Origin of the sequence: Microvirga arabica (assembly GCF_016811235.1) — a bacterium.
GTDB lineage: Bacteria > Pseudomonadota > Alphaproteobacteria > Rhizobiales > Beijerinckiaceae > Microvirga > Microvirga arabica.
Genome location: NZ_JAFBID010000004.1, coordinates 113,918 through 162,844 on the forward strand (window position 1 = coordinate 113,918; position 48,927 = coordinate 162,844).

At 59.1% G+C, this 48,927-nt stretch carries 46 protein-coding genes (1 of these 46 running past the window's edge); 29 read left to right on the forward strand and 17 right to left on the reverse strand.

The window, feature by feature from the left end; all coding sequences use genetic code 11:
• The 3 genes in view from JQC81_RS03585 to JQC81_RS03595 are tightly spaced (at most 17 nt apart) and all read right to left on the reverse strand, a layout consistent with a single transcriptional unit that may run on beyond the window.
• A protein-coding gene (locus JQC81_RS03585; RefSeq protein WP_203270344.1) for a GMC family oxidoreductase crosses the window boundary here: on the reverse strand, positions 1-484 show its start. 1,121 nt of this gene lie to the left of the window's left edge; 484 of the gene's 1,605 nt are visible here — the first part of the coding sequence; the start codon lies at positions 482-484; its stop codon lies beyond the left edge, outside the window.
• 17 nt (positions 485-501) lie between these two features.
• Positions 502-1,011, reverse strand: coding sequence for a sugar dehydrogenase complex small subunit (locus JQC81_RS03590; protein ID WP_203270345.1), 510 nt, complete (start codon positions 1,009-1,011; stop codon positions 502-504).
• On the reverse strand, positions 1,008-1,625 hold the full coding sequence (locus tag JQC81_RS03595; RefSeq protein ID WP_203270346.1) for a c-type cytochrome: 618 nt from the start codon (positions 1,623-1,625) through the stop codon (positions 1,008-1,010). The genes JQC81_RS03590 and JQC81_RS03595 overlap by 4 nt, the downstream gene beginning before the upstream one ends.
• Before the next feature lie 640 nt (positions 1,626-2,265).
• On the opposite strand from JQC81_RS03595, the gene JQC81_RS03600 reads away from it, so the two are divergent.
• From JQC81_RS03600 to JQC81_RS03610, 3 genes are all read left to right on the forward strand, one after another.
• Positions 2,266-2,568: a DUF6894 family protein gene (locus JQC81_RS03600; RefSeq protein WP_203270347.1), complete on the forward strand. Its 303-nt coding sequence runs from the start codon at positions 2,266-2,268 to the stop codon at positions 2,566-2,568.
• 687 nt (positions 2,569-3,255) lie between these two features.
• The gene (locus tag JQC81_RS03605; protein WP_203270348.1) at positions 3,256-4,305 is read left to right on the forward strand and encodes a PRC-barrel domain-containing protein; all 1,050 of its coding nucleotides are present in this window, start codon (positions 3,256-3,258) and stop codon (positions 4,303-4,305) included.
• A gap of 192 nt (positions 4,306-4,497) precedes the next feature.
• On the forward strand, positions 4,498-5,544 hold the full coding sequence (locus JQC81_RS03610; RefSeq protein WP_203270349.1) for an AI-2E family transporter: 1,047 nt from the start codon (positions 4,498-4,500) through the stop codon (positions 5,542-5,544).
• A 171-nt stretch (positions 5,545-5,715) separates the two neighbouring features.
• Here JQC81_RS03610 and JQC81_RS03615 read toward each other — a convergent pair whose 3' ends face one another.
• The gene (locus JQC81_RS03615) at positions 5,716-7,047 is read right to left on the reverse strand and encodes a DUF2254 domain-containing protein (RefSeq protein WP_203270350.1); all 1,332 of its coding nucleotides are present in this window, start codon (positions 7,045-7,047) and stop codon (positions 5,716-5,718) included.
• A gap of 951 nt (positions 7,048-7,998) precedes the next feature.
• Between JQC81_RS03615 and JQC81_RS03620 the strand changes: the two genes are divergently transcribed.
• From JQC81_RS03620 to JQC81_RS03675, 12 genes are all read left to right on the forward strand, one after another.
• Positions 7,999-8,271, forward strand: coding sequence for a hypothetical protein (locus tag JQC81_RS03620; protein WP_203270351.1), 273 nt, complete (start codon positions 7,999-8,001; stop codon positions 8,269-8,271).
• An 888-nt stretch (positions 8,272-9,159) separates the two neighbouring features.
• Complete coding sequence (locus tag JQC81_RS03625; protein ID WP_203270352.1) at positions 9,160-9,447, forward strand: hypothetical protein; 288 nt, start codon at positions 9,160-9,162, stop codon at positions 9,445-9,447.
• Between the two features lie 439 nt (positions 9,448-9,886).
• On the forward strand, positions 9,887-10,186 hold the full coding sequence (locus tag JQC81_RS03630; protein WP_203270353.1) for a hypothetical protein: 300 nt from the start codon (positions 9,887-9,889) through the stop codon (positions 10,184-10,186).
• A 541-nt stretch (positions 10,187-10,727) separates the two neighbouring features.
• Positions 10,728-11,138: a response regulator gene (locus JQC81_RS03635; protein WP_203270354.1), complete on the forward strand. Its 411-nt coding sequence runs from the start codon at positions 10,728-10,730 to the stop codon at positions 11,136-11,138.
• A gap of 427 nt (positions 11,139-11,565) precedes the next feature.
• Complete coding sequence (locus JQC81_RS03640; protein WP_281400221.1) at positions 11,566-12,069, forward strand: transglutaminase-like cysteine peptidase; 504 nt, start codon at positions 11,566-11,568, stop codon at positions 12,067-12,069.
• A gap of 1,117 nt (positions 12,070-13,186) precedes the next feature.
• Positions 13,187-13,594: a DUF1236 domain-containing protein gene (locus tag JQC81_RS03645; protein ID WP_203270356.1), complete on the forward strand. Its 408-nt coding sequence runs from the start codon at positions 13,187-13,189 to the stop codon at positions 13,592-13,594.
• Positions 13,595-15,077: 1,483 nt separating this feature from the next.
• Positions 15,078-15,788 (forward strand): potassium channel family protein, encoded by a 711-nt coding sequence (locus tag JQC81_RS03650; RefSeq protein WP_203270357.1) that lies wholly within the window; start codon positions 15,078-15,080, stop codon positions 15,786-15,788.
• 87 nt (positions 15,789-15,875) lie between these two features.
• Complete coding sequence (locus tag JQC81_RS03655) at positions 15,876-16,451, forward strand: DUF421 domain-containing protein (RefSeq protein WP_203270358.1); 576 nt, start codon at positions 15,876-15,878, stop codon at positions 16,449-16,451.
• 156 nt (positions 16,452-16,607) lie between these two features.
• Positions 16,608-17,150 (forward strand): PRC-barrel domain-containing protein, encoded by a 543-nt coding sequence (locus tag JQC81_RS03660; protein ID WP_203270359.1) that lies wholly within the window; start codon positions 16,608-16,610, stop codon positions 17,148-17,150.
• A gap of 68 nt (positions 17,151-17,218) precedes the next feature.
• On the forward strand, positions 17,219-17,821 hold the full coding sequence (locus JQC81_RS03665) for an SH3 domain-containing protein (RefSeq protein ID WP_203270360.1): 603 nt from the start codon (positions 17,219-17,221) through the stop codon (positions 17,819-17,821).
• A 391-nt stretch (positions 17,822-18,212) separates the two neighbouring features.
• Complete coding sequence (locus tag JQC81_RS03670) at positions 18,213-19,931, forward strand: PRC-barrel domain-containing protein (protein WP_203270361.1); 1,719 nt, start codon at positions 18,213-18,215, stop codon at positions 19,929-19,931.
• 295 nt (positions 19,932-20,226) lie between these two features.
• A complete protein-coding gene (locus JQC81_RS03675) occupies positions 20,227-20,799 on the forward strand; it encodes a hypothetical protein (RefSeq protein WP_203270362.1) in 573 nt (190 codons plus the stop codon).
• 1,477 nt (positions 20,800-22,276) lie between these two features.
• On the opposite strand, the gene JQC81_RS03680 is transcribed toward JQC81_RS03675, so the two are convergent.
• Both JQC81_RS03680 and JQC81_RS03685 read right to left on the reverse strand, forming a co-directional pair.
• On the reverse strand, positions 22,277-22,822 hold the full coding sequence (locus tag JQC81_RS03680) for a PRC-barrel domain-containing protein (RefSeq protein WP_203270363.1): 546 nt from the start codon (positions 22,820-22,822) through the stop codon (positions 22,277-22,279).
• A 402-nt stretch (positions 22,823-23,224) separates the two neighbouring features.
• Positions 23,225-23,386 (reverse strand): hypothetical protein, encoded by a 162-nt coding sequence (locus JQC81_RS03685; RefSeq protein WP_203270364.1) that lies wholly within the window; start codon positions 23,384-23,386, stop codon positions 23,225-23,227.
• A gap of 437 nt (positions 23,387-23,823) precedes the next feature.
• On the opposite strand from JQC81_RS03685, the gene JQC81_RS03690 reads away from it, so the two are divergent.
• A complete protein-coding gene (locus JQC81_RS03690; protein WP_203270365.1) occupies positions 23,824-24,570 on the forward strand; it encodes a DUF421 domain-containing protein in 747 nt (248 codons plus the stop codon).
• 271 nt (positions 24,571-24,841) lie between these two features.
• Here the strand turns inward: JQC81_RS03690 and JQC81_RS03695 are convergent, their stop codons facing one another.
• Positions 24,842-24,982, reverse strand: coding sequence for a hypothetical protein (locus tag JQC81_RS03695; RefSeq protein ID WP_203270366.1), 141 nt, complete (start codon positions 24,980-24,982; stop codon positions 24,842-24,844).
• A 502-nt stretch (positions 24,983-25,484) separates the two neighbouring features.
• Between JQC81_RS03695 and JQC81_RS03700 the strand changes: the two genes are divergently transcribed.
• Positions 25,485-26,084 (forward strand): PRC-barrel domain-containing protein, encoded by a 600-nt coding sequence (locus JQC81_RS03700; RefSeq protein WP_203270367.1) that lies wholly within the window; start codon positions 25,485-25,487, stop codon positions 26,082-26,084.
• Between the two features lie 376 nt (positions 26,085-26,460).
• Here the strand turns inward: JQC81_RS03700 and JQC81_RS03705 are convergent, their stop codons facing one another.
• Positions 26,461-27,243: a PRC-barrel domain-containing protein gene (locus JQC81_RS03705; RefSeq protein WP_203270368.1), complete on the reverse strand. Its 783-nt coding sequence runs from the start codon at positions 27,241-27,243 to the stop codon at positions 26,461-26,463.
• 654 nt (positions 27,244-27,897) lie between these two features.
• Complete coding sequence (locus JQC81_RS03710; protein ID WP_203270369.1) at positions 27,898-28,857, reverse strand: CAP domain-containing protein; 960 nt, start codon at positions 28,855-28,857, stop codon at positions 27,898-27,900.
• Between the two features lie 1,486 nt (positions 28,858-30,343).
• Here JQC81_RS03710 and JQC81_RS03715 point away from each other — a divergent pair.
• Positions 30,344-30,631, forward strand: a complete 288-nt coding sequence (locus JQC81_RS03715; RefSeq protein ID WP_203270370.1) for a hypothetical protein — start codon at positions 30,344-30,346, stop codon at positions 30,629-30,631.
• A 134-nt stretch (positions 30,632-30,765) separates the two neighbouring features.
• Here JQC81_RS03715 and hemA read toward each other — a convergent pair whose 3' ends face one another.
• A complete protein-coding gene (gene hemA / locus JQC81_RS03720) occupies positions 30,766-32,022 on the reverse strand; it encodes a 5-aminolevulinate synthase (protein WP_203270371.1) in 1,257 nt (418 codons plus the stop codon).
• Positions 32,023-32,817: 795 nt separating this feature from the next.
• Positions 32,818-33,735, reverse strand: a complete 918-nt coding sequence (locus JQC81_RS03725) for an amidoligase family protein (protein WP_203270372.1) — start codon at positions 33,733-33,735, stop codon at positions 32,818-32,820.
• Between the two features lie 161 nt (positions 33,736-33,896).
• On the opposite strand from JQC81_RS03725, the gene JQC81_RS03730 reads away from it, so the two are divergent.
• Positions 33,897-34,160, forward strand: coding sequence for a hypothetical protein (locus JQC81_RS03730; RefSeq protein ID WP_203270373.1), 264 nt, complete (start codon positions 33,897-33,899; stop codon positions 34,158-34,160).
• Positions 34,161-34,218: 58 nt separating this feature from the next.
• Positions 34,219-34,851 (forward strand): hypothetical protein, encoded by a 633-nt coding sequence (locus JQC81_RS03735; RefSeq protein ID WP_203270374.1) that lies wholly within the window; start codon positions 34,219-34,221, stop codon positions 34,849-34,851.
• Positions 34,852-35,481: 630 nt separating this feature from the next.
• Here JQC81_RS03735 and JQC81_RS32925 read toward each other — a convergent pair.
• Positions 35,482-36,192 (reverse strand): hypothetical protein, encoded by a 711-nt coding sequence (locus tag JQC81_RS32925; protein ID WP_246520204.1) that lies wholly within the window; start codon positions 36,190-36,192, stop codon positions 35,482-35,484.
• Between the two features lie 207 nt (positions 36,193-36,399).
• Here JQC81_RS32925 and JQC81_RS32930 point away from each other — a divergent pair, with 207 nt between their 5' ends.
• The gene (locus JQC81_RS32930; protein WP_246520205.1) at positions 36,400-37,305 is read left to right on the forward strand and encodes an OmpA family protein; all 906 of its coding nucleotides are present in this window, start codon (positions 36,400-36,402) and stop codon (positions 37,303-37,305) included.
• A gap of 509 nt (positions 37,306-37,814) precedes the next feature.
• Complete coding sequence (locus JQC81_RS03745; RefSeq protein ID WP_203270375.1) at positions 37,815-38,417, forward strand: hypothetical protein; 603 nt, start codon at positions 37,815-37,817, stop codon at positions 38,415-38,417.
• Between the two features lie 316 nt (positions 38,418-38,733).
• On the opposite strand, the gene JQC81_RS03750 is transcribed toward JQC81_RS03745, so the two are convergent.
• From JQC81_RS03750 to JQC81_RS03760, 3 genes are all read right to left on the reverse strand, one after another.
• The gene (locus tag JQC81_RS03750; protein ID WP_246520206.1) at positions 38,734-39,090 is read right to left on the reverse strand and encodes a lysozyme inhibitor LprI family protein; all 357 of its coding nucleotides are present in this window, start codon (positions 39,088-39,090) and stop codon (positions 38,734-38,736) included.
• Between the two features lie 324 nt (positions 39,091-39,414).
• A complete protein-coding gene (locus tag JQC81_RS03755; RefSeq protein ID WP_203270376.1) occupies positions 39,415-39,822 on the reverse strand; it encodes a BA14K family protein in 408 nt (135 codons plus the stop codon).
• Between the two features lie 237 nt (positions 39,823-40,059).
• Positions 40,060-40,287 carry a hypothetical protein gene (locus JQC81_RS03760; RefSeq protein WP_203270377.1) on the reverse strand — a complete coding sequence of 76 codons (228 nt, stop codon included), beginning with the start codon at positions 40,285-40,287 and terminating at the stop codon, positions 40,060-40,062.
• Positions 40,288-40,894: 607 nt separating this feature from the next.
• Between JQC81_RS03760 and JQC81_RS03765 the strand changes: the two genes are divergently transcribed.
• The 6 genes from JQC81_RS03765 (at position 40,895) to JQC81_RS03790 (ending at position 46,581) form a co-directional block, all read left to right on the forward strand.
• A complete protein-coding gene (locus JQC81_RS03765) occupies positions 40,895-41,143 on the forward strand; it encodes a hypothetical protein (RefSeq protein ID WP_203270378.1) in 249 nt (82 codons plus the stop codon).
• 2 nt (positions 41,144-41,145) lie between these two features.
• Entirely contained in the window at positions 41,146-41,424 is a 279-nt protein-coding gene (locus JQC81_RS03770) for a hypothetical protein (RefSeq protein ID WP_203270379.1), read from the forward strand.
• Between the two features lie 182 nt (positions 41,425-41,606).
• The gene (locus JQC81_RS03775) at positions 41,607-41,972 is read left to right on the forward strand and encodes a hypothetical protein (RefSeq protein ID WP_246520207.1); all 366 of its coding nucleotides are present in this window, start codon (positions 41,607-41,609) and stop codon (positions 41,970-41,972) included.
• A 1,050-nt stretch (positions 41,973-43,022) separates the two neighbouring features.
• Entirely contained in the window at positions 43,023-43,883 is an 861-nt protein-coding gene (gene minD, locus JQC81_RS03780) for a septum site-determining protein MinD (RefSeq protein ID WP_203270381.1), read from the forward strand.
• 1,731 nt (positions 43,884-45,614) lie between these two features.
• Positions 45,615-46,313: a CYTH domain-containing protein gene (locus JQC81_RS03785; protein WP_203270382.1), complete on the forward strand. Its 699-nt coding sequence runs from the start codon at positions 45,615-45,617 to the stop codon at positions 46,311-46,313.
• A 13-nt stretch (positions 46,314-46,326) separates the two neighbouring features.
• Positions 46,327-46,581, forward strand: a complete 255-nt coding sequence (locus JQC81_RS03790; RefSeq protein ID WP_203270383.1) for a WGR domain-containing protein — start codon at positions 46,327-46,329, stop codon at positions 46,579-46,581.
• An 85-nt stretch (positions 46,582-46,666) separates the two neighbouring features.
• On the opposite strand, the gene JQC81_RS03795 is transcribed toward JQC81_RS03790, so the two are convergent.
• Together JQC81_RS03795 and JQC81_RS03800 are read right to left on the reverse strand one after the other, a co-directional pair.
• Positions 46,667-47,008 carry a hypothetical protein gene (locus JQC81_RS03795; RefSeq protein ID WP_203270384.1) on the reverse strand — a complete coding sequence of 114 codons (342 nt, stop codon included), beginning with the start codon at positions 47,006-47,008 and terminating at the stop codon, positions 46,667-46,669.
• Positions 47,009-47,448: 440 nt separating this feature from the next.
• Positions 47,449-47,943: a 3'-5' exonuclease gene (locus JQC81_RS03800; protein ID WP_246520208.1), complete on the reverse strand. Its 495-nt coding sequence runs from the start codon at positions 47,941-47,943 to the stop codon at positions 47,449-47,451.
• A gap of 209 nt (positions 47,944-48,152) precedes the next feature.
• Here JQC81_RS03800 and JQC81_RS03805 point away from each other — a divergent pair, with 209 nt between their 5' ends.
• A complete protein-coding gene (locus tag JQC81_RS03805; protein WP_203270385.1) occupies positions 48,153-48,368 on the forward strand; it encodes a hypothetical protein in 216 nt (71 codons plus the stop codon).
• Positions 48,369-48,927: the final 559 nt, after the last annotated feature.

The window sequence follows — 48,927 nt, forward strand, 5'->3', positions numbered from 1 at the left end:
AGGCTGAACTCCGGGGCGGATCAAGCGCGCGCCCCTGGCCAGCAACGCCCATCTCGCGCTCCGCGCGACCGTAGTAGGGCTCCAGGAAATCATAATCGAACGGCCAGTCCCTTCCAACGCCATAAAGCGTTCGAAGCTTGAAGTCGCTCGGCAAAAGCCGCCAGGCCGCCGCTGCCCAGTGCCAAGTTGTGCCTCCGACGGCGCGGATGTACTGGTTATTATAGGCCACTGGACCTGCCTGTATCAGGTAAGCGCCCCAATCATCAGGCGTCGGATGTGGGGCCCAGTAGTGGGGCGGGTAGGGTGCCATGAAGTGCTTCTCAGGCGCAGCCCTGAACCGGTCCACAAGAACGTCGCGGTTCAAGCGTGGACCTGCTTCAAGGATGAGGACGCTTAGGCCGGCCCGGGCAAGCTCATACGCAACGAGACTTCCGGCGACCCCAGATCCTACCACCACGACGTCGGCGTCAAGATCGCTGGCCATCTGACGGACCTCCACGCTTATAAGGGCACATGACCACCCTCCTTGGGTGGTTCGGCCCAATACCCTGTGGGCCCACCGCAGAACGTAGGGATGTTGTGCAAGCCAAGCGTGGGCCGGTACATCAGAGCGTGGGTATAGGTGGCCAACCGCTTTTCATTGTTGCTGCCATACCGGCCAGTATACCAGGCAGAGACGATCACTGTCGCGGACCGGCGTTCCTCGTCTGTCATGATCTGTTTGGCGATCAGATCATCGATCTGGAGACCGCTGGTATCCGGCCGGTAGAGGAGACTTCGGAGTACGTTGAGTTTTGGCTGGCTGCCAGTTGCTTCGGCCAGCCCGTAAAAAATTCTCAAACCAACTTCTTCGTGCAGCATGCGCTTCCCGGTTAACATTTGCGACAAACGCATGAACTCGCTGAAGTGCAGCGGGGCCTCACCGGGCAGCGCGCGAGATGGCTGCGTGAGCGTACCGGCAGAGAGGCACGCCGCACCCTGAATGATTTGACGTCTGCTCAACCCGCTCATGGACTGCCCTCCGAAGCGGGCAATGTGGAGTAATAGGTGGTCACGGCCGTGATTTCGTTGTCTGTAAGGCGGGAAGCGAACGCGCGCATCCGCTCGAGAGGGTCGTTGTCCCTATGACCGGATTTGAACAGATGCATCTGATAAGACGAGTAGGTTGCGCTTAAGCCTGCTAGTAGCGGCGCCTCGGGTGGTTTGTTCTCGAGGCCCGGTGCATGACAGCTATCGCAGGCCGGCAGGGCCTTCTCGGGCAAGCCAAGTCGCGCAATGGCGCGACCCTGGTCGAGCACGTCGAATCGAAGATTAGATGGTTTTCGCACGCGCTCCGCCTCGGTGAGACGGGCAAAATAGGCCGATACGTTGGCACGCTGCTCCTCGGTGAGGACGGCTGCAATGGGAGACATGACCGGGTTGGACCGCTCGCCCGACGCATAGTTCTGCAATTGCTTGAACATGTAGACCGGATTCTGGCCGGCGAGACGTGGCACAATACCCGCCGCGTCTCCTTCCCCGTTCCACCCGTGGCACGCCACGCAGGCGCCAAAGCCGCCGCGATTGATAGCGATCGCTCGTCCGGCAATCAAATCGGCGGCCGATAGCGAGGTGACGAGACCCATAGTAGAACCGCAAAGCAGAGTGGCCGAGAGCGGCAGAGCAAAGAAGCGACGACACCATGTCGTAGATGTCCGATACTCTATTGCTACACTGAGCGGTTTGGTCCATTGAGGTGACAAGTTGAGCGCACCTGCTTCACGGGTCATAATACTGCTATTCTGCGCAATGCAGAGTAGTTGTACGGGGTTGCCGGAGGATCATGCACTTCCGGCTGGAGACGGTGCGCTCCTGCACCATCAAAATCGAGCAGGATAGCGTGGCGGCTCGAATCCTTCAGTTCAATGTGACCGTCTTGCCTGCTTGCCTACATGCGGGAGGGGCACAGGAAGTCACGAACCGCCCAATCGTAGCGCAGAATAAGCTGAGCTGGCACTTGTGAGCCTTTGCCGCATCTGCAGTCGAGGCCGCTTGGTCCGCTACCCTCTTGTAGCGTCATGTCTTGCAAGCATTTCAGGGTTCAGGAGGAAGCGTCTTCAACAATCAACAGGTCAAATGGCTGTCCAGGATGTCCTCTGCAGAAGATCGTTCGTCGCGAGCGGCCGTGCGTGCAGCGGAATCAGTGCACTAGGGTACGCTCTGCATGCTGCGGAGATTGAACGTACTCGGCCTACACATGAGTTTTCTTTCAAAGGAGGGCACGTCATGCGCTATCATTTCTACATCTCAGATGGTGAACGCCTCTACATCGACAGCATCGGCGTTGAACTGCCGAGCCCGTCTGCAGCGATCGACCGAGCGTGGGGCACCGCCTCTCAGCTTATGCTTGAGCTCGCCACTGAAGTTCCCGATTGGACGAAATGGCGGCTGCAAATCATCGATGAAGAGCAAGGCGACTGCTTGATCCTGCCGTTCTATTACATCCAGCGAAGTGAGAGACTTCTCCGAGGATCCCCGCGCTTGAGTGGTATGATACCATGCGAGCTTGAACAGAAATTTTGGTGTTAACTGTGTAGTCCCAACGGCGATGATCTGGATGACTACGGCATCGTGCTCGTCCACACACCTCACGCCCGGGGATGGCATAGGAGAAACCTCGTTACAGTAGAAGAATTTGTCCTGCTTCTATGTTGCCTTCATAAGTGAGTGTTCTTTTGACGAGGACTCGAATACTAGAATGCAATGGCAAAACGTACGTTAGGGCCGAGCTCGGTTGGCCTACATGTATCAACCTTGATCCTGCCTCGATCAGGAGGGGATTTCCGGACGGCGCCAGCTCTGGAGCCTAAGTCTCCGACTTCTAGCGCTGACGCAACGTACTCAGATTCGCCGGTAAACAGGTGGATGAGCACAAAGCCCACTGCGTAGATCCCGGTCAGAATAGGCACAGGATTCTCTATGGTAGAAGCGCCGCGCCTAATCAGTAGCTCTGGCAGAACAGTAGTCTTGGGAAACGTTGGAGGTTTGCAATGAGTGCCTCCGAGACCCGCTCGCTACCGTACCGAATTGCACTTCAAGCAAGCTCCTGGCCAGGAACAGGTCATCCGAACCGCTGTTGTTTCAACAATTCAAGGCAGTTGCTTCCGGTCAGCGCCGCGCCGTCCACGCCCTGGCAGTTCTTAGCCAACGACTAGCTCCGGCGGCCGCCCAACAAATGGTGCCGAACCGCTCACCTGACCTGCAACGGAGATGACGATGAGGTTGATCATAATGGCTGTGTTGGCGTCAGCCGCGATCGTGCCTACCGCTGCGATGGCCCAACGCGGAGGTGGCCCAAGCCAACCCGTCCAAGCGAACCAGGCCAGCCAGACGGGAGGGGTTGCGGTTTCGGACCTTGAAGGCCGCGAGGTGTACAGGGCTCAAGGGCAAGCGATTGGTCAGGTCGACGGCGTAGTTCTGGGGCAGAACGGGCAATCCTTCGCCGTGGTTAGCTTCGATGAACTCCTTGACCTGGGTGGCGAGGCGCGTCTTGTGCCACTGGCACGGATGACTCTGCAAGGAGGCCGTGCGGTCATTCCAGACATGAGCGATAAGGAATTAAGGTCTCTGCAGACGTACCGCGCCAACATCGCCAGCTTCCGCGTAGCCAATCCAGGCCAGCAGGTCACATTAAGTGCGGAGACGCAGCCGAAGCAACAGCAGGTGATGCACGAGCAGTCAAGCCAGGCTGGATCTCAGATTGTCGTCAAACAGGCGGCACCGACAGTGCGTGTGGATCCAGCGGACCCGCGCGTGGTCGTGCGCCAGCCACAGCCGCAAGTGACGGTGAACCAAGCTCAACCGGAGATCATCGTGCGCCAGCCGCAACCGATGGTGACGGTGAACATTCCTCAACCGGAGATCGTCTTGCGCATGCCCCAGCCTGACGTGAACGTCGCGATGCAACGGCCACATGTGCGGGTTCTGATGGAGCGGCCCGACGTAGCGGTCGTCCCGCAGAGCCGGCCGCAAGTGCAAGTCGATGCGGTCCAGCCCCAAGTCTTGGTGCAGCGGCAGGCCGCTGAGCCACAGGTGCAGGTCCGACAGGCGCAGGGGCAGCCAACGCTGCGCTATGAACGGGCCGAGCCACGAGTGATCATCAATCGGGCGCCGGGGCAGCCGAGCGTTCGTATTGAACGCCCGGATCAGTACCAACCGGCCAGCGCTCAAGGTCAGGCCAACCGCGAGCAAGGGCAGGTAGCGCAACAGCAGGCGCAGCAGCACGGTCAGCAACCCAAACCTCAGCTGAACAACCAGTCCCAGTGAGCTGACCTCGAGGGCTGGTGTTCAGGTGAGCACGAGGCGGGTGATCGCTCTTGATAACCGTAACGTATGGGGCACTGATTGATGCCCCTCATGCCCGATCGATGGAAATATGCGGCATAAGGAGCTCACCCGGTGCATAGGTCAGACCCATCCGGCGGAGTGTCGCGCTCAATTCTGGGTCCATGTCAGGGAATGGACGCCGATGGCCTCCGGCAAGAAGGACCTTATGTACGGCGCCTACTCATCACTGTGGCGGTAATTAGCCTTGCCTACTTCGTCTGGCTCGTCTCTGGCGTGCTGCTGCTTGCGTTCGCCGCAGTTCTACTGGCGGTACTTCTAAGTGGCTTCGCTAGGTTAATCGCAGAGTACACGCCAATTCCAGAGACTTGGGCTCTCACCGCAGCGACCATCGTCGTCGCGCTTTTCTTTGCCACTTTCCTTACGCTGTTTGGAACGCGGATCGGAGGTCAGATCTCGCAGCTGTCCGAAACTCTGCCAAGTGCCATCGACGCTGTCGGCAATAGGATCGGCATCAGCAATGCGAGTGAAAAGCTTCAGGAGGCTGTCGCCGCAGGCTCCCGCCCTGGGATGCTATCCCGGGCTGTCGGCCTTGGGTACACGATACTCGGAGTGTTAGCCGATCTTGCCCTTGTGGTGGTTGCGGCCATCTATCTGGCGGCGGACCCGAGACTATACCGGCGGGGCGCCGTCAAGCTTTTACCGCCGAGCCAGCACCAGCGCATCTTCGAGGCCATGGACGTCACGGGCAATGCCCTGCGCCTGTGGTTTGGTGGCCAGCTTGTCACCATGACGCTAGTCGGAATGCTATCGGCACTCGCCTACTGGTGGATTGGGTTACCTTCACCGCTAGCGCTCGGTCTCATTGCCGGCGTGACCAACTTTGTCCCCTTTCTGGGACCCATCCTAGGCGCCGTTCCGGCATTGATCTTCGCCATGACAATGGACCTTGCAACGGCACTCTGGACCGTCGCAGCCGCTCTAGCCATCCAGCAGCTGGAGGGGAACGTCATCACGCCTTTCATCCAACAGCGGGCAGTATCAATGCCACCGGCCTTGGTGCTTTTTGCGATCCTGGTGTTTGGAGTAGCTTTCGGCTGGCTTGGCGTCTTCCTTGCTGTTCCCCTTGCCGTCGCCATCACCGTGTTGGTGAAGAAGCTGTGGATCCGACAAACCCTGGGCGAGCACACCACTGTACCCGGGGAGAACGCCGCTGACTGATGTCTGCGTCAAAGTGATCAGGGATTGTAGTGGCATACTACACACGTTCCCGCCGAACTACAGGCTCCTAGTGCCTTATCGCCGCCCTGCGTTGGAGGGTGCCTTGGTCGGGCCCTTGTACTATCGCCGCTCAGCTTATGCTGACATAGATGCCTGGGCTCGCCTCACGCATTAGAGACAATGCAGGGGAGGCCGCTTGCGAGCAGCAGAGATAGCGGCGCTGGCCTGCTCAACGCGGGTCAGCACCGCTTCGCGGTCACTTGGAGTAAGGTGGGCCTCTTTGGCCGTTTCAGCGACTTTAGCGAGTTGTACTACCACTCCCTCGCGCATTGCATCGGATCGAAGAACTGGAGCCAACTGGCCAAGAACGTCAGCCATCCGGATCAGCACCGTCGGTAACTGACTGCTCGCCTGCCGGATCGCATCGAACGCTGCATTGGTGAGGCCGGTCAAATCCGAGCGCTGGGCAATCACTCGGACTACACCATCCTTATCGCGCCAGACCACCGGTTGGAGCGAGCGCTGAAAAATTTCCTCCAAGGCCGCACCAAGTCGATCGAGCACAGCAATCGCAGTGAACGGATCGTTGATCCCAGGAGAGACAGCCCGCAAAGCGATCTCCACCAGCTGGCGCAACCCATACTCTAGGTCCTGTGCCGGGGTGCGGTCAGTATCCACAATGAACGCGCTTCTAATGGATTCGATAATGTCTTTATCGAGGTCATGATGGGAGTTGGCGATCACATGCTCACCAGCTTGCAAAACAAAATGCCCAGCACGCACAGTCACCTGGAGAAGCGCGTTCGCCCGACACGCGATCGACACAAGCTGCTCATAGTCGACCACTTGAATGTATCCGCTGCGACCCAGCGCTACTGCACTGGACCTATTCATGACCACGTCCGGCACGGCACGCTCAGGTCCATCCGCCTCGTTTGGCAATATACTTCTGATGTTGTTGTGCAGGTTGGTGGCTACTCGCGCGACGACACTGTCAGCGATGATCGCACGTGCAATTTTATGAACGTAGAACAGAAGCGCCAGTACGCAGACGGCAGTGAGTATGCTTCCTGCCGTTACTGCAATGTGCGGGACGCCTTGGGTGCCAAGCCCCTCATCCAGGGTGCGCAGCACAACGAGAACATACAAAATCGTACCAAGAAAGAGACCGAGCACAGACTGGATCTGGCGATCGGCCATAAAGGTAGCGATCAAGCGTGGACCGAGCTGGTTAGCTGCTAGGGTAAGGATCACAAAGGTAACGGAAACGACAAGCGAAGTCATCGTCATGAGGCCGGACAGCAGACTGGATAGAAGATCTCGGGCGCTGCTTGCGTCACCACTGAAAAGCCACCAGAGCCGGTCCTTGTTCCATCCATCCAAGAGTATGGCTCCTGACGTAAGAAGCCACCAAGCCAGCACCAAAGCGGAGACGCTCATCAGCAGAGGGATAAGCCAGAGCTGCCCCTGCAGTAGAACAATCGCGTTCCGAATACGATCCATAGAGTGTCAGCCGCCTTCATGAAGGAGGGGACATCCAGATCCTGGAGACGGACTTTCCAGTGTATCTCTGGAGAGCACGACGTATCGCGGGTTCTGGTAGGAACGTGGTAGCCCACTGTCTTCTACGCCCCGAGTTGCTCAACTGTGGCTCATATTTACTTTCAATGATCAGATTACAACCGCGAGTGACATTTGAGGAAAGCAACTGGTTCAGGAGGTGAAGGTCCGCGATTGTGGCATCTGCGTGAGGGCAGATGTATGAATTTGCGCCGCACACAGACGAAGTTCACGACGGCAACTGCGCCTGTGACAGGTACGAGGCGGGGAATGCTGTCGGCGACACAAGCAACAGTACGACAATCGCAGCTATCGCAGCACCAAGCATTATCCAAACACGTCCACCCATTTCAGGTCTCTTAGCAGTTCCAGAGTGCTTCACGGACGGCAGTTGAGCCCCTACTCGAGCTGACGAGTCATCCGGCAAGCAACGTATGCAGAACGCCGCGTCAGAAGCGACCGTTCCAGCTGCAAGGGTCAGACGGTACGTAACCGTACCGGGAGTGACAGCAACCTAGCGTTCAACGACGCACCAATCCTGAGACTAGACCTTCCAGTCAACCGGACGCCGAAGCGACGAGCTTTGTGCCTGAATGCACCCACCCGTATGTTCGTCGATGAGGCAGAATGTCAGTCCATTAAGGATCACGGACATAGCTCAAGATGTCTCTTCGCACATCCAGCTCCAGCCGAGCTTCCCGCTTTGTGAAGAGACCCGCTCAATAGCCGCGTTTGGATTGGTCAAGCCATTACTCAGGGGAGGCTGGATACCTCAGGCTTAGAAACAGTTCGTCTCCGTACAATCGGCAGAACATAGCTATTTCAGTTCGGTTTTCCTTGCGGAGGTAGCTCCGCGTCGTGGAGCTCATATTAACCTGTTAACTGGAGGTCAGTATGGCCCGTCACCTGGCTGCAGCGCCCATAATTTTGGTCGTTCTCGTGCCACTCACTCTATCCCCAAGCCGGGCCGAAGTGATCTCCGAGGATAAGGGGCTCTACAAAAAGGAAAAGTGGAATATCAGCAAACGCTATGACGATCTCGACAATCCTCACGACGCGCCGGGAATAATCACGAAGGGACACGATCCTGCCAATCCTTCTGGCCCCGCTGTCGACTTCAAGGAGCCGCTTGGGAGCAGCAACCCTGATCCTGAAGCAGACAACTAGCTCGACATGAACACGGCGGATGCAGCAGCTTGAACGTAGGAGGAGGCGATGGCGTGGAAGCAATGGATGTCACGGCCGTCGGGACAAAAACAAGGAGCGGGCGGGACTGGCCAAGGGGCAGGGACGGGCCGCTTAGGCACTCCTGTTCTGTTGATAGTTGGGGCTGGCCTTACACTGGTGGGTCTCTTACTGGCAGGCGTGACGATATGGGCCTCACAGCGCACGTTGCCGGCTATTTCTGATCAGTCTACATCGCGTCCGCAGAATGTGGCAGCGGATCTTGGCTCCGGCAGTGAGCCTAGCATGTCCGACATTCCACCAGCCAATCCCGCCTACCCTGCGCCAGTGGAGGGGCGCCCCCTGAGGAAGCGTTAGGCCTCTACTATCCGCCCTGACCCGTGCGATGGTCGCGCTGCCGGCTATCCCATGCTCCCCATGCCGGCTATCCGATTTTCCGGATGGGGAGGGCTCTCCGGAGCGTTCCCTTCAGCCCCTTCCGGGTTGAGCGCCGCGCAGTCATGCCGCGGGCGCCGGGGCTGCCGAGGAGGTGCATACATCCACGCACGCCTCCTGCCGGTCAGCCTCCCACCTCAAAATGTGTTCTGGGCGAGCACCGCAGCGCCGGTCTCCTCCAACCCCCAATGCCGGATAGCTCCCATACCGATCGTCCTGCATGCCGCAGCCATCAAGCCATCCCCGTCGCTCGATGCATTCCGCCTGCAGCAACTTCCCAATTGCGTTATGCCCTCACATTACATGTGACGCCATATGCGCTGAACTTGGCACGTGCCTGTACAAACAACTGGTTCCGTTCGCCCACCCACTATGGCTCTCTCGTTGCCCGGTCCGTATCCTCCAATCGCTTGTTGACCAACATTGAGGTGTGGCATGTCGATTCTGAGTGATGTCAATCTGCACGAGCTCGATCGGGAACTCCAGGAAACGATCGGCGCACTCGCCGAAATCGATCGCTGGTACGAGTCCGAACGCAATCTCCTTCTGACACTCCCCGAGCCTGTTAGAGCAGGTTTGTGCGAAGATCTCGAGAGGCGACAGAGACAGAACCGCGAACCTTACGTTCGCCACCTCGCTGAAGTTTACCACATGATCGTGTCTACCAAGCTGTTCAGAACTCAAGACAATCGTCCGGCATGGCGGAGCGTTCGATCACATTGAAGGATTAGCGTACGTTGGATACTCATCCGCGTCGCCAGGCTCGCATTTTTTGCCTCCAAGCCGGACCGACCGGCATAGGCAGTAGGCGGAACTCTGCCCGCCGACGTACGAGGGTGGCGCTTGCATACAGGCCCTTGCGAGCATTGGCTGTTGGTGAGCGGTGTCACGACTATAGATCCTTGGTCGCTATAACTGCGAATGAATGGAGCCCATCATGAAAGCCGATTATCGTATGTTATTTGGAGCCAGCCTTGTAGTCGCTGCACATCTTGCGACCAGCGCCCATTCCCAGCCGCAATCTCCACCGAGTAATTCAGGTGACAGGGCACAGCTCAAAGTTGGGCACGTCGACTACGCGAGATCACTAGAGGCTCTTCTAGAGGCTGCAAAAGAGCTCCGTGAGTCAATTCAGCATATGGCTCAGCAGGAGCCTGGTGCGATGCGCACCGCAGCGATCGACGCTGCGTATGAGGCACTTGTTCAGACGCAGCGAGCGATGCTAAAACTTCCGCCCGACTGGCGGATCGAAGATGTGAAAGTACGTGACGCCAAGGAGTGGCCCAAGGCCATGGCCCGCCTGGATGCGGCTGCTCGGTCCCTGCAGAACTCAATCGCGGCCATATCAAAGCAACGGGACGGGAAGGAACGCTCCGAAGCGATCGGGTCGGTCCGCAGGGCTCTCACGGAAACACAGGAGGCCATGCTCGCAGTGCCGGAGGCTGGGGCAATGAGCCGGTAATTGGTCCGAAGGTGACCCAGGGTACGGCCTCGCTCGACGGGGCCGTGGGGGATCGCGACCGGATATTCATCATCCCTCAAGTCAAGCGCTCCCCCGCGGCGCCTGCGGCTATCAAGGTTAACTCAATGCAGGTACGGCAGTTCACACAGCGCTCATCGCGCCGTACGTGCCCCGGGCTCCGCGCATCAACTCGGCCGACCGCGAACCCCGCTCCTATGTGGTAAGCTTACTGAGATTAGCTTGCTTGCGCGCCGCGGCCTAAGGCTCACCTGCCCCGACTTCGGCGGCTTTGTCTCCCGGCTACACACGCCACAGTATATGAACGCTCCCGAGAACCACTCCAGGTGACGGAGTGCTGCCAGCGCCTGTAGGGGCAGGCAGCATCGACGTCGGGATCTTCCTGACACTATGGCTGTATTCACTGACTACCAAGTTTCACGACAGTCGCGGATTGTAGGAAGGTGGTGCTTGTGGCGTGCATGAAACCGTCGCGCGCTGCCTCAGGTGAATATTAGCAGAGGCTCAACGCCGGGAGGTGAGCATGATTGAGCCGAATGTGATTCTGGTTGTGGATGACAACCCTATCTTTCGAAACACGCTCGCTGAGTGGCTTCGTGGCCTCAGCTACCAAGTCCTCATAGCAGGAAACGGAGAAGCTGCCTTTATCGAACTGCGTGATTGGCCGAGGCGCATCGGCTGGCTTTACAGCCGCGCCAACCTCCCTGGACTAATTGACGGCTGGATCCTTGCCGACGAATACCACGACTCCTTCCCGCGCCGGGCAGCTGTCCTTTCATCGTACGAGGCGAGGACATCCGCTCAGGGGCACATTGTCTTGCCGCAACCGACACCGTCCATGGTCTTCAATACTCTCCGTCAAGTGATTGAACCGTCAAGGGGGTCTGAGAACGCCGAATGCCTTTGTGCTTTCGCTCATCATGCGGCAGCATAGAGGCTTCATTCTCCGAACTAGGAGACGAGATGAATGAGACACCGCTGCGCACATCCGCTGGACATGCAGCACGTGCTTGTGTCGGGATTCCTCCATTCGAACCGCACAAGCCAAGTGCGCGCAGATCCAAGCATCGCGCTGAGATGCCGTCCCCACCGTCCGCGCTAAGGCGAAGAGCTTTGATATGAGTACGGCGGCGAAACCGAAGATTTGGCGTCCACACAGGCAACAGTCCCAAAGCCCATCAAAGCGTGCCTTTTGGTTTCAAACTTCTCTGCGTATTCGGCATGCTTACCGATCCTTGCGTGCAGCAGGTCCAGCTTTTTGCCTCCTGCTCGCAATAGCTCTTTTGGGCATGCTCGTCGAGTTTCCGTATAGTGCAACCAGATCAGCACCTGCCGCTGCACGTCTAGTTAACTCGATGAATATGGCCGATCCAATCCCAGCTTGGTCGAGAATGTGCACGCGCTATCCTGGGGAATGCAGCGTCGACCTTTCGGAGCCAGCAATCGTACCCCTGACGCCAGCTATTTGGAAGTTACTGGTGTCCGTGAACCGCCGAGTGAACCACACTATTCGGCCCCGTGCAGACCGGGAGCATTGGGGCGTTGAGGATCATTGGGACTTCCCGTATGACGGCTTCGGAGATTGCGAGGATTATCAACTTCTGAAGCGGAGGCTGCTGGTTAGGGCTGGCTTACCCGCCCGAGCGCTCCGCATGACCGTCGTGATTGATGAGCATGCCTCGGGCCATGCTGTCATGCTTGTAAGGACGGACCAGGGAGATTATGTTCTTGATAACAGAAGGAGCGAGGTTCTTCCGTGGTACAAAACCACGTACATCTATGTCAAACGTGAGGGCGACTATGGTGCCGGCTGGGTATCCACTCGTGAGATGGTCTCGCCGATCGGTGTAGCAAGCCACTTATAAATTCCATAGGCGCGATAGCTATAGGTGTGGGAGATCCGTCCTGCGAGCGCGATTGTGATCCCGTTCCTTTGATCTCAACTCGGGCTGGGATCCGAGTTTCCTTCAGCACGACCCGTAAATCTAACCTAATCGGCATTGGCTGCTCGAATTCCATTTCGGCAGGCCCACCAAACCTTAGTAACGTCGTCTAAGGATGACTCGGGACGGCTGCTCGCTTGGCAGCGCATTCTCTCCTTGTATGCTCCCAGTGCGGGAGGGATAGGACTCATCAGAAGATTTCCGTTCGTCCCTGGCCTGTAGCACCTCAGTGCGCCTGAAGGACTGCAGCAGCCCCAGTGGAGTTGGATCAATCAGGGAGTGCCGATTTGCTGTCACGGGCTGAAACCGCTGCAGAGGGCCAAGTGGTGTCGGGGACAAGATGGCGCTTGTTGCGGCGTCTGCGGAGCTGTGGGGGCTCGGAAGGGGCGGTTGCAGTAAACTGGGCCACTGAGGGCCCTGATCGCGGCGGCTCGTGTCGAACGGATCGCTGTGCCATGGAAGCGTCGGAATTAGGATTCCGACTCCGGTGGATCGTTCTCCGCTTACCGAATTTTGTCTTTCCTCAGGCCCGCCTTGTTCCAGAGCAACGTTTGGCCCGCTCGCTACCAACGTAACGCATATGAGAGCGAATCCTCTTGAGCGCAAGAGCCATGCGACAGTCGACTGGAACTGTCGCCATAAGGAAAGGTCAAGTCTGTCCGGCGAACTCATCTGGAGCCTCGGAGCCATCCAAATGATCATACATCCCGAGGTATGCTGCCGCAAATGAGGAAATTCACCGGCTGGCGTACAGGCGCCTTCTACTTCGCTAGTTTCACCGTTTGCCGAGCGTGTCGTGCCGGTCGCACGCCTAGGGAAGTTGTCGATAAATATACGATCAGCCGGGCAGTCATACAGAGCTGATCTCTTGTCCCTCAAGCAGTGTTTGGCACCCTGAACGAGATACTGACTGAAGCTATTGTCGACGATCCCGATCCAGCGCAAATTCTTGGTACGCTGTCGCACCTACCAGTCTTGGATCGTGGGAACGGGGCTCAGCCTACTCCGTTCGCTGCATGTCTGCTGATAAGGAGCGATTATGAGAGACCGAATTCTAAACCCTGCCCTTGCAGTCCTCTTGTTCGGTGTGCCGCTTGCTGCTTGCCAGACCGGTGCTGGTACGGGTGCCGCAGGGGGCGCCGTCACGGGGGCAGTGCTGGGAGGTCCGGTAGGTGCTGTCGTTGGGGGAGTTGCAGGTGCCGCCGCTGGAGCTGCTTTAACCCCAGACGAGACAATAAGAGCCCGGCAGTATGTGGTCACCCAACGAGTTCCCTCAGTGCGCGTCCGAGAGAACGTCACGGTAGGTTACCGTCTCCCGGCGCAGGTTGCATACCGCCCACTTCCACCAAATCTCGGCCTCCGTCGCGAGTATGGCTACACGATCGTCAACGACCGACCTGTTCTGGTTGAGCCACGCACGCGCGAAGTCGTTTATATCTATGACTGACTAACCTAAAGTCGCCTCAGTGATTCACCTCGCAGAATCACTGTTAGGGCAACGACAGGCATCAGCTCTCAAGATGCACATCCGAAGGCAGGTCCGAACGGTCTCTGCATTAACGCCATGTCGTGTCTGGCCGCCGTCATCGCCAGCGTCGCACGCCAGCCGAGCCGGTCAGAGGAGGCAATCTTCTCTGAACGGTGCTGCACGTACAACTGTCAGGAGAGTCCGACATCGCAGCGAGTAGAGACTCGCCAGAGGAGCCCGGACCCCGACAATTGATAGATGGGATTGCCTGAACAGGGATTCAGGCTCCTTTGTGTCAGGATACGTTGGCACTTTGACCCACCAGCAACGGAACCCAGTGGTATTCTCAGCATCCGCTGCGGCAGAGTACGCGCTCCGCCATCACCTTACATGAGGTCGAGAAACGCGCGTAATGGCACACCCGCACGCGGATCGAACGGCAGCCCGCCGAGCGCAAGCGCGAGATGGCTGGAAATTTGGTTCGGCATCGTACTCAGTCCTTGGGCAGTCTGCCGGATAGCCGGACCTCGTCCTATGTCCTGCCCATTCATGTTCATCTACGCCGTTTTGACTCATAGGAATGGCTCAAGAGTTCTGATTTCAGCAACCCTCGGTGAGAAAGCCTGGGCCGAAAGGAAGACATCATGGCTGCAAACCACGAACCACGTGATTCCAATACAATTGGCTCGACCACAAAGTTGAACCGAACCGCAACACCTAGTGAGCGCCGAACATCGAATTGGGGCTTTGCAATTACTATGATTGGGGCCGTTGCCGGCATTGCCGTTCTCGCTTGGGCCATGGCTTGATACTCGGTCGACCAACGTCGAGCTTCAACACGTTTCTACCTCAAACACAGATACTTTAAACACAAGGCTATTTGCAACGGCATTCAACAATCTGGGCTTGCTTAGAAGGGTCCAGATCCCAACCCTTTGCGTTAGTAGGACGCCTCAACGTCGCATAATTGCTCCATATAAAACGACACACGTAGCGTGCTGCGCGTGCCGCATTCCTTTCTCTATGTCGCGGCAGTCTATCAAGATCTGCATGCGATACTGGGATCCTTTCCAGCTAAAGTCCTAAAGGCAGATCCTGAGCTACCCATTCAACTTGTGTTTTCGACCGTGAATCGGCTCGGTAGAGTAATAGTCTCTTGCGTATCCCTCCGGATGCACGCAGGGCGTTATTCCGGGTGTGGTGGCCTCGTAGCGCATACAGACACTGCTGGCTGAGCACTAAGCTGTCTTTGGCCATTGTGGCCGCAAGCCGCCCTTAGTTCAGGTAGGAAATACCAGGCGGCACGCACCGGGATCCGTGGCGGTGACGCAGGAGTTCACACCAACATGCAAGTGTAAACAGGAGTGCCCAGGTGATGACTGACAGGATGCCTCCGAGCGCGTATTCGGTGGAGGAGCGATGGGATGCCCTCCGTGATCTTGAGGAGTGGCTTGAAACCCCAATGAAACTCCTCAGCTTCATTTGGCTCCTTCTCGTCATCATAGAACTTGTGTGGGGGAGCACCCGCACGCTGGAGGTCTTTGGCACCGCGATCTGGATCACCTTCATTATCGAGTTCACCCTCCGGTTTGCGCTTGCTCCCCGCAAGGGCTCCTTTCTGCGGCGCAACTGGCTCACAGTGATTGCTCTGGTCGTGCCTGCCTTCCGCCTGCTGAGGGGTCTGCGCTTCCTCAAGGCCGCGCGGGCAGCGCGGAGCTTCCGGCTTGTGCGCATTGTTGGCACCGCAAACCGGGGCATGAATGCCCTGCGGGCCAGCCTGAGCCGCCGCGGCCTTGGCTATGCCGTCGTCCTGACCATGCTGATCACCCTGCTCGGAGCCGGCGGCATGCTGACCTTCGAGCCGGCAGCGGAGGTGCAGGGGGGCTTCTCCACTTATTGGGATGCTCTCTGGTGGACCGGAATGCTTCTAACCACAATGGGCAGCGAGTACTGGCCCAAGAGTTTGGAGGGCCGCATCCTGTGTTTCCTGCTGTCGCTGTATGGCTTTGCCGTCTTCGGCTACATCACCGCGAGCTTCGCCTCCTTCTTCGTCGAGCGGGATGCCGCATCCCCGGAGGCGGACACTGCGAGCAGTACCGACTTAGTCGCGCTGCGGGCCGAAATCATGGCGCTGCGGGCGGATCTTGCCGCCAGCAGGTCAGGTCGGATCTGAAAGTTATCTTGGAGCTGCCCCAGATGTAGACGCTGAAAGCCTGCTTTGACCAGTCCATAGAGTTGTAGGCCTTCCGAGGTGACGAGCATGGATCAGCTTAAAGAGATCTTGCGTGAAGCACTTGGCCTCGAATTAGAGAGCAGCGACATCAATGTCCTGCAGATGATGTTGCGTGCCGCAGTGGTTTATGTGGTGACGGTGCTCATGGTTCGGCTTGCTAAGAAGCGCTTTATGGGACGGGCCACTGCCTTTGACGTAATTCTCGGCATCATGATTGGGTCCATCGCCAGCCGCGCCGTGACCGGCAACGCGCCGTTCCTTCCCGCCCTTGCAGCAACTGCGGTGCTGCTGGGCATGCACTGGCTGTTTTCGGGCCTTGCCCTGCGCTGGCACGGCTTCGGCACCCTGGTCAAAGGCAAGGCCTGCGTCTTGGTCCACAAGGGCGAGGTCGACACCACGTCGATGCAGGCAGTGCACATGACAGAGCATGATCTCTGGGAGGATCTGCGGGGCAAGGGCATCTCGCGCCTAGATCAGGTGGACGAGGCCCGCTTGGAGCGCAGTGGCAAGCTTAGTGTACTCAAGGCGCCTTCGGAGCCCAAAGTCGTGGACGTGATGGTGCGCGATGACGTGCAGACTGTCCGGATCGAGATTAGGACGTAGCACTGCTGGGACGGCGGAGAGGTTGTTAGAGGGGCGCCCAATGACAGTACAACAGCGTACAGATTGCACGGAACACCCCGAAACAATCCCGTTGTGACCGGTTTCTACCCACGTATTCAACCGGCTGGTTCTAAAACCCCTCACGCGGTGAGAGCCGTGCGGCCCTCCACGGGCAAGGGTTGGGCCACCATCGAATGGGATTTGTTTATGCGTGTGACAGTCTTTGCTGCGATTTTGGCGACCACCCTTGTTCCCTTGTCCGCCGTATGGGCGCAGTCCCCTGGCAACAACTCCTCCCCCGCACCGGACAGCCCGCATACTGGCCCGGCGGCAACTACAGAATTGTCACAGCCATCGCCAGCTCCAATCCAGCCGGCCGAGATAACTCGTCAACTCCCGGTTTCAAGCATTGTCGAGAAGGACTTGGTCGCACCTGATGGATCGAGTCTCGGCGATATCGAGCAGGTGGTCGAGCAAAGTTCCGACAAGGTAATGTACCTCGTCGTCAGCAACGGAGGCATCATGGGCTTCTTTGACAACCAGGTCGTTGTCCCGCTGAGCAAGATCGCTGTCCGAAACGACCGGATCGTCGCTCCCGACCTGACAGAGGAGACACTCAAATCCCTACCAGATTTCGAAGAGGATGCCTTTCAGAACGTCGGTGTGGGCAGGACGGTGACTATCGCCGAGCTGAAGTGAGCCTGCTGAGCGACGCCAGCTAAGACACTGGCACTCCAGTAACAATGCATGCCGAAAGTGAGAACCCGATGTTGAAGAGAAGTACGGCAGTAATCGCCCTTGCTACGGGGCTCGTGCTACCGGGAACGGTGCTCGCCGAAGCCCTAGCTTTCACCACTACCGACCTCAACATCCGAACCGGACCAGGCGCATCCTACCAGCGCTTCGGCACGATCCAGGAGGGTGACCGAGTAGTTGTCCATGGATGTCTTACTGGCTACAACTGGTGCGACGTGAGCTGGTCCGGTGAGCGGGGCTGGGTCTCCGGGAACTATCTCGCCTATGCCGGCCAACGTTATGCACGCCAGCCCATTCCAAGTATCGGCGTCACGATCGGGGTGCCGGTGGTTGGATTCCGTCCAGACGCCTATCACCGCCGCTACTACGTCGACCGACCATGGTATCGCGATCGCTATCTTGATTCCCGCGAGATCCGAAGGGACCGCCGGGAACTGCGGGACGCCCGCCGCGAAATGCGGGAAGAGCGGAGGGACCTCTTTGAAGCTCGCAGGGACTTGCGGCAGGAGCGCCGAGTAGGCAGCGACACCAGCGCGGAGCGGCGTAGGGTGAGGCAGGAGCGTCAAGACCTGCGAGAGGCGCGGCAGAACCTGCGGCGAGAGCGTCGGGACTAGGCCTTCACCTCCCAACACTCATCGCCTATCCGTGTATGAATCCAGCCCTGACGACAGGACTTGTTGTCAGGGGCTACGCATTTTTGAAGAGCAAGCGGGTATCGGCCACGCGGCGCCATGGTGCTGCAGGCAGCAGCATGCATTGGGACCATTTTGCTCCGTCTTGGACAGGACCTGCAGTCTCGGCTTAGCAGAGATCCTCGTCCGTCGGAGCGGGCAATCGTACAGCCAGAATCCCTAAGACTCAGACTTAGTCCTGCACCGTACAGAAACGTTCTGACCCATCGAAACTGGGAGAGCACTCACCGCTTCTCCTCCCAACTGAGTCCAGACGGTTGTCCGGCTAGGGGCGTCCTTGCCGGAGTCTGGATTTGCAGCGAAGGAGCTCATGATGAAACTCGCAACAATTGTAGCCTTCCTTGGCACGACCGCCCTCGTTCCCTTACCAGCTCTTGCCCAGCAGAACGCCACATCCCAGGCTAACCAGCCTCAGCAACAGAGCCGGCAGAACACGGCGCAGGATCAAGGCATTCCCTCCTCACAGCTACGGAACCAGACTCTCTACACCCAGGCTGGTCGCGAGTTCGGACGCATCACCAGAACCGTGCAAGGACAGGACAACCAAGTCTACTTGGTCGTCTCGGCCGGCACCAATCAGTCGCTCGTTCCCGTCAATCGCCTTGCCTATCGCAATGACCGCCTCATAGTGACGGGCAACGATGATCAATTGCGATTCCAGCCTTACAATCAGCAGATGGCGAGCCAATACCGCATGCTCGAGCCGGACTACCGTGTAGCAATCGCTGGCTCCGGTAGCGATCCAGCGCTGGCGGCACGGGCGGCCAACGCTGGAGCCAACGTAGTGGTCCGCCAGCCGGCTCCGACCATCCAAGTGGATCCGGCCGATCCGCGCGTGATCGTCCGTCAAGCTCAGCCCCAGGTGACGGTGAACCAACCCCAACCGGAGATCATCGTGCGCCAGCCGCAACCGACGGTGACGGTGAACATTCCCCAGCCGGAGATCATCGTGCGCATGCCTCAGCCCAACGTGAACGTCGCGATGCCGCAGCCGGATGTGCGTGTGCTGATGGCGCGCCCCGATGTGGCAGTCACACGTCCCGGCGAACCGCAGGTGCAGGTCGAGGCGGTCCAGCCGCAGGTTCTCGTGCAACGCCAAGCAAACGCCGAGCCGCAGGTACAGGTGCAGCGAGCGGAAGGGCAGCCGACCGTGCGCTACGAGCGCTCTGAGCCGCGCGTCATCGTCAATCAGGCCGAAGGCCAGCCGGCTGTGCGGGTCGAGCAGCAGACCCAGCCGGCTGCTCGTAACCAACAGGCCATGAACACCAGTGCGAACCCTGTCCGTCCTATCGCGGTGTCCGAGATCAAAGGCAAGGACGTTTACAATCTTGAAGGCGAGGATCTTGGTGAGATCGAGCGCGTGATTCTGGGCTCAAATAACCAAAGCTATGGTGTGATCCGCTTCGGCGAGTTCCTGGGGCTGGGCGGCGAGGCCCGCATTCTGCCCCTCTCGCAAATGGCGCTTCAACAGGATCGCATTATCCTCCCGGGCATGTCAGAAGCCGAACTGCGGGCCCTGCCGGTCTATCGGGAAGGCATGGCCGGCTACCGCGAAGCTGAGCCCACATACCGCGCGAGCTTGGCGAGCTATCTGGCGGCAGCCGACCAAGCGCATGACCGGGCAGGCTTGCCAATCAATGAGCGCACGGCTCTGACCGCGGAGCCACGGCCGGATCCCGCAGCAACCGGAGCCGTTGACCCGGGCGCCAACATCCGTCCGATGCGGATCACCGATCTCGAAGACATGGATGTTTATAGCGTCCGTGGCCAGAAAATCGGCGAGGTTAAGCGCTTGGTCCGTCGCCTTGGTGATAATCGGAGCTTCGTCATCCTTGAGCACGGCGGGTTCCTTGGCCTGGGCGAGAAGGAGGTTCCCATCCCGCTCGACCGTATGTTCGTGACCGGCAACCGACTCGTGGCTGCCGGCTTGACGGAAGCTGAGGTCGAGGCGATCGATGACTGGGACTTTAACACCCGAGAGTATCGCGAGTTCGCGGACAACGAGACCGTCGACATCGGGTTGCGGGGATAACCAACCACCTGCTGGACGGATGCAATGGGGGCCTGATGCCCCCATTGTAGTTCGCGCACTGATGAATTCAGGAGATTGGATGATCGTAGCATGGTTGGTGTGAGCGTCGTCCAGGAGTCACAACATTGCGACTGCGGGCTGACCCTCTGTCGACCAGAAGGAAAGGTAAGATTTTGTTTCCCCCCTCGACGGAGATGACCCCGGTAAGCCATCGCACAAAGCTCCGCTCCGCCTGAATTGATGACAGGGAACCTCTGATTGTTCGACTGACCAAGGTGATTGACAGGAGAAGTCGATGGCCATGACGTACACTACCCCGCCTCCCTCTGTAGACAGCAGCACCGGGCGTGCGCTGGCCTGGTTTGGCGTTGCTCTGCAAGCTGTCGCTTTTGTCGCGGTTTGGTGGCTTCAGCGCTGGAACGGGTTATGGACCATCGGTGGGTTCTTTCTTCTGTCGCTTGGGTTCATGCTGCTGCAGCGGCGCATCCCCAGCCTGATCAGCTTTCTGGTTGTGTGCGCGGCCCTGCTGAACGCTGGGGGCTGGGCCTGGAACTGGTTCCAGGAGTTCGCGTGGTTCGACGAGCTCGTACACACCTTCACCCCGCTTGCTCTGGTATCTGCTGTCATGTACCGCCTATGGATCAGCGGTTGGATAACGGGCATTCCCGGGAGCAGCAGCTTCGTAATCTTGGCGACCCTGATCGGGTTAGGTCTGGGAATTGCCTGGGAGATTGTGGAGGCCACCTTCCTCAATCTTGCGTGGGCTGATACGCTGCTGGATCTTGTTATGGACACAATCGGCGCTACAGCCGGCGGCAAATTTGCCGGCTGGGTAATCGTTCAGCTGGGTGCCACGCGAGACTCATGAAGAGCGGGTGGCATTAGGCCCCTGGTCAAGCAGCGCACCTGCAGATTATCCCAGCCTGCGCTCCGAGGATCTTCTCATCCGCTACCCTCCCGAGGCAGTAAGGCCGACCATTTCACCTGGCAAAGTAGCCGCGAGACAAATCGAGAGCGGATCGCCTGCATGCTTGTGCTTCATCGCATATCTCCGATCTCCCCATAGGACTGCTGTGCCCAACTCCCTGTATGGGAGAGCGTTGAGACCACCGAGGGCTATTTCTCAACCCGCCGGTTTCCGAATCCGGATCGGACAGGTCGATCGCCGGCTTTGAGGCGTGATGTCGATTTTTGTGGGGGCATATCCCTCACGATTTCGCCTGGATGTGGCATGGCATGAGCAACCGTGAAACCCTAGTCACGAGGGGCACGAACGAGGATTGCGCTCCTCACATCGGATCTGCCACGTGGTGAGGGGACCGGATGCCTTCCAGCTAACCGCTACAATGCTCATGCGTGGCATGCGGCTGCAGTCAGGGCCACCATTGATCTGGCTGGACCTTAGCAATGCTGTTGACATGCTCACATTAACCGCGGCCCTTTGAACGGTTACGCCTTTGCTGTTTCCTTGATGGCATCCATGATGACCCGAGTTGCGCCCGTCAGCTCAGCCTCCCCGAGGTTGAAGCACCCGCAACCGTCTATGGTCTCTCCCTCCGGCGAGAAAATCTCGAGCCACAACGATGGCATCGTCAAGGAATACGTCCCCGTGGCAACTCGGTCAGACGCACCCTGAGCGGCCTCGCACCGGCCAGCGCCACTGTTCGCGAGCCATCGGGGCAGGAGAGCGTAACCTCAAGTCGAACATAGGCGCTGATCAACTCACACTCAATCCGGTGGGGACAGGGAGTGAATGCATCCGTGCGTCGCGACAGTTCGTCTTGTTTGTACGACATTACTGACCTCCTCCTGAAGAAGTGCGATCTGAAGCTTATAAGCCCTGCCGGTGCGTTCACAGTTCGGGCATAGCCGGACGACTGATTCGGAAGCGTTGCCGCAGCCGCGCCGATTGAACTTCCGGCTCCAATGCTAGCATGCATATGCCCAATGCAGATGTTAACGGGCAGGATGACAACTCCATTGCACTGAATAGCAACCATTGTATTACGACCACTCGTCCGGCCGATTACGATTATGTCATCTTCCTTGCGCTGTGCGACGCCCCTCGGCTTGCGTTCCGTTGCCAACTACAGTCTACGATCTGGTCGCACCCAGTCGCACGGAAAAACGGGAGAACGGCCGTACCCTGTCCATCCCTCAAAGGACACCTGTTAGATGGGCCCCATCCAACTGGCCTCGTTTCCTTCGTAGTGCGCTTCTACCAGCAGGAAGCCTACGGTCAGGAGATAGGCGGCTGCTTCAATATAACTGCTTCGGTAACCTACTCAATCTGCATCGAATGATCATCGCTCACTACCGACGTTTCAGATCATACGACTTGCCCTTTATTCGTCGACATACGCTGGCGCACTTCGAAGTTGGTCGACCGATAGCGTTAATACCATCCTTTCCGGTACGATCGCCTTGCTGACCCTGTGGTCGTTTCTTGCTCTTGCCGCACCTTGTGTCTCCGGGGATAGCCCAACACTCGGAACAGTACCACTGGTTGCAGTCATCTCGTGTGGATCAAGTCGAACGGCCCGCGGAGAAACAGCGATGCGGCGCTCGCCGATGCCGAGGAAGCCGCCCACCTCAATCACAAGAGCCTCAATCCGGCCATTCCGGTTGATGAGAACGTCCTCAACTTCGCCAACATCCTCGCCGTTTGGATTGTAGATCCTTTCGCCGAGGAGATCCGAGGCCCGCACGACCCAAGGATTGCGTCGAGGCAAGAAGTGAATTGGTCCAGGTGCAACTAGTGGTCCGGCGAACCCGGCACTCTGCTCGCTGGCTGCCGGAAGGGTTGGAGCAACCGTTGATGGCTCTTGCGCAGTAGCGTCGGACATCAGGAGCGTTGAAAGGATACAAATTGGAACCAGATTGGGCCTCATGACGAACTCCTAGGATCCGAGTGGCTTCCTAAAGCTAACGGCGGCGAGAAATCACGGTTCTAGTATCGCGCGGGTCAGACCATACGTGGGTGCCCGAACTCCGTCCACTGCCGTACATGATCTCTAGGGAGCTTCAGCTCAACCCTGCGAACTAACCCCGGCACGGCCAGTTGGATTTTATATCCATGAGAGCCGTGTGCGGGCACATCTCGGCACGAGCACAATCCACGGAGCGCAAGATGCAAGAGTTCGTAATACAGAATTGGTTGCCACTGTTGTTAGCGGTTGCTGCGGCTGCAAGCTGGGTATTCCACGCTAGACAGCACTCCGCCCGGTTTGGAGCCGTTCGGGTAAGGACGCTTTCCGCTCGATCAGGCCGGCGCCGCTAGCCCCTTGTCAGGGCTAGTCCATCATGTGGCAAATGGCATGCACGAGATCATCTGAGCATCGATTGAGAGTCTTCAGACGGTCGATCAAGACATCCAGCTCCGTCATCTGCTCATCCTGTTGATGGACTGCGCGTTGGCTGAGCGCCTCATCCATTGAGTGCGAATGATCGGGCATTATCGCCTCCGTAGTACCAACCCCACGTTGCTTCCGCCTGCCGGTCTCGTCAATCGGGCTAGCCGGCGGACACTCGGCGGATGGTCGTCGATCGTACTGAATTCCTTCAATTCATCGACGCGGCCCGGATCCTAAGGCAGGCTTAGTGGATAAACTCGTCTTTGATGTTTTTAAGAACGTGCAGAAGACCCGAAGTGAGAGGTTCGGTGCGAACCCATGACATGAGGCTGTCTGTTATTTTACATCACTAACCTAGGATCTGGGTCACTTTGAGTTCCGTGGTCAGACTTGACCCCTTCCTGCATTGGACCCGTCAGGGTACCGCGGTCCGTCCGATGCCGGAACGACCCGAAACGTCTACCGAGCCGTTGCGGACGAGCAGCTGGAATTATTCGGAGGTGTTCAGGATCGAGTTAGTATAGATTGAAGGAGACATTATGAAGGGAGAATACGTTTTCGATCTGCATCGAATTCTCCTTGGCGAAATGTCTTGGTTCTTCCTAGCCGAGATCGTGCTGAGGACAGCGATTGTCTACTCCTACGCTCTGTTCGTGGTCCGCGCGATTGGAAAGCGGGGGATGGGACAACTCGCTCCCTTCGACTTCGTCATCATAATCGCTCTGGGCTCTGCTGTCGGCGATCCGATGTTCTATCCGAATGTCCCGCTGCTCCACGCCCTCGTTGCTGTGACTGGTATCGTGTTTCTGACCCGTGGCGTGGCGCATCTGACGCAGCGGTCTAAGCATGCGGAGGAACTCGTCTCAGCAGACGCGGTCCGTCTTGTGCGAGACGGTATCATGGACCTCAGGGTGATGAGACGGGAGGGTATCGCCCGGCAGGAGTTGTTCGAGACGCTGAGAAGTGCTGGAGTCGATCAACTCGGAGATGTTGAAAGGGCCTACTTGGAGCCGAGCGGCAAGATCAGCGTCTTCCGGCAACCACCCACCCGCGCACGAGCCGGATTGCCCCTGCTGCCTGAGAGCGTAGAGGGACCGCTGCGCACTTACAAGGAAAGGGAGACTGTCTTGATCGGCGGCTGCTACACCTGCTGGGAATGCGGCTATGCAGCGTCCTTCGCTCCAGGCGCAACGTTCCCAAGCTGTCCATGCTGCCAATGCGGAAAGTGGGTCCAGGCCGTGACCGGCGCTCACGAGGCGCTCACGAACGTTGCATCCTCCGAGTGAGGATCCATTAAAGGACGGATCACCAAAGGTAAGGACGCAGTAAAAGAGCAGCCGTCGTGTGAGCACCTCCCTGCTTCAGAAGCAGCATCTCACTCTTATGCTCCGCCTGGGTTTGTACCAAGTGTGTGCCACCCAAGTCGGCGACAAACTCGACTGATTTCGTCCCGACAACGCCTGCTGCCCGCTTGGCGGCCGCCTCGATGGGTCGTAACGTAGCTCGATGGCACTCGTGCCAAGTCCCAATACTCCAATATCGCTTCGGTCTTCATCGTCATGGGCGCGCTCCACATACCCAATCCTCCTTCCATTCCGGCAGAGCGTCGAGTTCTGCCTTGGTCGTGGTGTGCAGCAGTAAGTCGTTGCCGCGCCAGTACATGCGGCTGAGATCAATCCGGCGCCTTTCCCTCGACATGTCGAGGCCCCAATTGCTATCACAGCACACAGGTTCCCGGATGGGCCGCCGGCTACGGTCATGATTGTGCCTTGCCCCTCGGCATCGTGCCCTCGTCGATTTGACTTGGAGGTGGGAGTTGCCGGGCAGTATCTGGTATGAGAGCGGTCCCCAGCAGGCGATCAATCGTCATGTGCAGTCGTTCCACACCAGCGTGGAATGATAGAAGACGCCGTTGGTCGTTCGACCGTCAGGGCGAGAACGCACAGGTGTCGTCACGCTGGACCGCCGTTTCTTCGAGGGTTGGGTGCAGCCTCCTCGCCCAGTAACATCTCGCTCCTTCCTCTGACTGGAGAATCGTCCGCGAGCGTACCTAGCGCAGTGGCGCAAAGGGAACGATCCATCAGGCGTCTTGCTCTTCACAAAAGAGCACCACCATCCTCCACGTGTGAGTGAGGGATCACGTGCATCAAACAGTCGTCCTCTGGCCGGGGCCATGGGGATCTTCGGAGGAGGCATTTCGATGGGAAAGCGCATCTTGGTCGGGTCACTGGCGATCACCGCGCTCGCAGGAGCATTCATGAGCCTTGGCTATGCTCAGAGTGAACAGGGGCGCATAGAGTGTGATCGGCTCATCAGCGCACTCGAAGGCATGGCGCCTGCCGAGGCGTATGAAGCGCTCCAGAAAATGCGCGTATATCGGCAGGGTAGTCGCTACCAGGCCTGCGTCGACACCGGGGCGACATTGCAAACCCGCTCTTCGGGGCATGCAAGTCTTCGGGCCGAACAGTTCGCAGGAATGGATGTGTTCAATGAAAAGCGTGAGCAGGTGGGCTACGTCGACCGTTTGGCGCAGGGCAGGGATCAGCGCATTTATGTGCTCATGACATACCGTGGGCCTCGTTGGCCCGGGAACAAGCAGGTGGCTATACCTCTAGAGCGCATGACGTTGGATGGTGGCAGGCTGCTGCTACCCGGAATTGGAGAGCAGGATCTTCTTGCGATGCCTGCAGTCCCTGCAGACGGCGGAGTGTACCGGTCGCTCCAGAGCTCTGAACCCGTTGCCGTCCCGCGCTACGACGCATCTGCAACCAAGACTGGAGATATCCGGCGCCGGCCGTAACTGCAAGTGGGCTTGCTGCAAAGGTCTCGCCGGGACGAACGCCCATGCAGATGCAACGGCGCAAGCACTTCACAGAGCCTGCTGCATCTATGGGGGCTGGCAGCCCGTGCGACGGGTTCCGAAAGGGACGGCGCTAATAGCGTGTGGAGGGTTTTGGAGCAGGGGGTGAGTTGCTCCCTCCCGTCACTCCAACTGTCGCTCTCCATGGAGCATGCCTCAAGGGCCCGCGACCATCCCCCTCTAGGGAGGCATCTTTCCCACGTGTGCTCGCCCCTACAAGGAATACGCCAGCCACAACGCCACTCAGGGCCGCAATGACTAGAAAGATGCGTTGACCGGGGATTGGGATTGCCACCAATCCCCGGATGCCTCTTGTTCAGAGGACGTCGTCGTTGAACTTGTCATAGTCCACAGTCGGGGCTGCCGCAGCAAGCTCCGGGCTGTCGTAGGGCAAGGCGTAGTAGTCAAGCGTCGGATACCAACCATAACCCCAACCGTAGTACGGATAGCCATATAGGCCCGCGGCGTAAGCGACATCCCGGTTAACCAAGGTCGCCATGAGTTGCCCGTCGCGGCTGAACACAACATCGGTGACGTAGCCGAAGCCGAGACCATTCCGCAGGCGGGCGTAGTCCCCGATCAACTCGGACACCCGCCACTCCCGTGGGCCAGTAGCGACCCAGTTTGGTCCGTCGAAGAGACCGAGATCCTCTGCCCGCTCTTCAGTCAGCGAAACCTTGATCCCGTCCTGTGCGGCGGTCATGTCAACTTTGTTCCACGGTACGCGGAATGCCGCATCACCGATACCAAGAAATCCACCGCCAACTACAACAAGCGCAGTGATCTTTCCATCGGGGCCGACCAGGATGTTCTCGACCTCACCGAGTTGTTCGCCCTTAGGACCGTAAACGTCCTCATCGAGCAACGCCGCAGCGCGCCAACCCTTATACAGCACATCAGGTCCGATCAGGTTAACCTTATCCGCTGCATCCTTCGAGATGAGGGAGAGGCCCTGCTGAGGCGCAGGCTTCACTGCTTCCGCGGCAGGTTTTGGTGCGGGCGTTGACTTCGATGCCCCCTGACCTTGCTGTGCATGGGCGGCGACAGGCAGTGCCAGGAGGCCCAAAGCCGCTGATACTTTGAGCGAGAGTTCGCGCATGCTTTAACTCCATTGGATTGAGAACGTCGCATCGAGTGCGAGGATCTTCGTGTTTCATGACAAAGGGCTGCTTCCGACTGAAGAAATGCACACAGCCACTGCTGATGGAACGTGTAGATGCGGCAGATGCTCCGGCGACGGCCGGTGGAGATGTCGCTTCCCGGTACACACCCGTACTGCGCTCGGAGCCAAGCAGTCCGGCAGCCTTCATGCCAAGAAAGAGTTTGGCAGCGTCAGCTAACAACAAGCGGCTAGGAAGGCTTCTATGCTTTACCTCATGCGCTGTTGGCCAGCACTTGCCACTTCAGCCCGCCTTGCAACGCCACAGGTGGCAATATGCAGCAGCACCGTGCCCTTCTTGTGCCACTCAGGGAAATTATTGAAGCGTGGAGAGTGTCTTAGGTGAAGGATGCAACGTGTATGTTTATCACCGTAGCATACGGGTGTGTGCGATGATGGATCTGCACGGTTGCCAACCCGAGCAGGGGTCTGAGACGCCACCGGGCAGGCGGGTTATTCACCTTCTGAGGCAGCAATCTCCTTGCTCTGAACGTGGATTTTGCGCGTTGGTGCAGTTCGGCTCGATATTGAAGAGGAGGTGGAGATTATGCCGTGGACACGCTCTCAATTGGTGCCTAGAAGCAGGGCTGGACCTCACCGCCTCTGTCCCAGGACGGCGGATGCCGTCTTGAGCCCGTCTCCGTTCGTCTCAAGCGCAAGCCCGAAATGAGTGAAATCGCGGCTCAGGAGGCGGCTTCTATAGCCCGGGTCTTCAAGCCATTGTCCCACGAAATGCCGAATGTCTCCCTCGGTCGGCTCCGTGCCGCACCCCCCACAGCGGCCAAGGATTGCGGCCAAGGATTGCCAGTTGCGGGGTGCATCAGCGGCCAGGACAGCTGAGAGACGACCCTGTAGATCAAAATTCGACATGTCCTGGTCGGCTTGTGGCGCCAGCTTCGAAGCGGCGCGGGCCAAGGTCGGATCGGCCTCCAGGGGCCTACGGCCATTGTCACTGCGCTCTCTGTTGATCTGTTGGAGTGCTAGAGCGGTCTGGTCATCGGCCCCTGTCACTATGGACGCTCCACCTGGCTGCACTTCTCTCGGTGTGCCGGCCCCCGCGAAGGTCTGAACGGCATAGAGAGCCTGATTGGGGGCAGCTATGATGCCGAAGCCGAACCGATCCAGACCTCTCCGCAGGATGTTCTCGCGATGCGGTGGGCTGTTCATCCAACCCCTATGCAGCTTCGCGACGCTTTCCTCCGTCGGCGGGGAGGGGCAGCCCTGGCAACGTGCAATATTCTCTGCGATCACGTGCCAACGGCTGCCGCCGGCCTTGGAGTAGCGGTCGGCGACCGTATTACCCTGCGGCGATGTATGGGCGTAGTAGTTTCGCTGCAGCATGTCCTGTGCATGGCTCTGAGCCGCCTCGTTCAGAGCCGGCCCGAGCGAGAGGGGCTCCAATCCGAGTTCCTGCCGCTCCCTGTTGACAAGTTCGAGAGCTTTCTGCCGGAGCTGATCCAAGTTGCCCGTCTCAGCCGCAGTCATTGGCGCGGACCAGCCGACGAGGCTCGCGACAATAGTGAGGGCCGAGGCGAGACAACGAAGGCGCCTCAACCGTGCAATCCACTCGTGATGTCAGTGTCGAACCCAGGAACCCTAGTCGTCCTACCTTCACAGCCCTCAAAAATCTGCGCTCTCACAGCGCCAGATACCTCTAGGAGGCCGGCCAGCGACGCGGCGATAAGGAACAACCCGAGAGGCCGGCGGCAGAATGGATCTGACAGCAATGGCATCTTCGTCTCCTGAATTCGACCAGCGTTGACATCATCTCGGTCCCGTAGCGCCATCCTGCGCCGTTGATCGCATCTGAACCAGCATACCCGCAAGATCGCTCGCCACCCTCGGTAAGGGGCAGCATGAATTCAGTTTCCAAATCTCGGGCTGGCGAAGTCACTCTCATGGCAAACATAGGGGCTGCGGGAGTGTTCCTTTAAGTCTCGCCCATACCCTAAGAAGAGTACGCTCGGGGACATAGTTCATCGTGGTGTGCCGGCCGGTGGAACAGCGCCAGCGAAGCTTTCCTGCCGCGTAGCGTGCATTCGCCGGAAGCGCACCTGGTGCTTCGGCGAGCGGCTGGTGCCGCCCTCGATCCTGATAGGCGCTGCGGCGGCAGATTCGGCTCCATGATAGTGATCTGCCCTCGCGAATTCAGAACTGACAGCTTGACTGTGATGACATGAGTTTCTGCCACAAATCTGGTCCGGGACGCCTCGTTCTCATGAGGGTCCTTCGGAAGGGCCAATGCGGTCCCGGTCGACAGGATGTTGAGGTCGTGAGGGTGCGGGTTGGCGTCTACAAGAGCTGAGAAGGTCGGTCCCCAGCGCCGCGCTATGGACGATAGGTTATTGCCGGGCGAGAGCGTGGTCGGGAACCGCACCTCCCTAGCGTGCCTGCCAGGACAGCCGAACTCGCCGAAACACGTTGCGCCCAAGAAGGCAGACTCCAAGGAGGATTGAGGGCCCCGAAGGATTGGAGGGCTGAGACACTGCCTGACAGGTCGATTTCCGCCCCCACACGTCTAGGTGCAGCCTATGCTCCACCGACGCGGAGCAGGGAACCAACTTGCCTGTACAAACACAAATCGCAGACTTTGCAGGCATCACTTGAACGTAAGTAGGAATGGCTTCTGGCCTACTATGATGCCGTCCCTTCAGAGCGAAATGGTCCAGCTCCGTACAGGCAACGAGCAGATCGTTCGCTTTACCTAGGAACGACTGGCCTCGGCATTCTGTTCGACGCTTTGAGCATAGGTGCACCAGCTAGACGATAGGGAGAAGGACGATATCGCTGAGCCCGAACAGACCAGCGCCACCCACGATAATTCACCGAAAATTCCAGCAGGGGTGAAGAGACATCATACCCGGCAGGGAGCGGGCACGACGGCGTTCTTAACGACATGCGCTTCTGTACAGGACCGGACCCCGCATCCATACTCCATCACATGGCATGTCTGAACGGTTTTCGCAGTCGTCTGGCTTCAAGCCAAAGAGGTCATCTAGCGGTGCAATGCAGATCCGAAGGCGAAGAGGAGATGCAAGAAATGGTGTACACACTTTCTCGATTGGCGCCCGGAAGCTACGATGTGCTCCTGAACGGTGTCGTCGTGGCTGTCGTCGTCCGCGACGACGACAGCAGGGAGGCAGAATGGAGAGTAGAGTTGTTGGCTGACCTGCCGTCTGGAGAGAGGCCCCATCCTTTTACAAAGCTGGAACATACCTTCGGCACACTCGAAGCGGCTCGCAAGTGGCTTGGGAATGCCGAGGTTCTCAGCTCTGGGAAACCAAGAAGGACGAGAGACATACGAGACCTTTCGGAGCTTCGTCCCTGAGCCAGATTTCTCGGGGAGTTCTGCGCTCTCGTCGCTTCCTTGTGCGGGGACATTCGAGTCAGCAAGATTGCGGAAAGGCTAGGCATAGCGCGCGTGGAACGCCATTGCTGCCCGGTACAGTGCGTTGTTCCAATTTAAGCCGATCGGCGCGATGGTAGCGGAGGAGAGAGTTTGAGCTTCCTCCAAACCTCGACCAAGGCCGCAGCCAGGGCGTCGATATGGGCGTTGGAGTGGAACGGGCCGGGGGTGATGCGCAGGCGCTCCGTGCCCCGCGGCACGGTGGGGTAGTTGATCGGCTGGATGTAGATGCCGTGCTTCTCCAGGAGGCGGTCGGAGGCTGCCTTGCAGGCCTCCGCATCGCCCACCATGACCGGTACGATATGCGTGACCGTGTCGAGAACCGGCAGGCCGGCGCCGGCCAGAACTGCCTTGGTGCGGGCAACCTGGCGCTGCTGCTGCTGGCGCTCGGTGGAGGATTCCTTGAGATGCCGGATCGAGGCCGTGGCGGCCGCCGCGACCGCCGGCGGCAGGGCAGTGGTGAAGATGAAGCCCGGTGCGAAGCTGCGGATGGCATCCATCACGGCCTTGGTGCCGGTCAGGTACCCGCCCATCACTCCAAAAGCCTTCCCGAGCGTGCCCTCGATCACGTCGATCCGGTGCATGGCGCCTTCACGCTCGGCGATTCCGGCGCCGCGGGGGCCGTACATGCCCACCGCATGGACCTCGTCGATGTAGGTCATGGCGCCATAACGCTCGGCCAAATCGCAGATGGCATGGATCGGGGAGATGTCGCCATCCATGGAGTAGACGCTCTCGAACACGATCAGCTTGGGCCGGTCGCCGGCGGCCCGGAGAAGTTCCTCCAGGTGGTCGAGGTCGTTGTGGCGGAACACCGCCTTGTCGCAGCCGGACTGGCGCACGCCCTCGATCATGGAGTTGTGGTTGAGCGCGTCCGACAGGATGAGGCAGTTCGGGATCAGCCGGGCCAGGGTGGAGATGCCGGTCTGGTTCGACACATAGCCCGAGGTGAAGACAAGAGCCGCCTCCTTGCCGTGCAGGTCGGCCAGCTCCGCCTCCAGCTCGACGATGGGGTGGCTGGTGCCCGAGATGTTGCGCGTGCCGCCGGCCCCGGTACCGAGGCGCCAGGCCGTCTCCACCATGGCGCGGGTCACGTCCCGGTTCTGGCCCATGCCGAGATAGTCGTTGGAGCACCAGACCGTGATGGGGCGCGGACCATCCGGGGAGTGCCAGATGGCCTGGGGATAACGGCCCGCCAGCCGTTCGATGTCTGCGAAGACGCGATAGCGCCGCTCGGACCGAAGCTGGTCAAGCGCTTCTTGAAAACACGTGTGATAGATGTGCTTGCTATCATCAGGGAGGCGCGCTGACATGTCGACCTCGGCACAATCGAGAAATAATGAGCGTTTGCCGCTCCCGCTCGATCCTGAGTATCAAGCGAATGTTTGTAAAGGCATCGTGCCTCACGTGTGAGCTAGTGCCCGAGAGAGCACGGCCTGCTGGAGCTAACTGAACGTGTCGATCTTCGAGTGTTCACTTGCGTCAGTACACTGGAGGAACAACGAACAAAGCGCAGGGTTCGAGGAAACCTGATCTAAGGTACGATCTCGTACCAAGCCAATAGTCTTGGAGCGAGAATGAGCCAGTGTCGGAGCTCTGCACCTGTCTACACTCTGCCCAGGCGTCCCCGCGGTCGACAACGAGGCATTCTTGTCCGACGCCAGTCGTAGATCGGATCGGAGGACCTCCATAGAGAGATGAGCTCCTCAACGATCCGGATGCTGTTGTTTTTACTGGGGGCCCGGCGGTGGCGCGAGAGGTACATCGTCCGGTGACGAACCCTTTTCGTCTGCAGGGCTCTCATCCTCTGGGACGGGATCAAGTTCCGGAAGCTCAGGCAAAGGACCAGGAATGTCGAGCTCCTCCGATACGGGACATTCTGGTCTTGGGGTTCCTGCGATGTCGCAACTCCTTCATCAATCCATTTGTTTGCAGGCCACCAGTCAAGCGGCGGTTCCGCTTGGCCCTAGGGGATCTTCATCCGCTTGGATACCGACCCCACTCCGCCGGTTGCACCCGAGGCTACACCTGGTAGGAATGCCAGAACGGCCAGCCGCCTTTCAGGGTTGTGCGCTGACGTTGCGGTATTGGAATCAGCAAACTTGGGTTCACGGCAACATGGAGCTGCCTATCGTGCGCAGTTTTTCCGGGTCGGACGCGAGCCCCTCCACGACAAGCCAGCGATGCCAGTCTGGCATGATGCTCCACTCCGGGTCACTCAGGTGCACTTGCGGGAGGCGATAGTGGAAGGCCGGACGGGCGCCGATCTTCTCGTGAGGCAGCGCGGAGCGGACCCGTTCGTCATTGAGGTAGGCAAGGAGCGGCAGAAGGTCGAGAGCCCGGTCCCGGGTCGGGTTCGCGGCCAGATAATCCATAGTCAGATCGGGCAGGTCGGGCCAGTAGTCAGGAGCAAGCACCTGCCTGACGTAGTCCTGCGGGTAATCGGGCGGGAGGGCGCGGGCGAGTCGCTTGCTTCCTTGTGCGATGTCCCGCCGGAGACGGTCGCTCACGATGAGGAAGGCTTTCAGGAAAGCAGCAATCGTTGCCGCATCGAGGCGCGGCGGATCGATGTTGAAATGGAGGCCGAGCGAGTCCAGGAGCACCGCTCCTCTTCCGTGCGCTCCAGCATTCCGCAGGATGTCAACGAGCCCATCCAGCTCCGGCAGCCGATGAGTGGGCAACGGTGCTGTGACGAGTTCCCGCGGCACGAACGGGGACACCACCGTGCCGAGCCATGCGGCCGCCCGGTGGCCCAGCCTCAGCCCGAGGGTCGGATGCCGTTGGGGATGCACGTAACGGAGGTCCGTTTCGATCCTCATGTCACCAAGACGGGTGCCGCTGATCCTGAAGGCGTGAGCGTCTTCCGCATCAATGGAGCCACCAAGAGCGCGCGCAATGAAGCCGGCAGCGACTCGCGCGCTCGGCCCCATGAACTCGATTTCGACCCCCACGCGACGTATCACGCCGCCTGGGGCTGTTCGGATGGGAGCGCCCGATGTCTCGGTGGCGATTGCAAGATCATTCATGACTTGAGGGACATGGTCACAGCCGAGGCCAATGACAATGAACAACCAGGCGACATGACGGAATCGTAATGCTCCGATCATCCGTGTTTCATGACGTGGATGATAGCGTTCCGCTGCACCCTGCCTTAAGGCATGCATCTCGCAGGAAAAGGAAAGCTACAATGTGGGCTTCGTTCAGGGATCTCAGGGATGTCCTGGGGGCACATCGCTTCTGGAGTGCCGTTGCCCGGCTGACCATCTTGGGGGCGGTTGGGGTGGTTGTCCTCTTCGTGGCGATGTCGGCGATGATCTTGTTGTTGCCGCTGGCTCTGGTTGTGGGCCTCGCCCTCCATCTGTACGTCAGGCGTGTGCTGCGCCAAGCGGCGCGGCAGCCACGCCGCGGTCTTGTCATCGAGGGTGAGTACGTCGTCCTGGTGCGGCGATAGACCTGTGGCCCGAGGATCGGCACCTGCAAAAGGCTGCCTCAAATTCCACAATGAAGGAGTGACCGTTGATCCGCCGTGCCATCGTCCTTGCCCTTGTGGCTATCTTCGCTATTTCGGCACTCGCACCAATGATGACTTAGGCTTCCCACTTGATCTCAATGTAGCGATATCCAGCCTGCTGGCAATTTCTGCTTCAACACCCTCGGTGTGTCCGACACAACACTCGCGAATGCATGGACAAGCCGTGGAGCGCTGGCAAAGAACACAGGCGCTCGCATTCTGTCGCATTTCTGCCCCTATTATAGCTAAACAGGTGCTCTCCAAGCTGAACAATAGGGAAGGGTTAACCATGATTGCTCAGGCTACGGACAACACGCCTCCTGAAGCGTTCCTGGAATATGAAGGGGTGACGGTCTACCGCACCTTTCAGTTTGACGATCCCTCCACCTACCCACCTTCATCCCACATCTTCACCACCTCTCCGGACGGACGTTACGCCTCTGATCCCTTCCGGTTCGACATCCGTAGCCTGACGGTTCCTGCGGCATCAGCTGACGAGAGCGGTATGCGGGCAGGGGAGAAAGCTGCGATTGCGGCCGTGCTGGCGCAAGCCATCGATCGTGGCATGGTCACCCCGCCGGTTAACGGCTCCGCATCTCGGCCCGTGCAGGTTCACCAACAGGCTTGGTGAGCTTTGTTCACGTGGGCTCAAGCCTCTGCAGCAGGACAGGAGAACGCGTTGTGCATGTAGACTTCTGGAGCACTCGGATCGACATCTCCTGCCCCGACTGCCAACAGACATTTAAGGTCCGGCTTCGTAAGCTTCAGTTCGGTTCAGAGCTCGTCTGCCGACTCTGCCGACACGAGTTCGTGGCCAGCCGCGACTCTGATCTTCCCGAAGTCCAGGCCGCCCTTGCTCACATGAGCCACATTGTGGAGCAGCATCTCATTCCTTCGAAGCCTCGCACAGTCGGCGAAATTCCAGCACGGACAAACCCAGAGGGGGTTGCCGAGCTTCAGGCTAACCGGCTTGAGACACTTGCGACCAGAGGTGCGGCGAGCAGAGGACTCTTTGATCCTTGAGAAGATTGTCCGGTCCGAATCTTCATTCACTTCTCGTACATCCGAGAACTGCTCGTTTGACGACAAGTAAGCGAGCCTATCCAGGCTGTTATCTGGTGCTGGAGGCTCTTGCTAGCCTCTGATCGATCAAAGCTCTTCTCATGGTGATTCCTCGATGACACGCAAGCACCTGGCCCGCCTCCTGTTTGCCGGTGCCGCCGTTCCGCTCGTAACTTTTGGAGCTGGTGCACAGCCTCACTCACCTGTCTTTGCTGACATGCCGATCCATGAAAGTGCGACGTGGCGCGACGGATCGCTCCGTCCGGTGGATCGAGCTGGCCCCGTGCTGGCGCAGGCTGAAGAGCCGGACGAGCAAAGGCGCCGGCGCGACCAGGATGACCGAAGCGGAGGACAGAGCGACCGACGTGAGCGGCGTGAGGAGCGGCAACGGGACCAGCAGGGCCGGCAGCAACAACAAGAACAGCGCCGGCAGGAGCAAGACCGTCAACAGCGCAAGGAAGAGCGGCAGCGCGAGCGCGACAGACAGGACCAACAGCGCCAACGACAGGATGACGAACGGGGCCGGGAGCAAGAGCGAGCGCAACGTGAGCGCCAGCGGCTCCAAGAGCGCCAGGAGCAGCAACGCGAACAGGGACGCGAGCAGCGTCGTCAGGAACAGGACCGCCTGCGGGATCAGGAACGTCAACAACGGGATGAGGAGCGAGAGCAGTTTGAGCGTCGGCGCGAGCGCCAGAGGGATCAGGAACGCGAACAGCGCGAGGAGCAGCAGCGCGCCCAGGAACGACTGCAACGCCAGCGGCAACAAGAGCTGCAACAGCGTGAGCAACAGCAGCGTCAACTTGAGCGCCGGCAAGAACAGGAGCGTCAGCAGCAACGCCGGCAGGAGCAAGAGTTCCAGCAGAGGATCCAAGAGCGCCAGGATCGCCAGCAGCGGCTGGAGCAGGAGCAACTGCGCGAGCGGGACCGGCAGCTAAGAGAACAGGAGCGTCAGAGAAGCCAGCAGCAGGAGCGGCTCAACCGTCAACTGGAGCGCCAGCGGGATGAAGAGCGCCAGCAACAGCGTGAACGGGAGCAGCCAGACCTCGCACCCGAGGACAGCCGGAGAGACCCCGATCCGCGTGGGGACGTAAGACCAAGGTTCGAGAACCGGCGCGACTTGCGCTTGGAAGAACTTCGGGCATTACGGCGCGAGCGCGTTGAAGAGGGTGGGCGCCGCACCATCATTGAGGAGCAGGACCGCGTCATCGTGCGCGAGGGAGACCGCTACATCATCCGCCATGACGAGACGGACCGCTTCCGGCGCGCCTATGGTGACGCGCAGGTCCGGCGCGAGCGGCGCGGCCAGAACGATGTGACGATCGTCCGCCGTCCAAACGGAGTCGAGATCGTTACGATCCGTGACCCTGACGGCAACCTTCTGCGCCGGCTCAGGCGAGAGCCCGGTGGGCGTGAGGTGATCCTGTTTGAGAATGCGGCCCCAAGCCGCCGTGACCGAACCCTTGTCGAGGAGACCATTGTTCTGCCGCCCCCTCAGATCACTATCCCGCGCGAAAGGTACGTCGTCGAGGTCGAGGAGGCGAGCCAGGAGGACCTGTACGAGGCTTTCACGGCTCCGCCAGTGGAGCGGATCGAGCGTTCCTACACGCTCGATCAGGTGCGCCAGAGCCCGGCCCTTCGTGACAGGGTCCGGCGGGTGGATGTCGACACCGTGACCTTCGACTTCGGCTCCTGGGAACTCTCGCAGGAACAGGCACGAGCCCTGACCGGGGTGGGGCAAGCCTTGCGCCGAGCCATTGAGCGCAATCCCAGTGAGGTCTTCCTGATCGAGGGGCACACGGATGCGGTGGGCAGCGACATTGACAATCTCACGCTGTCAGACCGGCGGGCCGAGACCGTGGCGTCTCTTCTAAGCGAGATGTTCGGCGTCCCGGCTGAGAACCTCACGACGCAGGGCTACGGGGAGCAGTATCTGAAGATCAACACGCACGAGCCGGAACGCCAGAACCGGCGCGTCACTGTCCGGCGGATCACGCCCCTGCTGCGCAATGAGGCACGCCGGTAACGGCGTGCCCGCAAACACCAACGTGACACCAGGAGTCAGGCAGGAAGTTACAAAACTATGGGTCAAGTGACGGGAGTGACCACTGTCTTTTAGACCACCATCGCTCTACCCAAAGGGACATTCTTCACCAGGGGTCGTCAGCTTCAACTGCCATGTGACCGAGGTTGTGCACATGACCGCCCACAGTGTGTTCTTTGGATCTGTAGTGGGAGTTGCTTCCAAGGCTGTCGCAAAGCCCTTGATCTACGCACACGGAACCTACGGCACCTTTTCTCCAGAAGGTGGAGGGTTGTGAAGGTAAGATCAGGCGCTGCTGATCATGCTGCCAACACGAGCGCCCTGACTGACGCGCGGTAAGCGCTTATCCCTGGCAACAAAGCCTTAACCACGTCAACAGGAATCCCGCCGTTGTGCAGACCAACGCATTGTTCGCCTCTTTGCGCCCACACTCTTCCACCTGAATGAGCCGCACCGGACATCCGCTGTGTTGCGAATTAGGGGAGGGTTCAATGTTCCGAGAGCACGCAATGCGAATATTGACAGGCCGCTGGGTTCTTGTCGGGGCGCTTAGCCTGTCAGCCGCCGCAGGATGGGGCTCGTTTGCTATTTCAAACCACTCCGCGACGGCGATGGAGCGCCAGCTCCGCGACGAGCTGGGGAGCTTGCAAGAAGCTCAGGGCAAGCTGCTCTCCGAGCGGTCGAAGATGCGAGCCGCGTTGGCCGAGATGGCGCAACTGCGCACGGATCTTACGGCCACACGCACAGAGGTTGCTCGGCTTTCTCAGCTGGTGGGCCAAGCCCAGCCGGGGCCTCCTCCGGTCAGGCCTGAAACAAGGGAAAGCGCACGCACCAACGCAGCGATCGATACTGTGTCTAGAACGGGATCGATCGTGACGAAGGCAAGCAAGCCGCTGCCCGTCAAAGCGATCCCAGGAGACAAGACATCGCCACAGGACCGCGATAGTCAGACCGCGGTCAAGATCGCAACGCCAGACAGTCAGAAGAAGGACGCTGAGAGGTATCAACGGAGTGCGATGCCAACCATCAGACCTGAGCTGGATACCGCAAGCCTTCGAGAGCTGACAAAGTCAGTCGAGGCACAGGCACAGTGATGACCGCGGCCTCGAGGATGCGATCAGCGGCACGGGCAAGCTCCATAAATTCAATGCGCTTCGGATTGGCACAAGCGCTTACTCCGCACGGGAACAGCGGAGTTCAGGTTCCATAATGTTCGTTACCGGCCACATTCTTGTAGGCGCAAAGTTGAAATGTCAGCCCTGACTACTGTCCACATGTCCGTTTTCTGCTCAACAAGAGCTAAGTACGGTGGCAACAGACCTGATGCGGCAACAGGAGATGAACTTGATTGCTATCTTTGCAAGCTATGAGAGTCTCTACCTCACGGAGACAGTCCGCTTTAGAATGCAGTCAGGAGGGGCCTCGCTTGGAGAACACCTCAAAACCGCGCCTAAGTTGGCGGACGCGATCCTCATAGGCTTCGCCCAGACAGGCACGGTCCCCGCCACAGCCAGCACGACGCTTGAGCCAAGCGGCCTGTTCATCCTCCAGATCGCCACGAGCGCCCATCCCCAGAAGTGGCTTTAGCTGGGTGTAGAGAACGGACATCTCGACATCCGCATCATTCAGCTGAGGATTAGCGCAGATGGCTTTCTCGTCCACCGTCTCAGCCTTGGAGCAGTCGAAGCTGGCTGCCTTCGAGGGCTGCCATGCACCAACCAGCATCAGCACAGGCAGGGCAGTGAGCCAAAGAATTTTCCTGTTCATCGAACGATCCTAAAATCCTGACTGCAAGGAGAACCACTCCAGCCGGCAGAGGCTCCCAGTCAGACGGATCCGATTTGAAGCAGGGTTAACTGCAGGTGAAGGGTGCTTCTTTGGCACGCCCAAGTGAGAAGATCGTCAGCCGCCGCTCGTGGGATTGTATTTACCGGCCTGGCTTACCTGGCCAAGCTGCACCACCGCGAGTACGAGGTCGTACGCTGACTGTCTTGCACGCCAACATCAACTCGGAGGATTGGGCCCAGACCAGCCAAGAAAAAGAGGCTCTCAGCGAGCCTCTTTTGGTGGTTCGCTCCCTGACGGGTACGATTAGTAGGTGCAGACGTAGCGCATGCCGTTGCCGGCCAGGAAGGTTCCCGTGCCCGGATCGTAGGACCGGTACTTGCGGGCGCAGTAGGCCGCCAGTTGTGGGTCGACCGTGCCGGGAGGCGGCGGAGGCGCAGCCTGTGCCTGGTTGGCAATCGCGCCGGCAACGAGAGCGCCGGCAGCCAGACCAAGGACGCCTGCCGCGACGGCACTTCCGTTCCCGCCACGCCGGTAATAACGCGGACCATGATAGTAGCGAGGGCCACCGTAGTAGCGACGATACTGGGTGTAGCTTTCACCCGGGTACCGCTTCGTGATCTCAGGCATCTGAGGGCGGGGAGCCGCAATGGCCTGAGACAGCGGAGCCGCCAGCATGGAGGCGGCGAGAACCAAAGAGGCAAACTTACGCATCATTGTTTGATATGGCCTTTGTCAGTGAGTTATTAACAGGGGCAGACTGATGAGTATCCTTCCCCAAGGAAGCTCGGTTGAGTGTGGCGATCATCGAATCAGAAAGCTAAATCCGGAATGAACAAAGGACCTTCGACGGGTTACAAATTCGTAATCCATCTGATGGGCGCACGAGCAAAACCTTTGTTCTCGCCGCTCTTTAACTACGCCGGGAAAGTCTCCATCGGCTAAACCCTCTCAGAGAGGAGCTTGCTTGAGAAAGCATGGCACGATCGCCTCCTTCAGGCCCTCAGGCAGGTCGATCGGTGTCCTGATCGCCGGACTACTGGTGCTTGAGGCTGCAAGGTCGGAGAGGAGAGCCCGATACCTTCCGACCTTTGGCTCCTGCCCAGCATCGAAGCTTTCCGCCGTCACGTCATCGGGCAGGCCGCAGAACAGGCAAAGGAGTGTGAGGATGGCGCGCATGTTTCGAATCCGTCAGTGACGACAGTAGGGAAGCGCACCGTGGCATTTCCGGGATCGGAGGGACGTGCGCCCAAGCACGTGGCGTTTTAATTGGGCAACCCTCCCCAGCCACGGTCTGTCGCGTTGAGAACCCAGGTGTCGTCAGAAGATTTGCCGGCCACCAATCCGAAAACTTGGTCAAAAACCTGCCGTGATCTGGTTTGATGGCACGACCCTGCTGTGCTGGGCGGGAGACGAGCCTCAGCATTCCAGAAGGAGATGCCCCTGACGCGAAGGGCTCGCTCCTGGCATCAGTCGGATGCCTGGACAGCCAAACGCCTCGGCTGAGGAGATCGGGTTCAAGGACCCTCAGCCGAGGCGCGTGCGGTTCTCTGGAGCTGACACCGCAAGGCAAACTACGCCCGTCAACCGTGGCTATTTCATGAAGCGATCCAGAGGCTTCTCTGTTGGTTGTTCATCGCTGCAGGTTAACCGCACAATGTCGAAGAGATGGTGTTCAATTTGCGCAGGCTTGCCTCAGAACCCCGGTGCTGAGTAGGGCTTCTGTTGGGAGGCACGGTCCGCTATCCATCCTGCTGCTGTCATTGTCCTCTCCAGAAGGTTCAAAATGGCCTACAGACTCTCCCGGCTTGCCGCTGGCAGCTATGACGTGCTGCTCCATGGGGTGATTATCGCCAGTTTGGTCCAAAGCGGTAGAACAGATGATGCCACGTGGACGGCAGAGCTCCTGCTCGACTTGCCTCCTGGAGAGAGGCCTGCTCCGTTCACCGAACTCGAGCATACATTCAGCAGTCTTGAAGAAGCCCAGAGATGGCTCGGAGATGCTGAGATGCGTGATACAGGCGAGGACGCCTAGGCATGGCAGAGGTCATTCAGTTCCCGAAGCGGGCAGAGACACAGACACTTCATTTCGATGAGAAGCATGCCTTTGGTGAAATCGGCGGGCTGATGCTTTCTCTCGTACAGGAGAAGGACAAGGTAGAGGCGCCCTACACGCTCGTGCTGTTCGGCGGGAACGACGTGTTCTTCCCACTGGAGTCGTTTGAGCCAACACCTGAGGGCCTGGAACTCGCCAAGATCGCTGGCGACATCACACTTCGTGCACTTGCAGTGGGCCATGACAATTGGTCGGGATAGTCTCTCGGCCGAGAGGGCAGCACCCAAGAACCAGAAGTCGAGCCGGGATCACTCCACCCCTTCATTCAAGCACCACGCCGCAGCTTGCTTCCTCGTGGAAGGATAAAAGTCAGAAAGGCTGACGCAAAATGGCAAACAACCCGCGCAAACAGACTCCTCTTGCCAAGCACAGGCGAGACGATTTGGATGAGGCCCGCGAGGCATACCTCCTCGAACACACACCCGGTCTGAAGGAGCACGATGCAGCACAGCACAGCGCCTTCCTCCAGATTGAGGAGGATGCACTGGCCCGCCATCCCGATCCAACACCGGACGACATCGCCGCTGCGGAAGCCGCGGAGGCTGCCCTCCCGTCCAGGAGGAGGACGGAGATTCAACTACGACGAAGCTTTGAGCCCCTGGCTGTACATCTTCCCAAGGACGCTAGGCGCAAGCGCAAGAGCTTTGTCCAGCGTGGTCAGCGAGCGTGGAATAGAGCCAATCCGACACCGCTGACATGGGAGCTGGAGCGAACCCTCACGACAGAGTTCATGAAGGCTTGGCACTGACTGCCGATCGTACCGTCAGAAGGGGGCGCATAAGCCCGAGACGTCGAGCACGGGTTAAAGGAACGTTTACTCCCAAAACCGCTTTACCACACTCCACCTTCCACTGACGCCAGCGTCGCCTGCGCTGAACCCAGTGGAGCGGGTCTGTCTCGACCAGCGAGCGCTACCTCCTGCATCGCATGCTCAACGACTATGAAGCGGTGTTGGAGGCGGTCTGCCGAGCCCAGAGCCGACATCTCGACGATACAGGTTCTCTCGCACTATTGATGGCGTGGCGTACCTGACTGCGTCAGGGCCTCCTGAGCGGGTATCAGCTGTTCCGAGCCCCTGAAGCTTCAGAGGTCTGTCCAGTGTGGCCCTCGCTAATCAGCTCTCGCTAAAGCTGGATTTCTCGCCGCTGGCACCGAAATTGCTATCACCTGACAGGGTCATTCTAGCTGTGGTGTCGGACAGCTGGTTAAGGCTACGGGTCAGCTCGTAAATGACCCAGCGCCTAGCCCGGCGTGCTGAGGATCGTTTCATCACCACCTCCTGGCACGTGCAAGGTTCAGCGGCGAGGTCGGCTCGACGTGTCGATGGTGACGAGGTTTCCGGTGATCGGATCGAGAATGGTCATGAGCAGTTCTCTCTCGTTCAGGCACAGGAGCAACGCCGTGCCTGCAGTTTCGATCAGATGCGATTGGGATTGTGGTTACGAGACAGTTACTGCACGGGACGCTCACATCCCCAAAGCAGATCGAGGCAGTTCATCCGCGCCCCGACTGCTTTGGAGGTGAGGGCTGATCCGAAACCCAGCGGATCAGCCAGAGCATGGTCGCGGCAACATGGTTAATGGATCGCTAACAAGCCTCCTAATGGCTGTACTGTGTCCTTACTTCAGTCTGTTAACCGTTTGGTAACCACCTCAAGCGCCGAATGGGCCTGCCTACGAGGGGCATGGCCGATACTGCTCCCGTTTGTTCCGGCCTCATTCCGTGCTGCTGCCCCTCATCACGCTTGTGCCTGCGTGGGTGCCGTGCCCCTCACGGCCTCTCTGGAGAAATGCCAGCGATGAAGAAGCCACGGCCAAAGCATAACAAGGCAAAGACAAAGGTCAGACAGGGCAGGGTGCTCGTGGTGACCTCCGGCAAGGGTGGTGTCGGCAAGACTACCTCCACGGCCGCCTTAGGTGCGGCACTCGCCCAGAGCGGCCATAAGGCGGTGGTCGTGGACTTTGACGTGGGCCTGCGCAATCTGGATCTGGTCATGGGCGCCGAGCGCCGCGTGGTCTTCGATCTGATCAACGTCATTCGGGGTGAGGCCAAGCTCGCGCAGGCCCTCATCCGGGACAGGCGTCTCGACACGCTGTCTCTCCTGCCGGCCTCGCAGAGCCGGGACAAGGACAGCCTCACCGAGGATGGGGTGGCGCGGGTCATCGCAGAGCTGCGGGCTCAGTTCGATTGGGTGATCTGCGACAGTCCCGCCGGGATTGAGGCGGGAGCGACCCTCGCGATGCGGCATGCGGATGTGGCTGTCGTCGTGGTGAACCCGGAGGTCTCCTCGATCCGCGATGCTGATCGCATTATCGGTATGCTCGATGCCAAGACCGTCAAAGCCGAGAGCGGGCAGCACATCGACAAACATCTGCTTCTCACCCGCTACGATCCCGTTCGTGCCCGGCGCGGCGAGATCATGAAGGTAGAGGACGTGTTGGAGATCCTGTCCATTCCGCTTCTTGGCATCATCCCAGAGAGCGGAGAGGTGCTGCGCAGTTCAAACGTCGGAGCGCCAGTGACCTTGGGCAGTCCCGCCAGTGCACCGGCTCAAGCCTACCTTGAAGCCGTCCGACGACTGAACGGCGAACGTACCGTGGTCACGCAGAGCGATAAGCCTCGCCTGTTCCATAGGCTGTTCACCCGACGAGCTGCCTAGACCTGCTCTGCCGCCGCACAAGAGCGAGATCTGATGCTATCCGGGAGAAGCAGCGATGCAGAAGATGTACTGAACACGCGAAGAGATTGAGGCAAACACTATTGGGCCTTGATCTTGACCCCGCACAAGCAAGCTCTTACGTCATCATCTTTCAAACCCATAATCAGCATATACGATGAAGCGTAACTCGAAGCCTTTCTCTGTCGAGATCAAGAAGTCCCGTGGCCAAGGTCAGCGTAGCTACTTCCCGCCAAGGCATTTATTTGCGACAACCGCTGTTGAGGCCACAAGAGTCTTCCCGAAGGACGCGCCTCGGGTAGTGCCTGAGCCATCTGCCGCCCCGCGCATTCTGCCGAGCATCGTCAAGCCTCTATGTAGCAGGTCAGAGCCCATTGAGCCTGCCCGCCGCAAGCGCTCTTCAGGCGAGGCCAACCGAGGTCAGATGGAGTTCAATCTGACTGCGACTGTCTCGGAGGACGTGAAAGACGCACACGCAGGAGCGCCAGCCAGCACCAAAACCGTGCCCCAGGCTGACAACGCTCCTGTTGATGCAGAGGACGCGCTGCCCATCCATGACGTTCAGCCCGCACAAGGTGACGGCGTGAAGGCCAAGTCTCGGAAGCCACGGAAGAAGGGCTCTGGAACTGCTGAACAGGAGATAGCATCCGAGCCACTTCCGGAGGTAGAGACGCCTGCACCATCAGTCGTGTCGAAAGTGGCCCAGCGCAGGATAACGAAGCGTCTAGCCGCCACGGCTCAACTCCCGCGCCATGAACGCTGGAAGAGGCGCCTTCATCCCGCTGCCCGGTAAGTTCATTACCCTGTCGGATTTTCAGACTCACCTCGCAACGCCACAGCGACATCCGCCGGCGGTACGCCGCGGTGCCACAGGACATAGACGGTGCGATAGCGCGGTGGCGCCAGGCCAGAAGCCTGGCACGCCGCAACAGCCTGATCGTGCGCCCTGCGAATGCTGCCAAACGGGGCCCTGTCGCCCTGCCTCCAAGTCGAGGAGCGACAGCTCAGGATAGCGCGCCAGATGATGACCTGTTTCAGGTGCGGAAACCTGCGGCCTTTGCGTGTGGTCTTTGGTCTGGAAGCCGGGCTCAGCACATTCTTCGCGCGTTCTCGTGCCAGCGCGAAGCGACGCTGGAGGGCACGGTGGGGGAGATCCTGCCCCTCATCATCCGGATTTGCACCGCGCTGTTCGGCATCACGCAAGGCCGCCCTCAACCGTGCGATCCGCCAAGCCGGAATGGTTTCGAAGGGCGCAGTGTTCATTTCTTTCCGCCATTAGATCGTTGCTCTCCTGCCGTTCAGCGGGGGAGTGACTCCATCTCAGGTTACACCTCGACTGCTGCCGGGATCTTCCCGTCATTGGTGTTCGATCGTGTCGTGACCGTCGATCTGAACTCGGGCTCCCGATCACAGGTGCCTTGGCGGAGAGCCCGGACAGCCAGATTTCTCCGTTTGAGCCTCGGAGTGAGGGCTCCTTGCATTGCCATGTCATTCCTCTCGCGAGCATCGTCGCTTCGTCTATATGCGTGGCGAAGGCGCTGACCCGCTGTTTATCCACAATCGTCAGTACCTGACGCAGCGCAAAATCCGCGAGGAGAAGTCCGGCGCCGGCGGCTGAACAGAAACTATATTGCGCCTTTCAGGGTTGCCTCGTCCTTTCTCCGCCATATACGAATAAAGGCCTTCTTCAACTTCTTTCATTCTCAGGGTTTCATGACCATCCGCCGCCGATTTCTCCTCGCTTCGTCCCTGGCCCGCCTGATCCAGCGAGAAAGGGGCGGCCTGCGTCAGATCGAAGGTTTCTTCCCGGAACAGCGGGACCGCAGCTCCTGGGTCCGGCTCGAGGAGAACAGGGGTCTGCTGATCCTCCGGACGGCGGGTCCGCACGGGGAGATAGAGGAACAAACCGAGGTGCCGGTGGGGCACGCCCATGCGCTGCTCGATGTCTGTGCCGGCGAGATCGAGTACACCCGCATAAGGCTCGGAATCGGCGATCGTGACGCCCTCGTTGACCAATTCAACCGGCCGCGGGACCTGCACTTCGTCACGGTGGAGTTCGATGGCGAGGCCGAGAGCAGGGAGTTCCAGCCGCTTCCATGGTTTGGTCCTGAGATTACGGCGGAGGCCCGCTATAGCAATCAGGCCATTGCCCTGAGAGGCGTCGAACAATACCAGGATGCTCCCCTGTCCGATGAGGCGCTCAACGGCCTGCTCGACACCCTGGAGAACCGCTTCCCGGTCCAGCCGCGGAAAGCCACCAGCCGTCCCACCGCTAAGCAAGTGCCTGTCACCAAGGCTCCGGCTGGGCCGTCTCAAGTGGACCGCTGGGGTGTCCAGGTCAACCTTGACGACATCGAGGCGGCCATGATGGCTGAGATGGAGCGTACGCTGCAGAAGGGCGGCCGCGAGTAAGGTTATCTGCCGAATGCCTGACGTTCGCTCGCCTATCCGGCACCATCTGGTGCTCTACCGGCGCGATCCGGAGCAGGGCAGGGCACGCTTCTTCAGCCTGATGATCGAGCGCGACCTGTTCGGCACGATCCGGCTGGTTCGCAACTGGGGCTCGGTAGGTTCTAAAGGCCAGGAGAAAAGTGATATATTCCCCAGCGAGGTGGAAGCCGCTCGGGCGCTTGAGGGCTGGGCCAAGACCCAGCGGCAAAAGGGCTACACCGACCTTTAACGCGGTGGCGCACTCACGAGCCGCAGCTCGTCCTGTTAAGCAGGTGACGGATGGCTGTAGCTTCTGCTGCCGGGGTGGTGCGGCCTCAGTCGATGTCCGCTACGTCCACACACTCGCCGCCTTGAAGATCGTGAAAGCTGACGCGCACTTTCGCGATATGACCGATCCGCTCGGACGGAGCGCCCAAACCAAGAGAAGGGTTCATCTCGCCCCTCATGCATTCGTTGCTCCCGGCCAATCTGAGTTGGACTTGGCGGCGCCGCAGGTGCGCCTCGAACTCATGAATTGCCCGCAGGGTTGTCGCATCGACATCGACATCAATGCGACAGACCTGTTTGCCGTTCTCGCCTGAGGCGATGTGCGCCTCTTCCAGCAGAGAAGCAAGCTCCGTGGGCCATTCAACGACAGGGGTTTGATGGAGCGGCATGCGGCACCCTCACTCAACATTCTGGCCTCTGGACAGCCCGATGTGAGTAAAAAAGAAGCCAAGCTCACAGGTTCCACAGCTACCTATATCGAGTAAGCGCTGACGAACGCACGCGTAGCGGCGTGCGTCCGGGCCTTGTCCGACTGCGCCTCGTCCCCGGATTGTCAGAATGCCATCTGCCACCGGCTCAATCCAACGCCGTCGGTACGCTCCAAAACGACCGACAGGATCCCAGACCGGAGGAAGGCTGGCTTCGATCCCATTAGGCCAGTCACGATCCTTGGCTCATTGTCATTGGACGGCGCCGGCGGCGTCGCCCCCCTGTCGATCTGTCGCTTGCACATGACATCCCCTCATCCCGCTGGAGGACTATCAGGCTTGAATTGCGTAAGGATGTCATCGTCTGCTGCGACGGCCGCAACATGTGGCTGCCGCAACAGTCAGGATCGCTCCGCCGGGGTGAGCTTCAGAAACAGATGGGCTGCCAATAATGCGTCATTCAACGCGTCGTGCTCTTCCCGGAGATGATCAATGCTGATACCTGCTTGCGCACAGGCGTGACGGAGCTTGCCAAGAAGGCCCGCACGCTTCGCCAGAGCCATGGTGCACCGGAAGCGCTCTCGTGAGTACGTCGGCCGTGCCGCACGCTCGAACTCCCGTCTGAGAGTGTTGTACTCATAGGCGTAGTTGTGCGCGACAATCCTGTCGTCCCCGATGAAGCCGATCAGATCATGAATGACGTGCTCGAAGTACGGTTCTTTCTCCACATCAGCCAATGAAATGCGATGGACTGCATAACAGAACGGGCTCATGGCCGATCGTGGTTTGATCCTCCGGACACGAACGAGAAGAAATGGTCCTGCCGATGATCTCAACAGCGGCAATTTCGATGATGTGATCGTAGGATTGAGCAGTTTCGATGTCGATGACGACATGCCGGTCAGATTGTTTCATTGTTCGACATCTTAGGTCATTCTGGATGATCAGGCCTGGAGCAACCCGCCCGACATGTGATTTGCGGGTGATGCTAAGGCAGCCACGGCTCGGGCGCCAGATTGTGGACGTTCTTGCAAGCCTCACGCAAGCTTAACCTGCTATCAAGAGTCAAGGCGCACTGTGCCCCCTCCACTCAGGGAGACGGCATATGAGCGAATGGCATCAGCGCGATCACGTCTCGATGACCGAGGAGAAGCTCGTTCGGGCGGTTCACATCCTCGCCGACATCGTGGAAACAAACAGTCCAGCTTTTCGCCCGCTGTATCATGACCTGCGGCAGCAGCTGACCGATCTGCGCCTGCAGCAGCAGGCGGAAGCTGCCGCCAAAGCCAGAGCCGCTCAGGACAGCAGCAAGGTTGCCTGAGCCTCAGGAGCGTGAGCATCTCGTACGGGGGCTGATGATCGCGCCCCAGGAAATCCGTAGGGCTTAGAACGATCCTAGGCCCTACCCAGAGTACGTGCTTAGGTCGACGCTTCAAAGAGGGCTCCCGGTGAACGTGGTCCGGTGCGTTGGGGCGATGGTACGCCGGGTTGCGACCGTCAGTTGGTAAGAGACACGCCGTATGCCGAATGGTCTTCCTCGCTCGGCCAGAACCTACTGATTGGTGCACGGATTTTAGTTCCAGAGCAGTTCTCCCGTGACTGCTCGAAAGAACTGCTGCATCCGTGGTTGGACTGATTGTTCCTGGCACCGAGGCATCAGCTCGTAGTTGACATCAACATTTGCAGCATGGGTTCCGCGGCTTTTGTCGTCACCCGTGCGAGCCGGGCAGGTGCCGTCGCAAGTGGACAGGTCCCCAGTCTAACCGTCTGTTTACGGTTTGCTCCCAGAGTCACGACACCGCCGGAATCAGCTTGGCCAATCACCGTTCAATTGCGTCAGAGATCATGCATTCAACCCGTAAGCCACCCTTCGCCCCACC

Coding starts and splice junctions, on each gene's coding strand:
- JQC81_RS03590 (WP_203270345.1), bottom strand. CDS start 1,011: ATGAGCGGGTTGAGCAGACGTCAAATCATTCAGGGTGCGGCGTGCCTC.
- JQC81_RS03595 (WP_203270346.1), bottom strand. CDS start 1,625: ATGGGTCTCGTCACCTCGCTATCGGCCGCCGATTTGATTGCCGGACGA.
- JQC81_RS03600 (WP_203270347.1), top strand. CDS start 2,266: ATGCGCTATCATTTCTACATCTCAGATGGTGAACGCCTCTACATCGAC.
- JQC81_RS03605 (WP_203270348.1), top strand. CDS start 3,256: ATGAGGTTGATCATAATGGCTGTGTTGGCGTCAGCCGCGATCGTGCCT.
- JQC81_RS03610 (WP_203270349.1), top strand. CDS start 4,498: ATGGACGCCGATGGCCTCCGGCAAGAAGGACCTTATGTACGGCGCCTA.
- JQC81_RS03615 (WP_203270350.1), bottom strand. CDS start 7,047: ATGGATCGTATTCGGAACGCGATTGTTCTACTGCAGGGGCAGCTCTGG.
- JQC81_RS03620 (WP_203270351.1), top strand. CDS start 7,999: ATGGCCCGTCACCTGGCTGCAGCGCCCATAATTTTGGTCGTTCTCGTG.
- JQC81_RS03625 (WP_203270352.1), top strand. CDS start 9,160: ATGTCGATTCTGAGTGATGTCAATCTGCACGAGCTCGATCGGGAACTC.
- JQC81_RS03630 (WP_203270353.1), top strand. CDS start 9,887: ATGCGCACCGCAGCGATCGACGCTGCGTATGAGGCACTTGTTCAGACG.
- JQC81_RS03635 (WP_203270354.1), top strand. CDS start 10,728: ATGATTGAGCCGAATGTGATTCTGGTTGTGGATGACAACCCTATCTTT.
- JQC81_RS03640 (WP_281400221.1), top strand. CDS start 11,566: ATGGCCGATCCAATCCCAGCTTGGTCGAGAATGTGCACGCGCTATCCT.
- JQC81_RS03645 (WP_203270356.1), top strand. CDS start 13,187: ATGAGAGACCGAATTCTAAACCCTGCCCTTGCAGTCCTCTTGTTCGGT.
- JQC81_RS03650 (WP_203270357.1), top strand. CDS start 15,078: ATGAAACTCCTCAGCTTCATTTGGCTCCTTCTCGTCATCATAGAACTT.
- JQC81_RS03655 (WP_203270358.1), top strand. CDS start 15,876: ATGGATCAGCTTAAAGAGATCTTGCGTGAAGCACTTGGCCTCGAATTA.
- JQC81_RS03665 (WP_203270360.1), top strand. CDS start 17,219: ATGTTGAAGAGAAGTACGGCAGTAATCGCCCTTGCTACGGGGCTCGTG.
- JQC81_RS03670 (WP_203270361.1), top strand. CDS start 18,213: ATGAAACTCGCAACAATTGTAGCCTTCCTTGGCACGACCGCCCTCGTT.
- JQC81_RS03675 (WP_203270362.1), top strand. CDS start 20,227: ATGGCCATGACGTACACTACCCCGCCTCCCTCTGTAGACAGCAGCACC.
- JQC81_RS03680 (WP_203270363.1), bottom strand. CDS start 22,822: ATGAGGCCCAATCTGGTTCCAATTTGTATCCTTTCAACGCTCCTGATG.
- JQC81_RS03685 (WP_203270364.1), bottom strand. CDS start 23,386: ATGCCCGATCATTCGCACTCAATGGATGAGGCGCTCAGCCAACGCGCA.
- JQC81_RS03690 (WP_203270365.1), top strand. CDS start 23,824: ATGAAGGGAGAATACGTTTTCGATCTGCATCGAATTCTCCTTGGCGAA.
- JQC81_RS03695 (WP_203270366.1), bottom strand. CDS start 24,982: ATGTCGAGGGAAAGGCGCCGGATTGATCTCAGCCGCATGTACTGGCGC.
- JQC81_RS03700 (WP_203270367.1), top strand. CDS start 25,485: ATGGGAAAGCGCATCTTGGTCGGGTCACTGGCGATCACCGCGCTCGCA.
- JQC81_RS03705 (WP_203270368.1), bottom strand. CDS start 27,243: ATGCGCGAACTCTCGCTCAAAGTATCAGCGGCTTTGGGCCTCCTGGCA.
- JQC81_RS03715 (WP_203270370.1), top strand. CDS start 30,344: ATGGTGTACACACTTTCTCGATTGGCGCCCGGAAGCTACGATGTGCTC.
- hemA (WP_203270371.1), bottom strand. CDS start 32,022: ATGTCAGCGCGCCTCCCTGATGATAGCAAGCACATCTATCACACGTGT.
- JQC81_RS03725 (WP_203270372.1), bottom strand. CDS start 33,735: ATGAATGATCTTGCAATCGCCACCGAGACATCGGGCGCTCCCATCCGA.
- JQC81_RS03730 (WP_203270373.1), top strand. CDS start 33,897: ATGTGGGCTTCGTTCAGGGATCTCAGGGATGTCCTGGGGGCACATCGC.
- JQC81_RS03745 (WP_203270375.1), top strand. CDS start 37,815: ATGTTCCGAGAGCACGCAATGCGAATATTGACAGGCCGCTGGGTTCTT.
- JQC81_RS03750 (WP_246520206.1), bottom strand. CDS start 39,090: ATGAACAGGAAAATTCTTTGGCTCACTGCCCTGCCTGTGCTGATGCTG.
- JQC81_RS03755 (WP_203270376.1), bottom strand. CDS start 39,822: ATGCGTAAGTTTGCCTCTTTGGTTCTCGCCGCCTCCATGCTGGCGGCT.
- JQC81_RS03760 (WP_203270377.1), bottom strand. CDS start 40,287: ATGCGCGCCATCCTCACACTCCTTTGCCTGTTCTGCGGCCTGCCCGAT.
- JQC81_RS03765 (WP_203270378.1), top strand. CDS start 40,895: ATGGCCTACAGACTCTCCCGGCTTGCCGCTGGCAGCTATGACGTGCTG.
- JQC81_RS03770 (WP_203270379.1), top strand. CDS start 41,146: ATGGCAGAGGTCATTCAGTTCCCGAAGCGGGCAGAGACACAGACACTT.
- minD (WP_203270381.1), top strand. CDS start 43,023: ATGAAGAAGCCACGGCCAAAGCATAACAAGGCAAAGACAAAGGTCAGA.
- JQC81_RS03785 (WP_203270382.1), top strand. CDS start 45,615: ATGACCATCCGCCGCCGATTTCTCCTCGCTTCGTCCCTGGCCCGCCTG.
- JQC81_RS03790 (WP_203270383.1), top strand. CDS start 46,327: ATGCCTGACGTTCGCTCGCCTATCCGGCACCATCTGGTGCTCTACCGG.
- JQC81_RS03795 (WP_203270384.1), bottom strand. CDS start 47,008: ATGCCGCTCCATCAAACCCCTGTCGTTGAATGGCCCACGGAGCTTGCT.
- JQC81_RS03800 (WP_246520208.1), bottom strand. CDS start 47,943: ATGTCGTCATCGACATCGAAACTGCTCAATCCTACGATCACATCATCG.
- JQC81_RS03805 (WP_203270385.1), top strand. CDS start 48,153: ATGAGCGAATGGCATCAGCGCGATCACGTCTCGATGACCGAGGAGAAG.